The following is a 55,318-nucleotide window of genomic DNA, read 5'->3' as shown; positions in this document are numbered from 1 at the left end:
GCGATAGCGGTGGGTCAGTCAACATTGATGTTGAATGTAATGCCGTCATCGCGAGCAAGCTCGCTCCCACATGGATTGCGCTTAACTGACTGGCATTGCCTGCACAGGTCGCTCTTTTTTTGTGTCGGTCTTTTGATATGAACCTGCGGGCTTGTCTATCGATCGCGCTTACCCGACATCGGCGTAAGCACCTTCACCACATCATCCACCCGAGTCTTGACGAACTTGGCAGGGCTGTCGCTTACTGGCGCCCCACGAGCGAAACGCAGAGTCTAGCGCGTCGCTCACATCCTGACCCGTCACAGGAGTACGCGATGAGCTGGTCTGCCAAACAGTATGTGGCTTTCGAAGATGAGCGCACGCGCCCGGCGCGCGACTTGCTGGCTGCGATCCCCAACACCGATGCGCGTTCGGTGATCGATGTCGGTTGCGGTCCCGGTAACTCCACCGAATTGCTGGTGCAGCGCTTTGCCAACGCCACGGTGCGTGGGCTCGACAGCTCGGTCGACATGATCGACGCTGCCCGCAAGCGCTTGCCGGACGTACGTTTCGACACCGCCGATATTGCCACCTGGAGCGAGCCTGGCCCGTTCGATGTGATCTTTGCCAACGCGGTGTTCCAGTGGCTACCCGACCACGCCACGCTGTTGCCGTCGCTGGTGGCCAAACTCGCGCCGGGTGGCAGCCTGGCAATTCAAATGCCCGACAACCTCGATCAACCGTCGCATCGGATGATGCGTGAAGTCGCCAGCAGTGGTCCTTGGGCCAACAAGCTGGCGGACGTCGCCGGGCAACGGACGACCCTGGACGATGCCAACGGTTACTACCAGATACTGCGCGCCTGCTGCTCGCGGGTCGATGTGTGGCGCACTACCTACCACCACCCGCTGGCAGGTGGTCCTGCGGCCGTGGTCGAGTGGTTCAAGGGCAGCGGCTTGCGGCCGTTTCTTGAACCGCTCGACGAGGCGGAAAAAGCGCAGTACCTCGCGCACTATCTGGAAGCACTTGAACCGTTCTTCCCGGTACTGGCCGATGGTTCGGTGCTGCTGCCGTTCCCGCGTTTATTCATTGTCGCGACTCGCTAAGCGCCGCTAACCTCAGCCCTGTTGCAACACTTTCAACGCCGCCGAGGCCAGAAAGCCGGAGCGGCTTTTCTCTTCCGGGTGGTGCAGCACGTATTCGTCAATCCGTGTCAGCAAATAGCCGGGTAGGGTGATGTTGAGTTTCTGTGCCTTGCCCAGGTACTTGGTGACGTCGATGTCCACCAATGCCCAGGTGACTCCGGCGTACTGCGGATTGGCCGCGTGCACGGTGACTTTGTTGGCGGGCGGAATCGCCGAGCCGTCTTCGGCGAGTATCTCGAAGTGGCCTTCGATGGCTTCGCGCGCCATGGCGATTGCATCGTCCAGGTCATCGCCAGCCGAGAAGCAACCCGGAATGTCCGGCACTTCCACGCCCCAGGCGTGTTCGTTATTGCCCATTGAAATCGCAATTGGGTAAAGCATGTTCGTTGTCCTCTGGGTGCTGTGCGCCGATTCAATACAGCAGGGCCTGTTGCAAGATGCTGACGGCAGTCTTCGTCAGTAAATCCTTTTTCGGATGTGGGACGGTGACCAGGCCGGGCTTCGTGGGATGCTTGAAGTGGTGGTGACTGCCCCTGACCCGTACCAGATACCAGCCGTCTGCGACGATTTGGGTTATCAAATATCGGCTATTCACATCACTTCCCTGTGCTGTGTAGGTGGTTACTATACCTACTGAAATTTAGTTATCAACACTATAACCACCACTGTCGGCGGCAGAGCGGATGAATGGTAGGGAACAGTGTAGGAACCACAGCAAGGCGTGGCGTTCGGGAGCAGCGCTGGAGTGTTTCTGATTCCTTCAACGCCAGCGCAACGCGTGTTTTTGCTGAATGGTGGGCATAAAAATACCGGTCACTGAGGACTAATGCCTTAACTGGCAGGCATTAGTCACTGAGGACCGGTTTTCTTGTCTCTGCATCCCCCCACAGAGAAAAACCGATGCCGAGCATCACGTAGTCGCTACTCAAGCAGCTGATCAATCAACACCGCATTGGTATAGATCAAGCTTCCATCGCTCGCTCGATGCCCGACCAGATGGAACTGACCGCGCGAGTGTTGCAAATAGACGCGCATTTGGCAGTCGGACAAAGGGCCGTATCCCTCTGGAATGACCAAATCCATTGAGCTCATGTCCACATCGACCATGGCTTCGGGCTCATGGGTCGTCTGCAGGCGTTCTTCAGCTTCCTCCAGGCGCAGATGGAGGGGGCCGTCGACGTCAAAATGGATCTCCCCCACCGGTATGGACTTTTGGTTGCCGCTGATTTTGCACCAGCCTTCGATCGTCAAGGCGCTCATGACGAAACCTCCGTAGTGGACTGCTGGACTCTGTAGCTCGGGCCGCTTCTGGTCGATCCCTATTTCTGAACCGTCCGTAATCAGAAATTAAGTATAGCTGGCAACCGGGACTCGCTTGGGGGAGGTCGGACTCGACCCTAATCATTTTGACTGATTGGAAACAAGTCGCTACGCCTAATTTAGTCCCGGGAGACGTTAGGCTGAATACCTACAGTCATAGATAGCGAACAGGTTTAAACAATTAACTTGATGTTGAAGTTGGAATATCCGGGTATCAGGTTCTTCAGGAAAAGCGCTCGTTCCGTTCCTGAACTATACTGCTTGCTGACTTTGCCATCGGGAGTGGTGGTACTTGTCGATCCTGCTGGAACGTCAGATTGATATTAATTTGACGATGCTGTTGAGTGGCGATGCTTTTGCGTAACAAGCGAGTAACAGGAACAGGATGAAGAGAAAATGGCAACAGCAATTATCTTGATTCTAATCGTTGTTGCATCAGTGTTGTTCAACATACTGGCGCCTTGGCACGCGACCCCGGCAGCTTCCAACTGGGGGTCAATAGACACCACCCAGTTCATCACCCTGATCATGAGTGGAATATTTTTCATCGCCGTCACGGTATTCATGGCGGTAGCCGTGATGCGTTATCGTCACAAGGAGGGTGCCAAGGCGGCCTACCAGCCGGGAAATAAAAAGTTGGAGGTATGGTTAATTATCGTTACGTCGGTTGGTATTGCCTTGATGTTGGCGCCAGGCCTGGTTGTTTACAGTGATTTCGTCCGGGTGCCGAAAAAAGCTTATGAACTTGAAGTGGTCGCCCAGCAGTGGCAGTGGGCCTTTCGTTTTCCCGGCCAGGACGGGAAACTGGGCAGATCGGATATCAAGTTTGTTGATTCCACCAACCCCTTCGGCCTTGACCCCAAGGACCCTGCCGGGCAGGACGATGTACTTGTACTAAACAGTGAAGTTCACCTTCCACTCAATCAACCGGTAAAAGTTTTACTGCGTTCTAAAGATGTACTGCACGATTTCGATGTACCGCAAATGCGCGGCAAGATGGACATGGTGCCAGGGATGGTGTCGTACTTTTGGTTTACGCCAACTAAAACCGGCAAATATGAAATTATCTGCGCTGAATATTGTGGCGTGGGGCATTACAACATGCGCGGCCATATGATCGTGGACGAACAGGACGCTTTCGATCAATGGCTGAGCAGCCAACCGACTTTTGCGCAGACAGTAGCGACAGCGGCCAAGCCCAGTCGGGACAGCGTGCTGGAAAAAGGCCGCCTGTTGGTCGAAAAGCTCGGCTGCGGTGCCTGCCATAGCCAGGATGGCAGTGCCAGTCTCGGCCCGGGATGGAAGGGGTTGTACGGCCGCACCGAACAGCTTGCCGATGGCTCCAGTGTGCTGGTCGATGAGGCCTACCTGAAAGCGGCGATCCTCGATCCGAAGGCCCGACGGGTGCAGGGCTACCCGCCAGTCATGGTGGCCTATACTCTCAATGAAGATGAACTGGGTGCTCTCGTCGCCCTGATCAAATCACTGGGTACTGCGCGCCAAGGCGATGAACTTTCTACCGGCGAAGCGTCGGGCTCGGGTGACGACCTGGTGGCGCAGGGACAGCGGCTGGCCAAGTCGTTCGGCTGTCTGGCCTGCCACAGTGTCGATGGCAGCAAGGGTGTCGGCCCCAGCTGGCAGGGCCTGTATGGCAAGACAGAAACCTTTGCCGACGGTACGACAATAAAGGTCGATGAGGGCTATATCAAAGAAACGGTTCTTAAGCCCAATACCAGAATCATCAAGGGCTATGCACCCGTCATGCCGACCTTTGCGCCGAGTGATCAGGAGTTGAATGCACTGATCGCTTTTATCAAATCCAAAGCGAATGCCGGCGCTGATGCAAGCAAGGCGGAGCTAGGGAAGTAGCCGTAAAGAAGCCAGAAATACACCGAAACTTCAGTTGGAGGATGACGTGATGGCCTATGCGGAGCAAGCCGAAACAGAAGCACTGCACGAGCCCAAAAGTTTCCTGACCAAATATATCTGGAGTCAGGACCACAAGGTCATCGCCATTCAGTATTCCTTGACGGCTATATTCGTGGGCATCATCGCCGTGGTGTTGTCCGATTTGATGCGCTTGCAGATAGGCTTCCCCGGTAGTTTGGGGTTCATGGACGCCAGTACTTACTATCAGGCGATGACCATGCACGGCATGATCATGGTCATTTACTTGCTGACGGCATTGTTTCTGGGTGGCTTCGGCAACTATCTGATCCCGCTGATGCTGGGCGCCCGCGACATGGTCTTCCCCTACGTCAACATGCTGAGTTACTGGACTTACCTGCTGGCGGTTCTGGTGTTGCTCGCCGCTTTCTTTGTCCCCGGCGGCCCCACGGGGGCGGGCTGGACGCTCTATCCACCGCAGTCCATTACCAAGGGGACACCGGGGACCGAGTGGGGCATCGTGCTGATGCTCGTCTCACTGGCGATTTTTATTGTCGCAACCACCATGGGCGGGTTGAACTACGTCACCACGGTGTTGCAGGCGCGCACGCACGGCATGACATTGTTTCGCATGCCGCTCTCCGTATGGGGAATCTTCATGGCCTCGATCATGGCCTTGCTGGCTTTCCCGGCGTTGTTTGTCAGTGCGATCATGACGCTGTTTGACAAGCTGTTGGGCACCAGCTTCTTTATGCCGGCGATCATCTCGCTGGGGCAGCAGCTCGATCACCAAGGTGGCAGCCCAATATTATTCCAGCATCTGTTCTGGTTCTTCGGCCACCCGGAAGTCTATATCGTTGCGCTCCCCGCGTTTGGTCTGGTCTCCGACTTGATCAGCACACATGCGCGTAAAAGTATCTTCGGCTACCGAATGATGGTGTGGGCCATTATTGCAATTGGCGTACTCAGCTTTGTGGTCTGGGCACACCATATGTATGTCAGCGGAATGAACCCCTACTTTGGCTTTTTCTTCGCCACCACCACCTTGATCATCGCGGTGCCGACCGCACTGAAAGTCTACAACTGGGTGCTGACCCTGTGGCGGGGCGACATCCATCTGACCGTGCCGATGCTGTTTGCCCTGGCCTTTATCGTCACCTTCCTGGTCGGTGGTCTGACCGGGTTGTTTCTCGGCAATGTGATCGTGGATATTCCGCTCTCGGACACCTATTTCGTCGTCGCCCATTTTCATATGGTCATGGGGGTCGCACCGGTACTGGTGGTGTTCGGCGGCATTTATCATTGGTTCCCGAAAGTAACCGGGCGGATGACGAACGACACCCTGGGCAAGCTGCATTTCTGGATTACCTTTCTGGGCACCTACGCCATCTTCTTCCCCATGCACTACCTGGGTTTTCAGGGCATGCCACGCCGCTATTACGCCTATGACAACTACGCGTTCATCCCGCAGTCGGCGCAAGAATTGAATGCCTTCATTACGGTGGTCGCATTGACCGTCGGCGTTTCCCAACTGCTGTTCCTGTTCAACCTGGCCTGGAGCGTATTTAAAGGCAAGCCCGCAGGCAGTAATCCCTGGGGCGCGGCCAGTCTGGAATGGCAAACGCCGGACACCCCGCCGATACACGGTAACTGGGGAGCGAAGCTGCCGGTCGTGCATCGCTGGGCCTATGACTACAGCGTGCCGGGGATAGAACAGGATTTCGTTCCGCAAACGGTCTCCGACGAGGAGCTGGAGCAGATGCGTCAACTCAGTGCCGGAACCAAAATAGCGGACGTTAAAACATGAACAGACTGCTATTGAAAAACGCCGACAGCGCTGACCCCGGCGGCAGTTGGAGTCGCGATCCTGAGGGTATTCAGGCCACCGAGGGTGCCGATAGAATCCAAAACGCAAGAATAGGCCTTCGCTTGTTTCTGGCCGTGGTGAGCTCGTTATTCTTTCTCTTCCTGGTCGCCTTTATCGAGCGCTCACAGATGGCCGACTGGCTACCCCTGACAGAGCCCTTGGCGCCGTTAGCCAATCTATGGCAGCTATGGCTGAATTCGGCTTTTCTGGTACTCAGTTGCATCGCATTGCAGTGGTCGCGTATGGCCGCCCGACAGGCTCGACTGGACGCAACTGTCATCGGCTTTGCGTTGGGGGGCGTATTTGCAGTTGCCTTTCTGACGGGACAACTCTGGGTCTGGCAGCAGTTTGTCGCCTGGGGCTACTTTGTCGCCAGCAATCCGGCCAACAGTTTCTTCTACCTGTTGACCGGCCTGCATGGGTTCCACCTGCTGGGCGGGCTGATCGCCTGGAGCAGAACCGTCGCTAAATTCCTGCACCACGTGCCGCTGCCGCAACTCAGCGCCAGCGTGGAGCTCTGTGCCATCTATTGGCATTACCTACTGGGTCTTTGGTTCGTGCTATTCGCTCTGCTGACCAGCACGCCGGCAACCTATGAAGCCATCGCCAGATTCTGCGGCCTGAGGTGAAAAGCCATGGCATCGCACCCTCCAGCCCCAGTCGAGTCCGGTTCATCCAATCCACCCAGCTCGCCGCCTGCACCGGGATGGCAGGGTATCGCCAGCGACTGGTCCTCGGATAAGGAGGCATTCAGGCAGGTCCCCTGGGGCAAGGCGATGATGTGGATATTCCTGCTCAGCGATACGTTTGTATTTACCTGCTTTTTAACCGGCTACATGTCGGTACGCATGACCATCACCAGCGCCTGGCCAAACCCCAGTGAAGTGTTCGCATTGACGATCGGCGGTAGAGAAATCCCGCTTATTCTGATCGCCATCATGACCTTTGTGCTGATCAGTAGCAGCGGCACCATGGCCATGGCAGTCAATTACGCCTATCGCCGTGATCGCGCGAAAACCGCGGCCCTGATGCTGGCGACCGCAGCCTTTGGTGTGACCTTCGTCAGCATGCAGGCATTTGAATGGAGCAAGCTCATCGCAGAAGGGGTGCGTCCCTGGGGGAACCCTATGGGGGCGGCACAATTTGGTGCCAGCTTTTTCATGATTACCGGTTTTCACGGACTGCATGTGTCAGTCGGCGTCATCTACCTCAGCATTGTGGCGCTGAAAGTATTGCGCGGAGATTATGAGCGCTCCGGAAACTATCAGATCGTCGAGATAGCCGGGCTTTACTGGCACTTCGTGGACTTGGTGTGGGTGTTTATTTTTGCTTTTTTCTATTTATGGTAGATCGTGAACAGGTTCTGAAGAGGAGCACTGATGATGGCGCATGCTCAGGGTCAGCAACATCCAATCAGTTTGTACCTTAAAGTCTGGGGGCTGTTATTCGTCCTCAGCACGCTGTCGTATCTTGTCGACTATTTTCACTTTCAGGGCTACGTCAGGTGGTTCCTGATTATCACGCTCATGTTGTTGAAGGCAGGTTTAATTGTCTCCATCTTCATGCATATGGCCTGGGAACGGTTGGCCATGGTCTACGCCATATTGGTGCCACCTTTATGTTTACTGGTGCTCGTCGGACTGATGGCCACCGAGGCAGACTATGTTTTCCTCAGCCGGGTCATTTTTTTCGGCCAATAAGCGACTTCCGGATAGCACTTCCTGAGGGTCTTAAGCCCCCAGGGGCTAACCCGATATCACTCGTTTGAACTGATGCCATTTGTGCTGCCAGGCTACTGTCCAGTGAGGGGCTGCCGTTCCCGTGCCGGCGATCTTCAGCCTTGGATAATGTTCGATTACCCGGTCCAATACCGACTCCTGATCCGGCTCGACATCCACGAAGAAGATATGTTTGCCTTCATCTACCACTTGTTTAAAATTGCGGAAGTGAGTGTTTGGCACCTGGATACCAAAAAAACCGCCTTCCCAGATGCAGAAGCCCACTATAACAATGGCAAGGAAGATAAAAGGCATCCAGCCTGCGACGGATTGGGTCCAGCCCATCCAATAGGCGCCGCCAAGGACCAGCGCCGCGAGTGGCACGCCGACCACCGCACCAATCTCGCCAGAGTGAACAGTATCTTGTTTCATTAACGAGTTAACTTCGTGGAGGTGATGTTCTTCAACATCAGCAACTTTTTCACTGAGCACATGAATTTGTTCGGTATTGATGCCGTTGGCTTCCAATTCATTTTCAACGGTTTCAAGATCGTCGAGATTGTCACTGATGTAATAGTGCCGATTCATACCACACCTCCCATCTCGTGTTTGCTGTAGACATCCTCTGTTCAGCAGCCGTTAACTGAGATTTGCAGTCGGTATCTGTACCCGTGGGGGACGTTGCAGACGTCATGCAATTCGAAAGAAGTATAGCACTCGCTAGCATGCATGGTTTTCGGTGTCAAGATCTAGAGGTGGTGTTGTGGCCTTGAGCGCGCCGACGAATTCTGCATCGCAGCGGCGGCGGCAGGTTCGCCCAACGAGGCCGAAAACAGGTCCTGAAATCGGCCAAACTCCAGTTTAGAACTGTCGGAAAGCCGGGAAGGCTCAGCTCGCTGCATGACATCCGCTTGAACACAAGGGGCGCCGAAACAGCGCCCCCTTGTGACGTCAGGACGGTTCTGCATCCATGCGTCGTGCAATGACATCCAGCACATCGCAACCGTCGCGCAAAGGTATGCAGCAGAGCAATGCGAAGTCGCTGAGAATGACCGAGTCAGTGGTGATGTCACCCCGCATCGCGAGGTTTTCAAGAATCTGCGTCACGGCTCGGATTCTGTAGCTGGCCGTGCTGAGCAGTGAATGCAGCGGTTGAGTGGTGTTGACGAACAGGGAGGGTAGGTCGTCGGCGTTGCTGGTTAAGGCCATGTATTCATTCATGAGTAGAGCTCCATTGGGTAAAGAGGTCTACCACTCAATCGTCGCCAAACGAAAAGGGTGGCAGCTGTACGCAGGTTGGCGAACCGGACAATGGACAACCCGGCAGACCCGAAGATCTCCCGCGCACAGCTACCAAAAAGCAGGCAGCTAAGTGCTTTAAAGCGATCCGAAAACTGATCGGAGGCTTTTGTACATTGGCATCGAGTCGCCAAACCCGAAGCGCCATTTTGGCGCCGGCTCGACTATAGGCTTCGTTGCAAATGCACAGCAATGCGCAAGTGTACGGACAATTCCCGGAGTAGTGTAGGACGTTGCTTTTTTGAAAATAGGCCCCGTTCGTGAACCCAGAGAATGGGCAATCCGCACTTAATTTGACAAGCGTTGACTGGCTATTCATGGAGGAAGAAACAGCGTTTCACCAAATCCCGCCCACAAAAAAACCGGCCACTTGGACCGGCTTTTTCTGTCTCTACATCGTAAGCGTCCGGGGGACACACCTGTTTGAATACGCTGGCGTGCTGACTGCGTACATCGAATTGTATATGCGACGTTGGTTTTCCCTGCCTCATGGTAAGCAAATGTTCAACCGTTGCTGAGCTGGTTTGTTGTCGGCTGCCGCCTCGATGCTATTGATGGCACGTCGAGCTTGATTCGCAGTTAGCAGATGATGCTAAGCGTCTCAGACTCATCTGCGTGGTTGGACGGGTTACCAGTCCCATGCTGGTTCTCCTGCCACGCCTCCCGGCATGAAATCCGTACTTCGATCTCGAGAGTGGCCGATTATTAATGAGCACGAGGCTCACGCCGCATACCGGGCCCGACTAAAAAACAGCCCAGCCCCGATGCCGATAGCATTGGTTGAAACGATGCCCAGATCGAAGCCGGCAATGAAAGGCGGCAGCATGAAAATACTCACAAACCCCAGAACGACCAGGGTGATGCCCAGCCATTTTCTGAGGCGGTAGGATTTCAGATAGAAGAACAACAGCAAGAACACTGCGTAAGCCCCGGCGTACAGTCCATATTCGTTCATGATCCTATCCGCCTTGATTCTTGATGATCATGGATGATTCGGAGTGCTGAGGGCCTATGCCACCGCTGACCTGCGCATCCAAACTGACAATGACATCGCCTGCGTGATAAGTCGGCAATTTGCTCAGCGTGAACTTGCGCACTGCCCATCCCACCGGGATGATCGCACCGGGCACAAACTTGCCTACCGCTGCGGCGAAAACACCACTGGTGAGGTTGGCGATACTCATTCGTTGGGCATTGAGTAGATCCCCCTGTTGCCGGGTCAGGGGTTTGGAGATCCCGACCATCATTTGGCAGGGCAAATCCTTGGCGAGCATTTTGTCGTAGAGCTCCACCACCAGATTGCTCACTTCATAGTGGGTGGCTTTCGCTTCACCGAAATGCAGTGTTCTGAGGCTACCCCGTTCACTGGCTGACAGCGTGAGGCGCGATACGTTGAAGACAACTCCATGGTTGCCGGAAAACTGGTCACTCTCAAACTTCAATGCTCGCATCCTTGTCGAGTCTGGAAAGGCGGGGAGTCTGTCTTAGCCCATGGGCTTTCGCAAGCGCTTGGTAAGACGCTGAAAAAGACTTTGGGATAAAAAGGTGACGCCCATTAGCCGGTCTCCTTGATGGAGCGGATGATGCGGTTCGCATCCTGGTCCGGCATTTCCAGTACTTCTTTCAGCCGGTTCTGAGCTTGCTGAAAGATCACCAGTACTCTGGCTTCATCCGCCATTTCCTTTCGAATCGTGTGCTCGACGACACGTGCGGTGTACAGGACGTGTTCGGTCAGATCGGGATAGCGCCAGGCAAAGCACGCGTCCTCGTATTCATCGAAGATGAAGTTGCTGCGAGTCCCGTAAGAAAACACTAATTTTCTTGGATATGAAAATGTTAACGCTTGATGAAATTTGATAATAAATCCGTGTTTTTAGAAAAAAACGCTAACAGACTTCAGGGTAGTCGCTAACGCCCCGAGAGCACTTACTCATGGATCAGCGGACAACGGACGAAAGAGTGGGGATGCCTCAGAGCTCGATTCCACCAAACCCCAGACACAAAAAAACCGGCCATCAAGGCCGGTTTTTTCTTTACCTGCATCCCCCGTCTAAAAATGACGTGAGACTGAAGTCTGATTGGAGCGGGTGAAGGGAATCGAACCCTCGTTATCAGCTTGGGAAGCTGGAGTAATGCCATTATACGACACCCGCTCAGAGCGGCTGACTTTGTACCAGATGTGGCCGGGGATTTGAAGTTTTTCTTTGGCTGATCTGTGTTTGCGTGGGTTTTTGCAGGTTTGGACGGGCAGGGGCATGCCTCGTCGGCAGCTGGGTTCAGCGCTGGCGATGGCGGCAGTACACAGGGTTTGAAGCCGTGTTGCGGTCTGTCGCGGGCAAGCCTCGTTCCTGCAGGTAATACGTGTAGTCAGGCAGACGAGGTTGCTCGCGAGGACGCAGTTTCAAATGGCCAATGCATGGTGGTCCTGGGTGAAGTGGGAACGCGTTCGGCCTTCATGGTGGGCCGGCTTCAGGAAACCCATCAGCGCATGGCGGCTGTCTCGGCAGGCGGCTTTGTGCTCCATGTCGAGAAAGTGCCCGGTGGCCCGGATGGTGCTGAACGTGCTGTGTTGCACATGACTGGCGAACAGGTGGGCATCGCTGGCGGCGGTGTATTCGTCCCATTCACCGTTCATGAACAGTACCGGCACGTCGATTTGCTTGGCGGCCTTGAGGTAGCACAGGCGATCGCTGTTGAGCACGCTGCTGATGTGAAAGTGCATTTGCCCGTATTCGTGTTCGGCCAAGGTGCTGACGTGGCGATAGTTGAAGCGTTTGAACAACGATGGCAGGTGTTTGCCGATGGTGTTGTTGACCAGGTGGCCGACGCGGTCGCCATCGAGCTTGCCGAGGTAGTCGACACCGCGCTCCAGATAGTCGCGCATGTGCTCGTTGACCACCGGCGAGAACGAGCTGATCACAGCTTTCTCGATCCGGCGCGGGCGTTGTGCCAGAGCGATCATCGTGGCTGCGCCACCCCACGAGAACGACATCACGTGTTCCGCGGCGAAATGGTCGATCAGCTCAAGAAGGATCTGCCCTTCGACTTCCTTGGTGAGCATTTTCTCGTGCCGATTGTGGGCTTTTGACTTGCCCGCGTAGGGCTGGTCGTACAGCACAACGTTGAATTGCGGGTGCAGGTTTTTCACGGTTTGTGCAAACGATGCAGTGGTGGCCATCGAGCCGTTGACCAGAATAATGGTCTTCTCTGCGGCGTCTGCGCGATAGAACTCCGTGTAAACCCGGTACTGACCTTGTATATCCAGCACAGCGATTTCTGGCCTCATGTCATAAGACTCCTGGCAAGCGGGTATGCGCGCAATGAGATTGCACGAGCTTTGTGACAGGTAGGCATACGCCTGGAATTTTTGAGCCCATGTCGATCCGGTGAAGGCTGGTCGACGGGTATTGTTATTGGCGGGCAGTCTGTCGGGAGAGGTGAAATCTGCGAGGCTCTCTGCCGACAAAAAGTTTCTTAGAAGTATGTTATGACTTGCCGGTCACATTTCGGCCGACGTCCTGATTCAAGCAGGGGAGTGGCCATCGCGCAAGTGCAGTTCGTAAATTGTTCGACGACTTCTGCTCAGCGGTCGCTTGCTTCAGATCAGTTGGATCTCTTCGTCGCTCAGCGGGCGGTACTCACCGGGTCTCAATTGGTCATCGAGTACCAGTGGCCCCATTCGCTCACGGTGCAGGCGCAAGACCTTGTTATCGAAGTGGCCGAACATCCGTTTCACCTGGTGATAACGGCCCTCGATGATGCTCAACCGCGCAGATTTTTCGCCCAGCACAACCAACTGGGCGGGCTGGGTGGTGAGGTCTTCAAAGGCGAAGTACAGGCCTTGGGCAAAGGTCTGTGCGTATTCATCGGTGATGGGTTGTTCGGTTTCGACGTAGTAGACCTTCGGCAGTTTGGTCTGCGGCTGGGTCAGGCGCCGCGACCAGGAACCATCGTTGGTGATTAGCATCAGTCCGGTGGTGTTGAAGTCCAGTCGCCCGGCAATGTGCAGGTCGTCCTTGTCGGGTTCAAGGATCAGGTCGAGGACGGTCGGGTGCTCCGGGTCGCGAGTGGCGCTGACGCAGCCGGGTGGTTTGTGCAGCATGAAGTAGCGCGGTGGTTTGCCGGCTTGCAGCACTTCATCGTCGCACTCGACACGGCTGAACTCGCGCACTTCGAAGTGCGGGTCACTGACGATCTGCCCGTCGACCTTGATCCGCCGTTCGACCAACAGCAGACGCACCTGTTTACGGTTGTAGCGGGGCAGGTTGCTGAGGAAACGGTCAACGCGCATGACGGTCGGCAGAGTGGGAAAGGGCGCGCATCTTACTCGATAGGCTAGCAGGCTGCTTGCAGCTGCGACTCGACCTGAGCACAGCGCGGGCACAGGCACGACTGGTTTCGCAGTTCGGCGGGCAGCGCCAGAAGCACCGCCGGGTCGATGCTTACGCCATAGCACCAGCAGGCCTGGTCGGCGGTTCGCGGATCGGCCAGGCTGCAATCGTTGCGGGTGCCACAGGCTGGGCAGAGGTCAGGTTTATTCATGGCTGGAGTGAGGCATTTCTGTGCAGGTTCGGTCACGGCCGGTTGGTCTGGCACGGTACATTGTCTGGTCGGCGCGTGACAACAGGTTGTGCAGGGTAGGCGGGCTGGCCGCCGATCTGAAGGTTTGCGCGGCGAGGCACTTGGCGGTTGTTTCAGAGTCTTAATAGGTGTCAGCCACTCAGTGTTCCGACTGACGCCGACCAGCGTTGCTGGTCTGTGTTGCCTGCGGTCCAGGAGGCCGCCATGTATCGTCGAATCTTGCTTGGTGCGTTGCTGGGTTTGAGTCTTTCTGCCTGTTACTACTATGTAGAACCCGGCTATTACGGTTCTGCGGTGTACACCGCGCCAGCACCTTATTACTACGGTGGTTACTACTCGCCTTATTACTACGGCGGTTATTACTACTACGGTCCTCGCTTTTATGGCGGCTACTACCCCTATTACTACGGTGGTCATGGGGGGCGTTATCACGGTGGCTACTATCACGGGCACCATTAAAGCGTGGTGAGTCGAACCGGATTGATCGCTTTCAGTTTCTCCATTGGCGGCGCTTTCTGGTGAAGGAAGCGCCGTTTTTTATGCAGGCTGATCGGTGGTCGAGAAGCGTTATCTGTTACTTGTTTCAATGTGTTTCAAAATCGCACCAGATTCCGATTTTGCTGTCAGATGTTTCGTCAGTCAGATGAATTGGCTGCCGCCGACCAGCGTCGCTGGTATGGCTCATTCGCGGTCCAGGAGGCCGCCATGTATCGTCGACTTCTTCTCATTGCTTCATTGGGTTTGACGCTTTCTGCTTGTGTACCCTATTACGACGAAGGTCCCGGTAATTACCGCTCTGAGGTCTATACCTCACCGGCGCCAGCTTATTACTACGGAGGTGGGCCTTATTACTCCCCGCCTGCGCGTTACTACTCGCCGCCGCGCTACTACGAGCCAGCGCCGCGTTATTACCAGGCAGCACCGCGAGTCGAGTACCGCGTTTACCAGAACCGTGGCTGGGATGACCGCGACCGCCATGGCTGGGGTCATCGCGAAGAGGGTGGCCATGGCCGCCGGGAAGGGGATGATCGGGGGCATCGTGACGGGCGTGATCACGACAGACATGGTGACCGTGATGGTCGCGATGGCCGCCGCAGTTGGGACGGCCACCGTTAGGCCTTGCAACGAACAAGCGGCGCATTCAGCGCCGCTTTTTTTATGCTCTTCACGGATTACCGGGAAAGACGTTCTTGATCTTCATGAAAAAGAATTCGCTATCCCGGTAACCATACGCCATCCGTTTGATGACCTTTATTCGATTGTTTATCCCTTCCAGCTGCCCCGTGTGCATCGGCCAGCGAATCCGCCTCCTACTCGAATCCCGACCACATGCCCGCGCCTCGGTGCGACAGTCGGGCATAGCGACGCAGTCCTAATACCGATGAGTGTGTTTCTACACTGCCGAGGACGAAAGCGGACGATAGCCCCGCCCGCTGCTGAAGTAGTGTCCGTCACTCAAGCGGACTCCCGGGCGCAGTCTACGCACTCATCGTCGCAACGTATTTCCCGGCCTATGGCGATCTACACAACTATGACGCCTCTTGTTTATAGAGGCAGCGAAAAATAAGCCTTGAGGGTTTCCTTGAGTATTGATTGAGCGTCCAATACCTCTTGGGTCGGCTCTGGCTGTGAGCTACTGAACCTTTTCCGCGCCCAGCTGAAAAAGAGCGGACCGTCAATAATACGTTCATTGTATTCCGCCAAATATAATTTGGTCACGGAGGCATACCTGGGGAAAACATGAAAGTGCAGTTCAGGATTGAGCTCGGAAATACGCATTATGTATATTTTTTCAGGAGAAAATAGAGTGTTTAAGGCTCGCTCCGCAAACGCTAAACCATTCATCAGTTCAGCGCTTTCCGCCGAAGTGAGCTCCGCGAGTTTAGATGTGAGCCGCTGAAGCGAAATAATCATGTAGCCAGGAATTTCACAGTCCCGGCAGTGAGAGATTACGATGTGTTTCCCAGAATAAATTGTCCGAACTGACATGACTAGCCTCCCATGTACCAACCATGATTAACGTGTAGGGTTTGCCCGGTTAAGCTCATGCCGGAGGTCAGTAGGAAAGTGAGCGTGTTCACAATTTCTTCAGGAGTGCCTAGCTGATGACTGGGTATTTGTTCTTTCAGATTTTTGATGAAGTCCCCATCGAATTTACCCATCCCGCCGGAAACCGCGCCGGGTAGACCGGGATATTGAATTCACTTAATTCGCGTGCTGGAGCAGCAGTCGTGATCCAGGCAACTCCATCGCCCAAGCTGATTTCGTTATTCATTTGATATGCGAGTTGCTTCTAAAGAGAAATTATCGCGATATTTCAGGTGTAGTAACGCGCCGAAAAACACCGCGATACCTCCCGAGAGGACAAATACACCACTGATTGAAATGAAAGTTGATAGCCAAGCACCAAAGATCGGTCCCACGATCATAAATAGTAATGTTAAACTTCGTGCGGTCGCTGATACTGTCCCCAGATTAGACAAAGGGCAGTATTTTTGCAGGGTTACACCAAATCCTAACGACGTCAGTCCATACGCAAAGCCTGCAAAAAAGAAAGTCAGTATTAAAATAGAAAGTGTCGATATGCTTTCTGGTTTTGGAAGTGATCCTGCTATGACTACCATTAGGCCAAATATAAGAAGAGAGAGGGTGGAGCACAAAGAGATTCTGCTGGGATAAACTAATTTGAAACACAAGCCGGCTAAAATTCCTCCTAGAGCCGTAGAGCTAACGATTACTCCAAATATGTATGCTTCAAATCCAATGTCTTTCAGGAATATACTCAGTAATGAATCGTAGCACCCCAATACGGCAGATTGAATTAATGCACAGATGAAGAATAATTGAGTGGAGGGGCCGCTCCGTAATAACACCTTCAATGCTTCCAAACTTCCAAATGATCGTTTTTCGAGGTTGTGTATTTTTTTCTCTCGACAGCTTAAAGAAAGCAGGATTACACAAAATACCCCGAATAATGAAAAGGAAGCGGAGATTAAAAAACCGTGTGCTTTGTCAGCCATGCTGGCAATGATGCCGGCTGCGAGAGGTGAACAAACCTTAATAAACTGATCCATTATCGTTATCAGTGAAATGTTGTTAACGAGGTCTTTGTTTGTCAAAAGCTTTCTAGTTAAAATTATTTCTGCTGCTCCGGAACCGAGATTTGATATCCCTTTGAGGCAGACAAATGCTAGGAAATATGCTTCAGAGTTTGCTCCAAATAATAGACAGGCAACGATAAAGCGGATTGAAAAGCTAACTATTAAAAATTTTAATGGGCTCGTATGGTCGGCCAGAGTGCCGAAAAGCGGTCCTAGTAATAGTGATGGAAGTCCATATAATGCTGCTGCATACCCCAGGGTTTTTGGAGATGCATCGAATCCAAATGTCAGCACCGTAAAAATTAGAACGAAGTCTACCCAAAGTGTGACCGAGCTACTAAATCGTATGCCACATAAGTAACCATATCCGTTTACTTGTGGAAGCCTCACTGTTCTGTCCTGTTAGCGCGATGCATCGTTTGATTTACTACAAGCATAGATATGTTGTTTTTCGAACAAAATAGCTCAAGGTCGGTTGGTGAGTTTATAAGGCCTCTTCCTTTGGTATTTAGTGAATGGTGTTGCACTCAGTTATTGTCGTCGCCACCTCTTGCTGTTTTTAGGCTTGTGAAGCCGTTTGACCTCACTGGAAAAACTAGTCGTATTGAAAGCGCTGGTCAATAATTCGAGTTGTAGGAATATTCGCGTGATGTAAGTTCCTAATTCGCACACTAAATTCCTACTCGAAATTATTTTTGAAAAGTAATCATGCTGTTGTGAAAGGATTCATAGAGTGAAATTGTTTCGATACCTTCGGAAGGGTGTCTATTTGGTAGCATTTCGTTACTTAATCGTAGGGTCGAGGGCTATGGGTGATAGAGGGTAAATATTGATCGAAGAAGGAGAAGTAAATCCTGATCGACGAATGCCAGAACCTCACCCCGCACCAGATGAAAACCATCATCACCCGTGTCGGCGCCGGTTCCAAAGTGGTGTGCCTGGGCAACCTGGCGTAGATCGCCCCCCCTTACCTGTCCGCGAACAGCTCCGGGCCGACCTACCTGACTGAACGCTTCAAGGATTTCCCCAACGGTGTACACATCACCCAGCAAGGGGAAGTGTTAGCCGAAGGTAAGGGTGTCGCGGGTGACTGCGAATCTGAAGGAAACCCGAGGCAAAATGCCGGCCTGACGAACAGGAAGCAAATGAGGCGGCGCAGCGGGGTGAGATGGCCATAATCATCAAAGCCCAATACTTACACGGAGCGCTGCGACGTAGATCCGGCAGGCATAAGCAGGAAGGTCGCGCGAATTACCCTGGGAGATCTGTTTAGCCTGCCATGCGCTACCTGCATCGCGAGATGACGGGATGGGCGACAGAAGTTTGCAGAGACCGTAGTAGTTGCTCAGAGCCGGAGTAATGAAGGGCTGAACCTGCCATGAGTGGATAGTCGGGTGTGATCTCTGTTGGAGCGTAAAGCAGAAACTCCGCGTCGCGGGGGGCGAGACCATCAGGAGGTAGGAGCCGGAAGCCCCGAAGGCCGGTCTGGGCGGCGACACATCAGCGGAACCAAGTTCGCTGACGTTGTCTGTCAGTAGGCAGGAACCGCCGTATACGGAACTGTATGTATGGTGGTGTGAGAGGACGGCGGATGTAAATCCGCCTCCTACTCGATCCTGAAATTTCAGTAACCCGACAAATCCGCCAGTGGATGTCGACCTTCCCAGACCTTATGAAAATGCGCCTGGATCACCGCCTCAGGGATCGTATTGATGTCCGGCCAATGCCAGTGCGGCTTGTGGTCTTTGTCGATCAAGCGCGCACGAACGCCTTCGCTGAATTCCGGGTGACGGCAGCAGTTCAGGCTCATGGTGTATTCCATCTGGAATACCTCGGCCAATGACAGGTGCCGAGCACGCTGGATCTGCTCCCAGACCAGATGGGCGGTCAGCGGGCAGCCTTCGTGCAGGGTTTTTGCCGCGCGGGCCAGCAGCAAGTCATGGTGATCGCGCAACAGACTGATGGCTCGCCACGCGCAGCGTACGTCGCTGACATCCAGCCACTCATCAATCTGCTGGCGTCGCGGCAACCATTGTGCCTCGGGCATTTGCCCGACGGCCTCTTGCTGCAAGGCCTTGAGCAGGCTGTTGAGCTGCATCGGCGTTTGTTCCTGCCAATTCAATTGCAGCAGACCTTCGATGAGTTCTTCCTGCTGTTCATCCAGCAAGAAGCGGTCAGCCAGGTCCAGATCAATGGCGTCGCGTGCGTTCATCTGCGCGCCGGTCAAACCGAGAAACAAACCAAGCTTGCCGGGCAATCGCGAGAGAAACCAACTGGCGCCGACATCCGGGTACAGGCCGATACTGATTTCGGGCATGGCCAGGCGGCTGCTCGGGGTGACGATGCGGATGCTCGCGCCTTGCAGCAACCCCAGGCCGCCACCGAGGACGTAACCGTGGCCCCAGCAGATCAGCGGTTTAGGGTAGGTGTGCAAGCGAAAATCAAGGCGATATTCCGCCGAGAAAAATTGCGCAGCCAAGGGCGGCACTTCACCGGGATGGGCTCGACAGGCGTCTACCAGGCTGCGCACTTCACCGCCGGCGCAAAACGCCTTGGCGCCGTTACCGCGCAACAGCACGCAGACAATCTGCGGCTCTTTGGCCCAGGCTTCCAGTTGATCGCTCAAGGCCCTGATCATTGGCAGCGAGAGGGCGTTCAGGGATTTTTCGGCATCCAGGCTGGCGATGCCGATGCGTGCGCCGTCCGTGCCGGTGAGTTCTTCGAAGTGCAGATTCATTTTGACCTCGATGACTGAATTGAACGTTCAGTATGATCGCTGTATGAGAAAGTGCTGGATCTGTGTCAGATCAATTGACAAGCGCGGTGGGCTTTCCTAGGGTTCGCCCCATTGAATTCTCGGGTGTAACCATGACTGCTGAAGACCGTATCAAACTCGAACCGAGCTGGAAGGAAGCACTGCGTGCCGAATTCGACCAGCCTTACATGGCTGAGTTACGCGAGTTTCTGCGGCAGGAAAACGCTGCCGGCAAGGAAATCTATCCGCCGGGGCCGATGATCTTCAACGCCCTCAACTCGACGCCGCTGGACAAGGTCAAAGTGGTGATTCTCGGCCAGGACCCCTACCACGGCCCGGGTCAGGCGCATGGCTTGTGCTTCTCGGTGCAACCGGGTGTACCGGCGCCACCGTCGCTGGTGAACATCTATAAAGAGTTGAAGCGTGACCTGAACATCGACATCCCGAACCACGGCTACCTGCAAAGCTGGGCTGACCAGGGCGTGTTGATGCTCAACACCACCATGACTGTGGAGCGGGCCAATGCCAACGCCCATGCGGGCAAGGGCTGGCAGTATTTTACCGATCGGATTATCGAGGTGGTCAGCGAACATCAGCCCCATCTGGTGTTTTTGCTGTGGGGCGCTCATGCGCAGAGCAAACAGAAACTGATCGACGCCACCAAGCACCTGGTGTTGACCTCGGTGCACCCGTCGCCGCTGTCCGCCTATCGCGGATTCCTCGGTTGCGGGCACTTCAGCCGCGCCAACAAGTTTCTTGAGCAGAATGGCGAGACGCCGATCGAGTGGCGGTTACCGCCAGTCTGAAAAGCATCGCGAGCAAGCTCGCTCCCACATTTGATCTTCAGTGTTCACAAAATCATTGTGGGAGCGAGCTTGCTCGCGATGGGGGCACCTCGGTCTATCAGGTCGACTCCGGCAACCGGTTCCAATACCTGAACAACGGCTCCGCCAGAAACAGTACAAACAACAACCGCATCACCTGCATCGCTGTGACCAAAGGCACCGACAGTTGCAAGGTTTCAGCGGTCAGGCTCATTTCCGCGATGCCACCCGGCATCATGCCCAGGGTCAGTGAACGCAGGTCCAGTTGGGTCAGCGCACTCAGCCCCAGCGCCGCCAGCGTAGCAATCAGCATGGTCAGCGCCGTGCCGATCAGGGTCCGACCCATGAACGACGGTGCGCGACGAAAGAACTGCCGGTTGAAGTGGCAGCCCAGGCCACTGCCGATCAGCCATTGACCAATCTGACTGCCGCCATGGGGCAGGCCGATATGCAAATCCCAGCCAATGCTCACCGCCGCACTCACCAGCAACGGGCCGAACAGCCAGGGGTTGGGTTGCCGCAAACGTTGCCAGATCCAGGCGAGCAGGGCGCCCGCCGGGAACAGCAGCGCCAGCCAACGCCAATCGACGCTCGCAGGATGCTGTAAAGGAACACCTTCGCCGAGCAGGTATTTGAACGCTGCCGGCACACACAGCACCACCACCAGCACCCGAAGACTTTGCCCTGCCGCGACGCGACTGAGCACGGCGCCATTGCGTGCGCCAAGGTTGACCATTTCACCGGAACCGCCCGGCATGCTGGAGAAAAATGCGGTGGCGCGATCTTCGCCGGTGCGCCGCAGCAACCAGACTCCGACCACCGCCGACAGGCTGGTGACCAGCGCCCCGAAGAAGATCAGGCCAAAGTGGCTCATGACCTGCTCGATCACCACCGGGGTGAAGTGCAGGCCGATGCCGATTCCGACAATCCACTGGCCGCATTTACGCCCGCCAGGGATTTCCGTCAGTTGCCAGGGTGTCAGGCAGCGCACCAGGATGATCGCCAGCAACGAGCCGACCATCCATGGCAGCGGCCAGCCGATCTGGCTGGCGAGATACCCGCCAAGCAGACCGACCAGCGGTGTTCCCCACCAGCTTTTGAAGGGCCGATCAGACATCGGCGATAGCACGCCGCGCCGCGGAGCGTTTGCGCCAGATGCGCAGGATCGGCATCAGCAACATGATTGCAGTCAGTACCCAGCAACCGAAGGTGATGGGGCTCGACCAGAGGATCTCCAGTGCGCCATTGGAAATCGACAGTGCGCGACGCAGGTTCTGTTCCATCAAGCCGCCGAGGATGAAACCCAGCAGGACCGGTGACAACGGGAAGTCCAGCTTGCGCAGGATGTAGCCGAAGATACCGATGCCGATCATCAGGAACAGGTCGAAGGTGGTCGCGTGCACGGCGTAGACGCCGATCCCGGTAATGATCGCGATCACCGGCACCAGCGCCCAGTTCGGCACCGCGAGAATGCGGGTGAAGATGCGGATCATCGGGATATTGAGGATCACCAGCATGACGTTGGCGACGAACAACGACGCGATCAGGCCCCAGACGATGTCCGGTTGTTGTTGGAACAACAGTGGCCCTGGGGTGATGTTGTACAGCGACAGTGCGCCGATCATCACCGCCGTGGTGCCCGAACCCGGTACGCCGAGGGTCAGCATTGGTACCAATGCGCCGCAAGCTGCACCGCCGATGGCGGTTTCCGGTGCCGCGAGACCACGTTTATCGCCCTGGCCGAAGGTGCCGCTGGCGCCAGCAATGCGCTTTTCGGTCATGTAGGCAACGGCACTGGCCAGCGTCGCGCCGGCACCCGGCAACACGCCCATGATGAACCCCAGAACGCCGCAACGGATGTTCACCACGAACACTGAAGAGGCTTCCTTGAAGTTGAACATCATCCGCCCGGTGGCTTTCACGGCTTCCTGGCCATGATGGGTTTTTTCCAGCAGCAACAGGATTTCGCTGATGGAGAACAGACCCAGCACCAACACCACGAATTGAATACCGTCAGTGAGGTGAATGTTGTCTCCGGTGAAACGGTAGACACCGCTGTTGGCATCGATCCCGACGCACGACAGAAACAGCCCGATCAGCGCGGCAATAAAGGTTTTCAACGGTCGATCACCGGCCATGCCGCCCAGGCAGACAATGGCGAAGACCATCAGCACGAAGTATTCCGCGGGGCCGAAGGCGATGGCCCATTTCGCCAGCAGCGGGGCGAACAGCACCATGCCGCAGGTGGCGATGAAGGCGCCGATGAACGAACTCCAGGCCGACAACGACAGCGCCACCCCGGCCATGCCCTGACGCGCCATCGGGTAGCCGTCGAGGGTGGTCATGACGGTGGACGCTTCGCCCGGAATGTTCAGCAGAATCGAGCTGATCCGTCCGCCGTATTCGCAACCCAGGTAAACCGCCGCCAGCAGGATCAATGCGGACTCCGGTGGCAGGCCGAGAGCGAAAGCGATCGGGATCAACAACGCCACGCCGTTGATCGGCCCCAGGCCCGGCAACAAGCCGACCACGGTGCCGATCAGGGTGCCGCACAATGCGGTGACCAGGTTGTAAGGGGTCAGTGCGACGCCGAAACCCTGGCCGAGATAGTTAAGGGTATCCATATCAGTTCTCCAGAACGTCGAGCAGACCCAACGGCAGTGGCACGTCCATCAATCGGTCGAACAGCATGTACAGGCCGACGCTCATCAAGCTGATGATCACCACGCTGGGCAGCCAGCGGCCGCCATACAAACGGGCCATTGGTACGCCGATCAGAATGCTGGAAACAATGAACCCGAGTGGTTCGAAGGTTCCGGCGAACACCAGCAGCAGAACGACACAGATACCGATCTTGGTCAGGGTTTCACGGTCCAGTGGCGGCTCGTCTTCGCTGTGTTTGATCGGCGCAGGGCGAAATACCATGTACAGCAACGCCGCGCCCATCAAACCGAGCATCAACAACGGGAAGGCTCTAGGGCCGACGGGTTCATAGGAAAAAGCCGCTTGATACGGCCAGGCCATCAGTGCCAGACCTATGCAGGCCAGCAACAGCGCGGAGGCAAAAATACGTTGTAAGAGCATGACAAACTCCTGGGCCAGCCCCTTGATGCGCAAGGGGTTGGCCGCGAGACAGAGGCGATTACTGAATCAGGCCGAACTCTTTGGCCAGCAGTTTGTAGTCCGCTACCTGCTTCTTCACGTAGGTGTCCAGCTCTGGCCCGGTCATGGCGAACGGGAACAGTTCACGCTGATCGCGCAGCTTGGCGAAGTCTTCCGAGGCCAGCAGTTTGTCGAAGGCGTTTTTCCACCAGGTGTATTCCGCATCGCTGACTTTTGGCCCGAGGTAGAAACCACGAACCACTGGCCAGACGATGTCGTAGCCTTGCTCTTTGGCGGTCGGAATGTCCTTCATTTCCGGCTCGTCCAGACGTTCGTTGGCGAACACGGCCAGCAGGCGCATGTCACCGCTCTGGATGTGCGGCATGGAGTCGGAGATGTCGGTGCTGCCGACCTGGATGTGACCGCCGAGCAACGCCGTGGCAATTTCGCCGCCACCTTCGAGGGCGACGTAACGCAGGTCGCGCGGATTGATCCCGGCGGCCTTGGCGATCAATGCGGTTTGCATCCAGTCCTGGCTGCCCACCGTGCCGCCGGAACCGATCACCACTTTGCTCGGGTCTTTCTTCAACGCCTGAACCAGATCGTCGAGGTTCTTGTAGGGCGAATCGCTTTTCACCGCGATGGCACCATAGCTGGTGCCAACGGCGGCCAGCCAACGTACGGCGCTTTCATCGAAGCGACCGAACTTGCCTTGCGCCAGGTTCAGCAGCGAGCCGCTGGACCAGGCCACAAGCGTGCCAGCATCGGCTGGGCGCTGGGCGACCACGGCGTTATAGGCCACCGCGCCGACACCGCCTGGCATGTAGGTCACGCGCATCGGTTTGGTCAGGATTTTCTCGTTCACCAGCGCGCTTTGCGCCAGCTTGCAGGTGAGGTCGAAGCCTCCACCAGGGGATGCCGGGGCGATGCATTCCGGACGCTTGGGTTCGCCGGCGACGTCGGCAAACAGTGGGCCGGCGAACAGCAGGCAGCTGGCGGCTAATGCAACTTTACGCAGTGATAAGTCCATTTTTCGTCTCCACAGGAGTTGTTGTATGTAGGAGCTGCCGAAGGCTGCGATCTTTTGATCTTTGCGCGTGCCCCTGAAAAGGGGGGGGGCAGAACGGATCGCAGGCTTCACTGACAATCAATTACCAAAGGGCAACGCTGTAGCTCACCAGCAAACGCACTTCATCAGCGTCACGGGCGGAATAGTTGGAGCGGTAGGTGGCATTGCGCAGACGCACGGCGACGTCCTTGAGGGCACCACTTTGCACCACGTATTTGATCTCGGTGTTGCGTTCCCACTCTTCGCCGGTGGCGCCGTTTTTCAGCTTGATGTTGTCACCGCTGATGTAACGGGTCATGAAGCTCAGGCCCGGAATCCCGAGTTTGGCGAAGTCGTAATCGTAACGCGCCTGCCAGGAGCGCTCTTCGGCGCCGGCAAAGTCGTTGATCTGCACGAAGTTGACTAGATACGGGTCGGCACCGTCGACATACGGGAAGGCACTGTCACCGGACATGTGCTGATAGCCGGCGGTGAGTTTATGCCCGCTCAAGGCATAACTCACCAGGCCGTTGAGGGATTTGTTGTCGATCTTGCCGCCGCGCGCCTGGCCCTGGTCATTGCTGATGGCCAGCCGCAGGTCGGTGGCGAAAGTGCCCGGGCCGAACGGCTGCGAAGCGACCAGTCCGAGAAAATGCTGGTTGTAAACCTCGCCAAGCTGGGCGAAGTGGTAGCTGCCGGTGATCTTGTCGGTGAACTTGTAGTCGACACCGCCGAAGTCGAAATGCGTGCCAGGAACTGTACCCGCGAAACGGCTGTTTTTGTTGTTGAGGGCGATGTCCTCGAAATCGGTGCTGTCGCGGTCCTTGGCTTTATCCAGGCGTCCGCCGGTGAAGGTCAGGTTCTTGATTTCCTTTGAGGTCACCAGGCCGCCTTCGAAGGTCTGCGGCAGAATGCGCCCGTCGTTGGGCTTGAGAATCGGCAGTTCGGGGATCAGGCTGCCGACTTTGAGCTCGGTGGCGGAGATCTTGATTTTGCCGGTCAGGCCGAGTTTGGAGTACTCATTGGCGGCACGCCCGTCATCGTGGGTCGGCAGCAAGCCGGTGCCGGTGCGGTCGGGGCTGGAGTCGAGCTTGACCCCGAGCATGCCCAGCGCGTCGACACCAAAACCCACGGTGCCGTCGGTGTAACCCGACTGGACGTTGAGCATGAAGCCCTGGGCCCATTCGTCACGTTTGGATTGCTGGGCGCTGGTGCCGCTGCGAAAGTCGCGGTTGAAGTACATGTTACGGGTTTCGAGGGTCGCGCTACTGTCTTCGAAGAAGGCAGCCTGGCTGACGGGCGAAAAGCCGGCGAGGGCGGCGGCACTGGCGAGGGCGGTGGAGCCGAGACGGGAAAAACGCGCAGGCAGGCAAGCCTGTGGCTGTGTAGACAGCATCGTGAAGTACTCCGTTATTGTTCTTATTTAGCGAAAACGCTTCGAGGCGTTTTTCGGTTACAACTCTTCATGGTCACGGCAGCCGAAACGGTCCGTGGCTGGACTCTAACGGGCTAACCTTTCTCCAACCTTTCAGCAGACTTTCACGGTTTTCGGGCTTCACAGCGGCGGATGCGGCTGTAAACTCCGCGCCAAAGAATGGCGTCGACCATCCCCAAATGAGGTAAAAATCCATGCGTGTTCTTCTCGTCGAAGACCATCTGCAGTTGGCCGAAAGTGTCGCCCAGGCGCTCAAGAGCACCGGTCTGACCGTCGATGTGCTGCACGATGGGGTGGCCGCCGACCTGGCCTTGAACAGCGAGGAGTACGCGGTGGCAATCCTCGATGTCGGACTGCCGCGCATGGACGGTTTCGAGGTGCTGGCGCGGTTGCGCAGTCGCGGCAAGAATTTGCCGGTGCTGATGCTGACCGCCCGCAGCGACGTCAAGGATCGGGTTCACGGGCTCAACCTTGGCGCCGACGACTACCTGGCCAAACCCTTTGAACTGACCGAGCTGGAAGCGCGGGTCAAGGCCCTGTTGCGCCGCAGCGTACTCGGCGGCGAGCGTCAGCAACGCTGCGGCGTGTTGGTGTATGACCTGGACACTCGGCGCTTCACCCTTGGCGATGATTTGCTGACCCTGACCTCCCGCGAACAAGCGGTGCTCGAAGCGTTGATCGCACGCCCGGGGCGAGTGATGAGCAAGGAGCAACTCGCCTCCCAGGTGTTCGGTCTGGACGAAGAGGCCAGCCCGGACGCCATCGAAATCTACGTCCACCGCTTGCGCAAAAAACTCGATGGCCACGCGGTGGCGATCGTGACCTTCAGGGGGCTCGGTTACCTGCTGGAAGCCCGCGATGCATAAGCCCGGCAGTCTGCGCTGGCGGTTACTGTGGAACCTCGCGTTGTTGCTGGTGGTGTTGATGGTCGCCAGCGGTTTGAGTGCCTACTGGAACGGTCGCGAAGCGGCCGATACGGCGTATGACCGAACCTTGCTGGCCTCGGCGCGAACCATCGCCGCCGGCCTTTCCCAGCGCGACGGCAGCCTCAGCGCCGATGTGCCTTACGTGGCGCTGGACACGTTCGCCTACGACAGCGCGGGGCGGATTTACTACCAGGTCAACGACATCCACCAGCAGCTGATTTCCGGTTACGAAAATCTCCCCGGGCCACCGCCAGGCACACCGCGAACCGACGACTACCCAGCGTTGGCGCGGTTCTATAACGCCATTTACCAAGGGCAGAACGTGAGGGTCGTGAGCCTGCTCAAACCGGTGATCGAGCCGAATATGAACGGTATGGCGGAAATCCGCGTGGCGGAAACCGACGAGGCGCGCGTGCGCATGGCCCGCAGCCTGATGACCGATACCCTTCTGCGTCTGGGCATGCTGGCGGTGGGGGCGTTGCTGTTGGTGTGGTTTGCGGTGAGCGCGGCATTGCGCCCGCTGGAGCGTTTGCGCACGGTGGTGGAAGAGCGGCAATCGGATGACCTTCGGCCTTTGCCGTTGGTGGAAGTGCAGCGCGAATTGTGGCCGCTGGTGCGCGCCCTTAACCACTTCACCGAACGTTTGCGTGGGCAGTTCGAGCGTCAGGCGCAGTTCATCGCCGACGCGGCCCATGAGCTGCGAACGCCGTTAGCGGCACTTAAGGCAAGGCTGGAATTGGGGTTGCGGGCGAGCGAGCCAGAAACCTGGCGAAACACGTTGGAGAGCGCTGCTCAAGGCACTGATCGGCTGACTCATCTGGCGAATCAATTGTTGTCGCTCGCACGCGTCGAAAACGGTGCGCGGGCGATTGCCGAGGGTGGGGCGCAGTTGCTCGATCTGAGTCAATTGGCGCGCGAGTTGGGCATGGCTATGGCGCCGTTGGCCCACGCACGGGGCGTCGCTCTGGCGTTGGAGGCTGACGAGCCTGTGTGGCTGCGCGGCGAGCCAACGCTGTTGAATGAACTGTTGAGCAACCTGGTGGATAACGCTTTGGCCCATACGCCCCCCGGCGGCAACGTGATCTTGCGCGTCAGTGCGCCAGCCGTGCTTGAGGTCGAGGATGATGGGCCGGGAATTCCTCTTGAGGAGCGCGACCGGGTATTCGAGCGCTTCTATCGGCGTAATCAGCAGGTGGCGGGGTCAGGTCTGGGCCTGGCGATTGTCGGTGAAATCTGTCGCGCCCATCTGGCCCAGATCAGCCTGCATGACGGTGCGCAGCGCGGGCTGAAGGTTCGCGTCAGTTTTATCGCAGGGTAATTTTGTCGTGCCTGTTCTGGCGCTATCGCGAGCAAGCTCGCTCCCACATTGGATCCCCTGTGTGTCGGAAATCCTGTGGGAGCGAGCTTGCTCGCGATGGGGGCGATGCGGTTTTTTGATCAGTAAAACATCGAGCGTGATTCTTCCAGGTCGCCGCACATCGCCGTGTTCTCTGGATCGATCCCCAGTTTTTTGAACGCTGGCACGCCGAGTACATCGATTCTGGACAACGGATGATCGGTGTCCTTGTGGCAATACAGGCTGGCAATCTGCACCAGGTCAACATAGTCGACCTGCTCGGACTGACGCTTGAAGTCCAGATACAGCCCCGGCAGTTTCACCAGCATTTCCGGAAACTCCCAGACCTGCAGCAGCTTGTCGCCGAGCAATGGATGGATCTGCTCGATGACATGGTTGAGGCTGACCGGGTCTGACAGCAGCTCGTAGTGGTCTTCGGCGTAGGTCAGAATCGGCAGCACGCCGATCTGATGCACCAGCCCGCCAAGGGCCGCCTGATCCGGTTTCAATTGGGTATGACTGCGACACAGTGCATAGCTGACGCCAGCGATTTCCAGACTCTTGCGCCAGACCTCGCGCATCTTCTGTTCCACCACTTCGGAACGGGCGTGGAAAATCTGTTCCATGACCAGACCGATAGCCAGGTTGCTGCTGTAATTGATGCCCAGTCGGGTGATTGCCGTGTGCAGGTCGGTCACTTCCTGAGCGGCACGCAGCAACGGACTGTTGACCACCTTGATCAATCGCGCCGACAGCGCCGTGTCGCGGCCAATGACTTTGCTCAGGGTCGCGACGCTGATTTCCGGGTCTTCGGCGGCCTTGCGAATCTGCAGGGCCACTTCCGGTAACGTTGGCAGAACCAGGTCATCGTTATCGATGGCCTCAACCAAATCCTGTTGGACCTTATCCGCCAGCTCGCTCATTTAGTTTCTCTAGGGTATTGCAAAAAAATGCTGCAATTAACGCTGGATCTCGCGATCACGATCCAGTTGGTAAGGCAGGTCGAGCAGGTGCAGGGACGGGCCCTCAAGGCTGCCAAGGTGCACGTCGCCACTGTCCGCGGCTTCGGCCTGCAGCACCGCCAGCAGCTCGATGTTCTGCTCGGCGCGAGCGGCGATCACCACTTCACCAATGGAGCTGCCGTGGGTCGGGGAAAACAGTGCGGTGCCGGGCTCGGGCAGTTCGCTGGCATCGAGTTGCAGGCGATACTGCCGACGTTTGAGTTTGCCCAGGTACTGCATGCGCGCGACGATTTCCTGGCCGGTGTAGCAACCTTTCTTGAAGCTGACGCCGCCTACCGCTTGCAGATTGAGCATCTGCGGGATGAACAGCTCGCGGGTCTGCGGCATGACCTGGCCGATACCGGCGCGGATCTGCCCGAGCAGCCACTGGTTCAGATCACCTTCAGGCAGCAGCGCGGCCAGCGTGTTGCGCAAGGTGTCGGCCTGACCGGCCGCCGCCCAGAGTTCGACGCGATCAGATGAAACACGAATGGCAATCAGACCACCCGCGCGGGCAACTGCGCCGTCTTCCCGGGGAAGTGTCAGGCCCAGGCCGGACAGGACGGCTTCTGAGTGCTGCAGGCCAAAGCGAATCCAGGCGGCGCTTTCGTCGGTCAACCTGGACTTGGAGAACACCGCGTATTTTTTCAGGTCCGCCAGTTGTGGCTCCAGCAACTCGCTGGCCATCGCCAACAGAACCCCGTCACCTTCAAGCAGGATGCGAAAGCTCGACTGCATGCGGCCTTTTTGGGTGCAGCGTGCACCGAGGCTAGCCTGGGTGTCGCTCAGGTAATTGAGGTTGCAGGTCAATTGTCCCTGAAGGAACTTGCTGGCATCGGAGCCGCGGACGGCGAGCACGCCTTCGTGGGACAAGGTGCAGAAAAAAGCAGAATCAGCCATGGGTCATCGCAGGGTAAAGAGTCTGGAGGACATCATAAGGGGGCGCCCTTGAAATGGGTAGTTCACAAAGGATTGATGGTGCCCGACCAAAGCCGACTGTTCGACAGGGATCGGGGCTGTATACTTGCGCTCTATTTGAGGAGCGCTCCATGGTCGAAGATGTTGAACTGAACCGCCTCTACTGGCACAGCCGTCGCGGCATGCTCGAGCTTGACGTGTTGCTCGTGCCGTTTGTCAAAGAGGTCTATCCGCACCTCAACGATGTCGATCGCGACTGCTACCGCAAGCTGCTTGAATGCGAAGATCAGGACATGTTCGGCTGGTTCATGGAACGCGCCGAATCGGAAGACCCTGAGCTGCAGCGCATGGTTCGCATGATTCTGGACCGTGTCCAACCCAAGTAACCATTATGAATGCCGCTGGCATGCCTCACGGCAATTGCTGGCGGCCTATCTTCTCGCCCAGCTGTTCGCGCTGGGTTCGCTGTTTCTGCTCTCTATACCGGTATGGGCCAGTTTGCTCGGCGTTGCGCTGTGCGGGGCTCACGGTATCTGGATGTTGCCGCGACAGATTCTGCTGACACACCCGCAGGCATTCCGCGGCTTGCGTCGGGACGCCGATGGTTGGCAGTTGTGGAATCAGCGGTCGGGGTGGCAAGCAGTGCAATTACGTCCGGACAGCCTGGCGCTACCGTTGGTCGTCGTGTTGCGTTTTCGTTTGCGCGGCGAGCGGCGGGTACGGGCAATCTGTGTGCCGCGCGATGCGCAGGCGGCGGATGTTCACCGACGCCTGCGGGTCCGGCTCAAGTTCAGTCGGCGTAGGTGGGCGGCACCAGAATAGTGTCCAGCGCCTCTGGCAGCATGTTCGGGTAATCGAGTGTGTAATGCAGGCCGCGGCTTTCCTTGCGCTCCATGGCTGAGCGAATCATCAGCTCGGCCACCTGAGCCAGGTTGCGCAGTTCGATCAAATCCCGGCTGACCTTGTAGTTGCTGTAGAACTCGTCGATCTCGTCCAGCAGCAGGCGCACACGATGCTGAGCGCGTTGCAGGCGCTTGTTGGTGCGCACGATGCCCACGTAGTCCCACATGAACCGCCGAAGTTCATCCCAGTTGTGCGCAATGATCACGTCTTCATCGGAATCGGTAACCTGGCTGGCGTCCCAGGCGGGCAGGGCGCTCGGTATCGCGACGTGCGGCAGTTGTTCAAGAATGTCTGCCGCCGCCGAGCGGGCATAGACGAAACACTCCAGCAGCGAGTTGCTGGCCATGCGGTTGGCACCGTGCAGGCCGGTGAAGCTGGTTTCGCCAATCGCATACAGGCCTGGCACATCGGTGCGACCGTGTTGGTCGACCATCACGCCACCGCAGGTGTAATGCGCGGCCGGAACCACGGGGATCGGCTGCTTGGTGATGTCGATGGAGAATTCCAGGCAGCGTTCGTACATCGTCGGGAAGTGCGACTTGATGAAGGCTGCTGGCTTGTGGCTGATGTCCAGGTACACGCAGTCGATACCCAGGCGCTTCATTTCATGGTCGATGGCCCGGGCGACGATGTCTCGTGGCGCCAGCTCGGCACGCGGGTCAAAGCGCTGCATGAAGCGTTCGCCGTTCGGCAGCTTCAAATGTGCGCCTTCACCGCGCAGGGCTTCGGTAATCAGGAAGCTTTTGGCTTGCGGGTGGTAGAGGCACGTAGGGTGGAACTGGTTGAACTCCAGATTCGCCACCCGGCAGCCCGAACGCCAGGCCATGGCAATGCCATCGCCGCAAGCGCCGTCGGGGTTGCTGGTGTAGAGATAAACTTTCGCGGCACCGCCGGAGGCGAGGATCACGAAACGCGCGCCGTAGGTATCGACTTCGCCGGTGCCGCGATTGAGCACGTAGGCGCCAAGGCAGCGATCACCTTCCAGGCCCAGGCGCTTTTCGGTAATCAGATCAACGGCGACCCGTTGCTCCAGCAACTCGATGTTCGGCCGTTGCCGCGCTTGATCCAGCAAAGTATTGAAAATCGCAGCGCCTGTGGCATCAGCGGCATGGATAATGCGCCGATGGCTGTGACCGCCTTCGCGGGTCAGGTGAAACTCGAAGCCGCCGTCCTCAGTGCCGGACTGTTCGTCACGGGTGAACGGCACGCCCTGATCGATCAGCCATTGAATGGCTTCGCGGCTGTGCTCGACGGTAAAGCGCACGGCGTCTTCGTGGCACAGGCCACCACCAGCGTTGAGGGTGTCATCGACATGGGATTCAACGGTATCGGTGTCATCCAGCACGGCTGCGACACCGCCCTGAGCCCAGTAGGTCGAACCGTTGGCGAGATTGCCTTTGCTCAGTACGGCAATGCGCAAATGATCGGGCAGGGTCAGTGCCAGACTCAAACCGGCAGCGCCGCTGCCAATCACCAGAACATCGTGTTGAAACTGTTGGCTCATTTCAGGATTCCGCTCAAAGCGACCCGGGTCGGGGTTGGCGCAAGACACCTGAATCGGCGAGTCGAGACAGCCACACAGCGCACTAGTATATAGAGGGGTGGATCGGCACAATAGTCGGGCCTACGTGGCAATGTGAAACTACTGTGACGAAAAAGGTAGGGTGCTGTGTCGGACAATTTACCCATTGGATCGACGATAAGGCAACCTGATCGCCGATGAAGCCCTGTTTTTCGCCGCGCGGTCATACATTATTCGTTTTGCACGGCTATAAAGATTGGGAACTTTGCCAAGCGCCCAGGCTCAATAGAAGGTTGCCTGATACAAGGGACAGCGTCGGCTTCACGCAGGATTTGTGTTTTGGTCATTGCGGGTGGATTCGACGAAAAGATTATTCGCGTAGCCGGCCCAGCCCGTGCTGCGTCTTTCGTGTGTGCCAAATCAGAGCACGCAGGAAACTTGCTTGGAGGGGGAGAACTTTTGCGAAAAGCCCGAGTCTATGTTTGCAAGCCTGATCGATTAGTTATGCAAGCCTCCTCCGAGCTCATCGAGGAGTGTTCATGCTAACCCAGGAAGAGGATCAGCAGCTGGTCGAGCGCGTTCAACGCGGCGACAAGCGCGCTTTCGATCTGCTAGTGCTGAAATACCAGCACAAAATTCTCGGGTTGATCGTGCGTTTTGTGCACGACACCCATGAAGCCCAGGATGTCGCACAAGAAGCCTTTATCAAGGCCTACCGTGCACTTGGAAATTTTCGCGGCGACAGCGCGTTTTATACGTGGCTTTACCGCATCGCCATTAATACGGCGAAAAACTATCTGGTTTCACGCGGCCGCCGGCCGCCGGATAGCGATGTGAGTTCTGAAGATGCGGAGTTCTATGATGGCGATCATGGCCTCAAGGATCTCGAGTCACCGGAGCGTGCATTGCTGCGTGATGAGATCGAAGGCACCGTCCATCGAACCATCCAGCAACTGCCAGAAGATTTGCGTACGGCTTTAACTTTACGTGAATTCGATGGTCTGAGTTACGAGGACATTGCGAGCGTCATGCAGTGTCCGGTGGGTACCGTGCGCTCCCGGATTTTCCGCGCTCGGGAAGCCATCGATAAAGCCCTGCAGCCGTTGTTGCAGGAAAGCTGAGACAGCGGCGACAGCCAAGAGAGGAACCGCCATGAGTCGTGAAGCCCTGCAGGAATCGCTGTCCGCAGTGATGGATAACGAAGCGGACGAACTGGAGTTGCGTCGGGTATTAAATGCCTTTGACGATGTTGAAACCCGCGAGACCTGGGCCCGTTACCAAGTCGCTCGGGCAGTCATGCACAAGGACCTGCTGATCCCGCGTCTGGATATTGCTTCGGCCGTTTCTGCCGCCCTGGCTGACGAAGCCGTACCGGCAAAGACCACTCGTGGTCCATGGCGTAGCGTGGGGCGTCTGGCGGTGGCCGCATCGGTGACCCTTGCTGTTCTGGCTGGCGTGCGTCTGTACAACCAGGATGAGATCGCCGGTGTCGAATTGGCCCAGCATTCCACTCAACCGGGTCTGGCCGTTCCTCAAGTAAAAGGTCCAGCCGTTTTGGCAGGCTACAATGAGAGTTCGGAAGCCACTGGTCCTATGGCCAACGGCGTATTGCAAGGTCAGCCAGGCTGGCACGATCAGCGTTTGCCAGGCTACTTGCGCCAACATGCTCAACAAGCTGCACTGAAAGGCACTGAAAGCGCTCTGCCTTATGCTCGTGCGGCAAGCCTGGAAAACCGTTAAGGAGGATCATGCGCGCCATACCTCTACTTACGCTGCTGCTCACTGGCTGGTTTGTTGTTCCAGCCTATGCCGATGAGGCTCAGGACTGGTTGATCCGTCTGAGCCAGGCCGAACAACAGCAAAGCTTCCAAGGTACTTTCGTCTACGAGCGTAACGGTAGTTTTTCTACCCACAACATCTGGCATCGCGTCCAGGATGGCAAAGTCCGCGAGCGTTTGCTTCAGCTCGACGGTTCTGCTCAGGAAGTCGTGCGCATTGATGGGCATACTCAATGCGTCAGCGGCAACCTGGTGGCGGGGCTGGGGGATACTCCCGACTCTTCTGCTCGTGCACTGGATCCACAAAAGCTCAAGAATTGGTACGACCTTGCCGTCATCGGCAAGTCGCGCGTGGCTGGGCGCCCGGCGGTGATAGTTTCACTGACGCCGCGTGATCAGCATCGTTATGGTTTTGAATTGCACCTGGACCGCGAAACCGGTCTGCCGTTGAAGTCATTGCTGTTGAATGACAAGGGGCAGTTGCTGGAGCGCTTCCAGTTTACCCGGTTGGATACTGACGCACCGGCTGAGCGTGATCTGCAGGCGAGTTCCGAATGCAAGGCTGTGGCGCTCGACAGCGACAAGGCATCAGCGGTGAAAGCCGCTCAGGAATGGCATTCCGACTGGTTGCCACCAGGCTTTGAGCTCAGCAGCAGTGGTGCGCACAAGGATCCGAATACCAAAGTCCAGGTCAGCAGTCTGATGTATGACGATGGTCTGGCGCGTTTTTCGGTTTTCCTGGAGCCGCTCAATGGCGCAGTGGTTACCGATACACGTACTCAGTTAGGTCCGACCGTCGCGGTCTCACGGCGTTTGACGACGCCGGATGGCGAGATGATGGTCACCGTAGTCGGTGAGATTCCGATTGGTACCGCTGAACGGATTGCGCTCTCTATGCGTACCGATGCCACCGCGGCCAAATAGTGAGTTGATTCAGTGATGCTCATCGAGCGGCGAGTAGATTGTGAAAGAGGTCAGCAATTGCCCATCCCACAATTGAGATGTCGAAATGTTTGGTGAGCATTTCCATTTGCAAAATCCCCAAAAATTTTCTATAGGTCAGAGCCCCACGGCTCTGGCCTTGTTTGTTGTTCCCGGAACAAAAGTACCGGTGTATGTTCCCCGGTATTCCTTGCTCCATATCGCTTAACCATGCTCGTCGTAACGGGAGCCGTATGTCGATACCACGTTTGAAATCCTACCTCTCCATTTTTGCCGCTGTATTAGTGCTCGGTCAGGCGGCCAGTGTCCTGGCGGCCGATCTGCCTGACTTCACGCAACTGGTCGAGCAAGCCTCGCCTGCGGTAGTGAACATCAGTACCACGCAGAAATTGCCGGACCGCAAGGTCTCCAGTCAGGACATGCCGGACCTGGAAGGCTTGCCGCCGGCACTGCGTGAGTTTCTCGAGCGTGGCATGCCGCCACAGCAGCGCTCGCCTCGTAGTCGCCAGCGTGAAGCGCAATCCCTGGGTTCAGGTTTCATCATCTCGCCTGATGGCTACATCCTGACCAACAACCATGTGATCGCCGATGCCGATGAAATCATCGTGCGTCTTGCTGATCGCAGTGAGCTGAAAGCCAAGTTGGTTGGCACTGACCCACGTTCCGATGTGGCGTTGCTGAAGGTCGAGGGCAAAGATCTGCCCGTGCTCAAGCTGGGCAAATCCCAGGACTTGAAAGCCGGACAATGGGTTGTCGCCATCGGTTCGCCGTTTGGTTTTGACCATACTGTGACCCAGGGCATTGTCAGCGCCATTGGTCGTAGCCTGCCGAACGAAAACTATGTGCCGTTCATCCAGACCGACGTGCCGATCAACCCGGGTAACTCCGGTGGTCCGCTGTTCAACCTGGCGGGCGAAGTGGTGGGGATCAACTCACAGATCTACACCCGTTCCGGTGGTTTCATGGGCGTGTCGTTCGCGATCCCGATCGATGTTGCCATGGATGTTTCCAATCAGCTGAAAAGCGGTGGCAAAGTCAGCCGTGGCTGGTTGGGCGTGGTCATTCAGGAAGTGAGCAAGGATCTGGCTGAGTCCTTCGGTCTGGAAAAACCGGCCGGTGCGCTGGTGGCTCAGATCCAGGACGGTGGCCCGGCCGCGAAAGGTGGTTTGCAGGTCGGTGACGTGATCCTGAACATGAACGGTCAACCGATCATCATGTCAGCGGATCTGCCGCATCTGGTTGGCGCGCTCAAGGCCGGTGCCAAGGCCAATCTTGAAGTGATTCGTGACGGCAAACATAAAAACGTCGAGCTGACGGTTGGCGCGATTCCGGAAGAAGGCAAGGAGCTCGATACCCTGGCCAAGTCTGGTGTCGAGCGCAGCAGCAATCGGCTGGGTGTAGCCGTGGTCGAGCTGAGCGATGAGCAGAAGAAAGCCTTCGACCTCAAGGGTGGTGTGGTGATCAAGGAAGTGCAGGACGGTCCTGCTGCCCTGATCGGTCTGCAGCCAGGCGACGTGATTACTCACTTGAACAATCAAGCGATTGGTTCGACCAAGGAATTCACGGAAATCGCCAAGGCACTGCCGAAGAATCGCTCGGTGTCGATGCGGGTCTTGCGTCAAGGCCGTGCCAGCTTCATTACCTTCAAACTGGCCGAGTAAACCGGTTAGTCGCTGAATAAAAAAACGCCTCGAAAGAGGCGTTTTTTTATGGGTCAAAGAAATGTCAGCCCATCATGTCCTTGATCAAGCGCTCTTGCTCCATCAGTTCCCGTTGACGCGCATCGATGCGTGACGACAGTGGGAAATTGGTGCCAGCGCGGCGTTTGGCGAAGTCCAGCTGCTGGATCGCCTGACGATAGTCGCCGATCAGTGCGAAGTACTCGGCGCGGGCCTGATGCAGGCCAATGATGTTGCCGGACAGGCCGCGAGTCTCGGCCACCATGTACCAGACGTCCGGATCATCCGGGCGGGTCTTGAGCAGGGCTTCAAGGGCTTTCTCGGCTTCAGCCGGGCGGTTCTGCTTGAGCAGCAAGTCGACCCGCACCTGATTCAGCGGATAGTTGCGCGGGTACTGTGCGAGCATCCGGTCGACCCGCGTCTGCGCATCTGGCAGGCGATTGTTGGCGATGTCCAGATCGACTTGCGCCAGGTTGTAGATGATTTCGTCAGGTGACTTGGCCAGCAACTGCTTGAGGTTCTCGCGGGCGTCGTTGAACTGGCTGCCCTTGATCTGGGCGATTGCCAGGCCATAACGAGCCACGTCGCTTTTCGGGTTTTCATCGAGTTGGGCGCGAAAGCGTTTGGCGGCAAGACCTGACGTGTCTTCATAGAACAACTGGACGCGCGCGCGAATCAATTGATAGGTCAGGCTGTCTTCCTTGCCGCCCGGTTTGGACTGCTCGGCGCGGTTGCGAGTGTCGGCGATCCGCGATTCGGTAACCGGGTGAGTCAGCAGGAATTCCGGTGGTTTGGCATCGAAGCGGTACTGGCGCATCAGGCGTTCGAACATGGTCGGCATCGAGCGCGGGTCGTAGCCGGCTTTCTCGAGGTTGAGGATGCCAACCCGGTCGGCCTCCTGTTCGTTCTGCCGGGAGAAACGCCGTTGTTCCTGAATGGCTGCTGCCTGGGTGCTGGCGATGGCGGCGATACCGGCGTCTCCGGCGCCAGCCGCTGCTGCGATGATCCCGCCGAGCAGGGCGGCCATCATCGGGACTTGCATGCGTTGCGATGCTTCGACGCCACGAGCGAAGTGGCGTTGCGACAAGTGAGCCAGTTCGTGAGCGAGTACCGAGGCATATTCGCCTTCGGTCTGGGCATTCAGAAACAGACCGCCGTTGACCCCGACAATCCCGCCAGGTGCGGCGAAGGCATTGAGCTGCGGGCTGTTGATCAGGATGAACTCCAGGCGCCGGTCGTTGACCTGACTGGTTTCCACCAGTTTGTAGACGCTGGTTTCGACGAAATCCTTCAGCTGTGGATCATTGAGCTGTGACACCTGGCTGCGCAGCAGCGCCAGCCATGCGCGGCCCAACTGGTATTCCTGCTGTGGCGATACGATGGCAGAACTGGCATCGCCAAGTGACGGCAGGTCGTCGGCAAAGCCCGGTGAGGCTAGCAGGCAAGCGAGCGTCAGCAGGGTGGGGCGCAGAAAAGTCATGCACGAAGCCTTAGTCGACAAAGACCTTACTGTAGCCGGACACATGCGTTGCGACCAGATATTCTAGACCACTCAACCACCTATCCGGAGCGAAACAATGACCGACGCTGTAGAGCATGACGCCGAACTGGACGCCAGCGGGTTGAACTGTCCGTTGCCGTTGCTCAAGGCCAAGCTGGAGCTCAATCGCCTGGCCAGCGGCGCGGTACTCAAGGTCATCGCCACTGATGCGGGTTCGCAGCGCGATTTCCGCACCTTTGCCCGTTTGGCCGGTCATACGCTGCTGCGTGAAGAAGACGAGGCTGGCGTTTATCGCTACTGGCTGAAAAAAGCCTGAATTTTGCGGCGTCCACTGTTAAGGAATATTGATGTTCAAAGTGTTACGCGACTGGATTCAGCGCTACTTCTCCGATGAGGAGGCCGTGGTGCTGGCCGTTCTGCTCTTCCTGGCCTTCACCGCGGTCCTGACGCTGGGCGGAATGCTCGCGCCGGTGCTGGCGGGGATGGTGCTGGCGTATTTGATGCAGGGCCTGGTCATCACCCTGGAGCGCCTGCACCTGCCGGGTGGTGTAGCGGTCGGACTGGTGTTCGCGTTGTTCATGGGCGTGTTGCTGGTGTTTATGGTCGTGGTGCTGCCGTTGCTTTGGCATCAACTGATTACCTTGTTCAACGAACTGCCGGGCATGCTCGCCAAATGGCAGTCGTTGCTGTTGTTGCTGCCGGAGCGTTACCCGCATCTGGTGTCTGATGAGCAGGTGCTGCAAGCCATCGAAGTGGCGCGCGGCGAGATCGGCAAGTTTGGTCAATGGGCGTTGACGTTCTCGCTGTCCAGCCTGCCGCTGCTGGTGAACATCATGATCTATCTGGTGCTGGTGCCGATCCTGGTGTTCTTCTTCCTCAAGGACCGGGAGATGATCGGGCAGTGGGTCCGAGGGTATCTCCCGCGTGAGCGTGCACTGATCACCCGCGTTGCTGAAGAAATGAACCGGCAGATCGCCAATTACATTCGCGGCAAGGTCATGGAAATGGTCATTTGCGGTGGAGTGACGTACATCGGCTTCGTTGCCTTGGGGCTCAACTACGCCGCACTGCTGGCGTTGTTGGTCGGCGTTTCGGTGGTGGTGCCGTATGTCGGGGCGGTGGTGGTGACCGTGCCGGTGCTGCTGATCGCCTTGTTTCAATGGGGCTGGAGCGACCAATTCATCTACCTGATGACAGTCTACGGAATCATTCAGGTGCTGGATGGCAACGTACTGGTGCCACTGCTGTTTTCGGGAGCGGTCAATCTGCACCCGGTAGCGATAATCTGCGCAGTGTTGCTGTTTGGCGGGCTCTGGGGGTTCTGGGGCGTGTTTTTCGCGATTCCGTTGGCCACCCTGTTCAAGGCAGTGCTGGATGCCTGGCCGCGCAAGGAACCGATTGTCGCGCCGCTGTTGTAATCATGTAAAAGATCGCAGCCTTCGGCAGCTCCTACGCCGAACCCGGTACCCCGTAGGAGCTGCCGCAGGCTGCGATCTTTTTCGGTATCAGGCTTTGTTCAAGGCTTGAACGGCCGCCAAAACCGCATCCACATGGCCGGGCACTTTCACACCACGCCATTCCTGACGCAGCACGCCATTCTTGTCGATCAGGAAGGTGCTGCGATCAACGCCCATGTATTCCTTGCCATAGAGCTTTTTCAGCTTGATCACGTCGAACAGCTGGCAGATGGCTTCGTCCTTGTCGCTGATCAGCTCGAACGGAAACTCTTGTTTGCACTTGAAGTTCTCGTGGGACTTCAGGCTGTCGCGCGACACGCCGAACACTTCGGTGTTGGCCGCCGTGAACTGCGCATATTGATCGCGAAAGCCCTGACCTTCGGTGGTGCAACCCGGCGTGCTGTCCTTTGGATAGAAGTAGATCACCACTTGCTTGCCCTTGAGGGCAGCGAGGCTGACGGTCTGCCCGCTGGTGGCAGGCGCTTCGAAGTCGGCGACAGGTTGGTCGATAGCAACGGCCATGGGAGTTTCCTTACATTGGGTTCTGTGGGCGCCACGGTTCGATCAGCGCGTCCAGGTTCAGTGCATCGGCGAAATCCAGGAACTGATCGCGCAACCAGCTGATTTGCACGCCGGCCGGCAAGGTCACGGTAAAGGTGGCGTTGAGCATGGTGCCGCCGGTTTGTGGGGCCTGATAGGTGTCGCAGGTCAGGTTTTCCAGCTCGACGTTGTGGTCGATGAAGAACTGGCACAGCTCATTGACGATGTCCGAGCGGTACGCCGAGCTGACGTAGGCCACATACGGCAAGGCTTGCGGACGGTTCTCCAGCGCGGCACTGCGTACCACATTGACCGTAAAAGCGTGCTTTTTGGCCAAGGTCGGCAAGCCCGCTTCCAGGCGCGCCAGGGCGTCCCAGGTGCCGGAGATCTGCAGCACCAGCGCACTGCATTCGCCGTGGCGAGTCAGGCGGGAGGTGACCACGGCGCAGCGATTTTCATGGCTGGCGCGGCACAGGACGTTAGTCAGCTCCATGGGGTTGGCGCCGAGGGCACTGATGACAAGGAATTGTTCGCGAACTGTGGGGGTGGACATGCAGCATTCCTAAAGCGATGAGCGGTCGGTACTTACCAGGGGTCGATTCGTCGGGTTGGGCGTCCGGATGCGAAATCAAAAAGCCCGAGCCAGATGGTTGCAACGAGCTCCAGTGAGGCGAGATCGGGTAGGCGGCAACGCAGGATCAGGGCTTGTGAGGCCGAAAATGGAGGCTGGAACCCGGCGGACGAGCCTGTCGGTACTGATCAAAGTCTGAAGGGTAGCGAAAACCGGCGCCTAGGGGAATGGCGTGAGCGCAGTACTTCGCTTGTACAAGCATCTTGGCGCCAGTACCATTACCGCTCTCTTTTTCCGGCAGGAGCGGTTGCATGATTGCGGGCAGTATGGTGGCACTGGTCACTCCCATGGATGCACAGGGTCGTCTCGACTGGGACAGCCTGAGCAAACTGGTGGACTTTCACCTGCAAAACGGCACCCACGCCATTGTGGCGGTCGGCACCACAGGTGAGTCGGCCACCCTTGACGTGAACGAACACATCGAAGTGATTCGTCGCGTGGTCAAGCAGGTCAATGGTCGCATCCCGGTAATCGCCGGCACTGGTGCCAATTCGACGCGCGAAGCGATCGAGCTGACCACCAACGCGAAGACTGCCGGCGCCGATGCGTGCCTGCTGGTAACGCCGTACTACAACAAGCCGACGCAAGAAGGCCTGTACCTGCACTTCAAGACCATCGCCGAAGCTGTCGACATCCCGCAGATCCTTTACAACGTGCCGGGTCGTACCGCTTGTGACATGCAGGCCGAGACGGTCATCCGCCTGTCGACCGTGAAGAACATCATCGGTATCAAGGAAGCCACGGGCGATCTTTCGCGCGCCAAGGCCATCCTCGACGGCGTGAGCAAGGACTTCCTGGTGATTTCCGGTGACGATGCCACCGCGGTCGAACTGATCCTGCTCGGCGGCAAAGGCAACATCTCGGTCACCGCCAACGTTGCGCCGCGTGACATGGCCGACCTGTGCATCGCCGCCCTGAATGGCGACGCGGTGAAAGCCCGGGCGATTCACGAAAAGCTGATGCCGCTCAATAAAACCCTGTTTATCGAATCCAACCCTATCCCCGTGAAATGGGCGCTGCATGAAATGGGCTTGATGCCGGACGGTATCCGTCTGCCGCTCACCTGGCTCAGCGAAGCCTGTCACGAACCGCTGCGGCAGGCCATGCGCCAGTCCGGCGTATTGGTTTAATTGAGGAAGTACAACGCATGAAGCGAATGGCCGGACTTTCCGCACTTGCCTTGATTATCTCCAGCACCAGTGGCTGTGGATGGATCTGGGGCCCGGAAGGTTACTTCCGTGACCGTGGTAGCGATTACCTGGAAGCGCAACAGACTGCACCGATGCAACTGCCGCCGGATGTTCATACCTCCAAGCGTCTGGACCCGCTGTTGCCGATTCCGCGCAACGTGGCCGATGACACGTTCAAGGGCGAATACATCGTTCCTCGTCCGCAGCCGTTGTCGGCGATTGCCGATGCCAGCGATTACAGCCTGCAAAAAAGCGGCGATTCGCGTTGGGTCATGGCCCAGCATCCACCGGCTGAAGTCTGGCCAGTGGCTGTGCAGTTCTTCCAGGACAACGGCTTCCGTCTGGATCAACAGCGCCCGCAAACCGGCGAGTTCACCACGGGCTGGCAGCGTCCTGACCAGCTTTCCGTGGCGATGGCCAAACGCATGACCAGTGCCGGCATTGCGTCCGACAGCGAAACCCGCGTGCGGGTGCGCATCGAGCCAGGCGTGCAGCGCAACACCAGTGAGATCTACGTGGTCAGCGCCGAGCGCGCAGCCGGCAGCACTGCTGATGTCGCGTTCACCAACCGTTCGGTCAACACTGGCCTGGACGCTGCACTGGTCGACGACATGCTCGCCAGCATGAGCCGCACGTCGGAGAAGGGCGGTTCGGTCTCGATGCTCGCTTCACGTGATTTCGATACGCCAAACCGTGTCAGCCTGACTGAAGACGGCAGCGGTAACCCGGTGCTCAACGTCGGTACCGACCTTGACCGTGCCTGGTCGAGCGTAGGGCGCGCGTTGGAAAAGGGTGAATGGCGTGTTGAAGACATCAACCGTAGCCTGGGCCTGTACTACATCAACCTCGCCGAAAAAGCCGAGAAGAAGGACGAGAAGCCAGGTTTCTTCAGCGGTCTGTTCGGCAGCAAGCCGGCCAAGGAAGAAATCGAAGCCCGCGCCGAGCGTTATCAGGTTCGCCTGAGCAAGGTGGGCGAGAACGTACAAGTGACCGTCGAGAAAAACATCAACACCGTTGCGCCGGCTGAAGTGGCGCGCAAAGTGTTGGGCGTGATTCAGGACAACCTGGGCTGATCAGATGCGTTTCGCCGTTCTCGGCAGTGGTAGCCAAGGGAATGGCACGCTGATAGCCAGTGATGACACGTACATCCTGGTCGATTGTGGTTTCTCCTTGCGCGAAACCGAAAAACGCCTGCTGCGCCTGGGTGTAAGCCCTGCGCAGCTGAGCGCGATACTGGTGACCCACGAACATGCCGACCACGTGCATGGCGTGGGTTTGCTGTCTCGGCGCTACAATCTTCCTGTCTACCTGAGTCGTGGCACCCTGCGCGGGATGCGCAAACCGGTTGAACCGGCAGGCTTTGTGGCCGGTGGTGATCAACTGCAGATCGGTGGGCTGAGTATCGGCGTCATTGCCGTGGCCCACGATGCACAGGAGCCGACGCAGTACGTCTTCAGTGACGGTTCGCGGCGTTTCGGCCTGCTGACCGATCTCGGTTCGTACTGTGCCTCGGTGCTGGACGGTTATCGGGATCTCGATGCGTTGATGATCGAATCCAACCACTGCCGCGACCTGCTGGCCCGCGGTCACTACCCGTACTTTCTCAAGCAGCGGGTAGGCGGTGAGCTGGGACATTTGAACAACCATCAGGCCGCAAGCCTGGTGGCCGAGTTGGGCTGGCAGGACCTGCAACACCTGGTACTGGCCCATCTGAGCAGCAAGAACAACCTGCCGCAGCTGGCCCGGCAATGTTTTGTCGACACCCTCGGGTGCGACCCGGACTGGCTGCAATTGGCCGATCAAGATTCAGGGCTCGACTGGCGACATATCGCCTAGCCCATCTACTTAGCAAGCGGAGCCCATCATGGAAAAACGTGAAGAACTCTACCGCGGCAAAGCCAAATCGGTTTACAAGACCGATGACGCTGACCGCTTGATCCTGCTGTTTCGCAACGACACCTCGGCGTTCGACGGCAAGCGCATCGAGCAGCTCGACCGCAAAGGCATGGTGAACAACAAGTTCAACGCCTTCATCATGCAGAAACTCGAAGAAGCCGGCGTGCCGACCCAATTCGACAAACTGCTGGGCGACAACGAGTGCCTGGTGAAGAAGCTCGACATGATCCCGGTCGAATGCGTCGTGCGTAACTACGCCGCCGGCAGCCTGGTCAAGCGTCTGGGCGTCGAAGAGGGCATGAAGCTCAACCCTTACACCTTCGAACTGTTCCTGAAGGACGACGCCAAGGGCGACCCGTTCATCAACGAATCCCACGTCGTGGCATTCGGCTGGGGCACCGCCGAGCAACTGGTTCGCATGAAAGAACTGTCGCTCAAGGTCAACGAAGTCCTGAGCAAACTGTTCGACGACGCCGGCCTGCTGCTGGTCGATTTCAAACTTGAATTCGGCGTGTTCCACGACGGCACCATCGTCTTGGGCGACGAGTTCAGCCCGGACGGCTGCCGCCTGTGGGACAAGGCCACCGGCAAGAAAATGGACAAGGACCGCTTCCGTCAGGGCCTCGGTGACGTTATCGAAGCCTACGAAGAAGTCGCCAACCGCCTCGGCGTTCCGCTGTAATCGACGCAAGCATCTGATAGCACGGAAAAAAATTCACTTGGGGGGTTCGCTTCCGGTGAATGTGCTGTTATGATGCGCGCCGTTGGAGAGATGCCAGAGTGGCCGAATGGGACGGATTCGAAATCCGTTGTACCTTCACCGGTACCTAGGGTTCGAATCCCTATCTCTCCGCCATTACATAGAAAAAGCCCCCGTAGCTGAAAAGTTACGGGGGCTTTTTCGTTTCTGCGTTGTACGTAGGAGTTGTACGTAAAAGAAGGCCAAAAAGATCGCAGCCTTCGGCAGCTCCTACGCGGGTTCAGGTGGATCGAGGTGATCCAGTGCGCGATTTACCGCCAGTTCGGCTAAAGAGATCATCTGTTGAATCGCCAGCGCGGTATTGCGCTTGGGGCCTTCGAGGTCGAATGCCAGATCGCTGGCCATGACATTGGCCGAGGCGAGGGTTTCGCAGGCGTGGGCCAGCAGGGTTTCGCTGTCGACGTCGGGGGCGATAACGAAAATGCAGCCGGGACGGCGGTCGGCTAACAGTGCCTTGGTCTCGGGCAGCACCAGGTAATGATCGAGCGCACGGTGCGCGGCGGCGTGGAGTTCTTTTGAGTCGAGGGAGGCGTAGGGAGAAACCGGATCGGTTTCGGGGGGATTCGGTGTGGCTTTGAACATGATGAAACTCCAAATGTAAGTAGAGGAGCCATCACCCTCGCTACCAAACGAAGGGTGGTGGCCATACGCGGGTTGGTAGACCGGACACTTGGAAACCGGCGCGCCCGAGGGCGCCCTGCGCATGGCCACCATAAAAACAAATGCCGACAAAAAGCACCTGCATAAGGTGACGCTGTGCGCCGTGTGTCCGGGCTACCAAACCCGATCGCTGATAATCAGCGACACGGAAACAATAGAGGCGAGGACCAAAGCGCACAAGCCGGCGGATTCTGGCGCAGGTGTAGGGCGTGACGCAAGGCGTTGTAGCCTCTGATGGGCACTGCGTGGGCAAGCTTAAACACCCGTAGCAGCTGCCGAGCCCGCGAGGCTGCGTTCGGCCGCAGAGCGGTCGTAAAATCAGGCAACACGTTCTTTCAGGCGAACCGCGTGTGCAGGATTGGCGAGGACTGCGTCCTCGAACGCAGCCTCGCGGGCTCGGCAGCTGCTACGAGTGCGGGTGCGGCTCTCCAACGTATTTGACGGGGGGAGTTACGGCGTGTGTGCAAACGCCGTCAGCAAATCCTCTTCAAACGCCAACTGCGCATCGCCCGGCGCCTGGCCGCTAACGGCGCCTTGATCCAGGGCCACGACGTGACCCTGATCGCCGGCACGGTGGCGTCTTGTTTGTCACATACCCAACGCTACTTCAGCGTTCGCCCAGCGCCTCCTCCAACGGGGCAGTCTCTGATTTGAACAGCAGCCAGACCAGGCAGAAGCTGATGCTGTAGATCGAGGTCATGATCATCATCGGGTAGACGCTGCCATCCGAGAGTTTGCCGGTGATGAAGCCGCACACCGCGGTCATGGCCATCTGGATAAAGAAAAACAGCCCGGACGCGGTGCCGGCAATGGCCGAGAAGGGTTGCAGTACTGCCAGCTGGCAGGCCGGGATGGCGATACCCACCGAGAGCATGATCAGCAGCATCGGGCAGACGATCGATAGCACCGCCTCGGGCCAGAGCCGGGTGGCCATGATCAGCAGTGACGAACCCACCAGGTTCAGGGCGATGGCGTAGCCGATCAGGGTATCGGCATCGTGTCTGACGGACAGGCGGCGGAACAGATTGGAGCCCAGCACATAACCGGCCACGGTGACGGCGAACACTTGGGCATATTCCATCGAGGACAGGTGCAGGGTGCGTTGCAGCAGGGTCGAGGACTCGGCGATAAACGGAAAATAGGTGCAGTACACGCAGCCTATGGCCAGGGAGTAGCGCAGGAAATAGCGGTCGCGCAGCAGCCGCGCGTAAATGCGCAGGGTGCCTTGCTGGCGCGTATCGGGTTGGGCGGGTGGACGGGTTTCCGGCAGCAGCAGGCTGATCAGGATCAGCGCCAGCGCGGCAATGACGGTCAGGACCACAAATACCCCACGCCAGCCGAAGGCGGTTTCGATAAGGCTGCCGATAATCGGGGCCACCATCGGCGAAATGGCCATGCCCATGGAGATCCGGCTGAGCAGGCGGGTCTGTTCATGGCGGTCGAAACGGTCGCGGACCATGACCCTGCCGATCACCGTGCCGCAGCAGCCACCGAGGGCCTGGAGCATCCGGGCGACGATCAGCACCTCGACATCGCGGGCGAGCACGCACACCAGGGTCGCCACCAGGTACAGCGCCGTGCCGCCGATCAGTACTGGCCGCCGGCCAAAACGATCGCAGAGCGGGCCGCCGATCAGCATCGAAAAAGCGTACCCGACCATGTACAGGGTGAGGGTCAGTTGCAGTTGGGCATCGCTGGCATGCAGGGCATCGGCCATCGCCGGCAACGAGGGCAGGTAGATGTCGATGGTGACGCGTGGCAGGCAGACGACCACCAGCAACAGCGCCGACCAGATCCAGGGCGCAAGGTTAGATTTTACAGGCATGGGTTACTCCGTAGGGGCGAGCGATGGCGAGGCGAGGGGAGCGGCAGGCGCCGAGAGGTACGGGGGCAGGCCACGAATCAGGTCTTCGGCCATGTGCCGGGCACGCTTGGCGATCATTTCCAGCGAGGAGACAAAGAAGTAGGTGCCGCTGGTCATATGGCCCAGCAGGCGCAGGTGCGGATCGGGCTGTCGGTGCCGGTCGAGCAGTGCGCCACTGGCAAACTCCACGTGCAGGCCGCCTCGTTCGTCGCGCAGTGCATGGCCGTCCTGTTGCAATTGCCAGAGCACGCCTGAGTCCTGTTCGCACTCCACCCACTTGGCCGCGCCGGTGGCGTTCACCACATAGTCGTATTCGCAGGTCTCGGCGGTCGCCGCGTAACGGGCCTTGATCAGGTCTTCATGCTGCCCCTCGAAACGCACATCGCCTGCCAGCAGGCGCAGGCTGCCGGTTTCGATCAGGGCCTTGAGCTTCAGGGCGTTGGCCAGCGGCATGGGCGCACGACGAGCCAGCCAATCCTTGGCGAAATGCTGGGTGATGGTCTGCTGGTCGGCGCTGTTCAAGGCGTTCCAGGCGTACTCGATCACTTCGTTGGTGGCGGCGAGGACCAACTGCCAGTCCCTGTGCTGGGTCGCTGCCGCGACTTCCTCGTGCAGGTGTTGCAACGGGTCGTTGTCGGAGCGGAAAAGCGTTCGCCAGTCGCAGTGCATCGCCCGCAGCTCGGCCCGCAGCAGGCGTAACAGGCTGCGCAGTGCCAGCTGTCGGGCACCGCCTAGAGTCAGTTGCTCCAGGGCCGCGTGGGTGAGGAACCGCAGCGGGTGGCGCGGCCCGGGCAAACCACGGACGAAGGGCAGGCGACCGCTGCGCGAGATCATGTCGATCTGGCCGGTGAACCCCAGCGCATTGAGGCTGAGTACCACGTCCACCGCGGTCAGGCCGCTGCCGATCACGCAGATGCGCTGGCCGATCAGGGTCGGGGCGATCTGTTCGCTGATGGGGTAGGGGCTGCGGATAAAGCGGTAATGATCGTCCAGTCCGTAATGATCCCGTGGACCGGTATTGCCCACGGCGAGCACCACACGGTCGGCGATATGGGTCGAGCCGGCGGCGCTCAGGCGGTAGCGGCAGTCCTTGTCGATTGCCGTGACACGGGCCTGCACCACCTCGATCTGCAGGTGTTTGCGACGGGCCATGGCGCAGGTCTCGGCGAAGAAGTCGCTGAGAAAACGCCCGAATATAGCGCGCGGCACGAAGGCTTCCGCCAGGTCGGTATTGGAAACGGCCTTGAGTTCTTCGGCGTGGTGGGCCTTCCAGCGCAACCAGGCAGTGAAGGTGGAAAAATCCCGGGCGCACACTGACATGGTTTCCGCCACGCGGTTGAGCAGCAGCGAGTCGACATCCGGGTGGTAAGCCAGGCCCGGGCCGACGCTGTTGCGTGGTTCGAAGACCTGTATGCGCATCCCCCGGGCCTGTTCGGCACTGATCGACGCAACGAAATGATGCAGGAACGCTACGCAGGCGCCACCGCCGCCAATGATCGCGAGGGTGAATTCGGGGTGTTGTGTTGTAGAAGCCATGTCGCTCTCGGGTATCCATTACAGGGCCGCGACGTTAGGCGCTTTGTGGTTTAATTCTGAGAGCCGTTAATTAGTATTTCGACTGGACCACTATGAGCCGAGGAAAGGTTTCCGTTCCCCTTGATCTGCCCCAGCCCTGCAGCCTGAGCGATGGCAGTCGGGTGTTGACCAAACAGGAAAGCGCCTATGAGGCATTGCGCGGCGCGATCCTGGAAAAACTCCTGCCCGCCGGTAGCCAGTTGCCCTCTACGCGGACCCTGGCGCAGCGCTGGTCGCTGTCTAGGGGGACGGTGGAAACGGTCTTCGACCGCTTGCGCAGTGAAGGTTATGTGACCCGGGTGTCGGGTTCGGGGACCCGGGTCAGTGCGGTGGTGCCCGATCTCTTTATCCGCGCGCCGCAGGCTCGGGCGGCCATCCAGGCACGGGAGCAGCAGACGCCCGCAGCACCGCCGCCGACGCTGGAGACCGCGGTCAGGGTGGGGCTGCCCTTTGTGGCGCGCCTGGCGGACCCGGCGCTGTTCCCGATTCGCGTGTGGTCGCGGGCGGTGGCCAAGGCCATGGCCGAAGCCTCGGCGCAGTTGCTCTGCTCGCCAGACCCGGGCGGCATGCTGGCCCTGCGCGAACAGATTGCCGATTACCTGGCCAAGTACCGTGGCATCCGTTGCAAGCCGGACGACCTGATCGTGACCACGGGCATTCGCCACTCCCTGGACCTGGTGGCCCGCAGCCTGGTGACGCAGGGCGATAAGGTGTGTGTCGAAGATCCGGGTTACCTGTCGGCGAAAAGGATCTTCTCCATGGCCGGAGCGCGGCTGGTGTATATCCCGGTCCTCGAAGACGGCATCGACGATGGGGCGCTGCGCCGGCACGGCGATGCCCGATTGGTCTATGTCACGCCCGCGCACCAGTCACCGCTGGGGGTGACCCTCTCGGTGTCGCGGCGCCTGGCCCTGTTGGACTGGGCCAGCCGAACCGATGCCTGGGTGGTGGAGGACGACTACGACAGCGAATTCAACTACAACAGCGCGCCACTGGCGGCGCTCAAGGCCCTGGACCGCGATGACCGGGTGATCTACTGCGGCAGCTTCAACAAGACCTTGTTCGCCGGGCTGCGCGTCGGTTTCATGCTGGTTCCCGGGGCGTTGCGCAATCGCCTGCTGGCTACCCTGCAGACCACCGGCCGCTCAGTTGGGGTCACCGAGCAGGCGGCGCTGGCGGAATACATGAGGAGCGGGGCATTCGTGCGTTACCTGCGCTCGGCGCGCCAGGCCTATCAGGAACGCCGTGACGCGCTGCTGGCCTGCCTGGCGGAACAGGCGCCGGGAGGTTATTCGGTTTCCGGGCAACATGCCGGTCTGCACTTCGTTCTGGAGTTGCCTGCGGGCAGCGACGAGTCCGACTTCTGTCGCCGTGCCAGCACCATCGGACTGGTCTTGCAACCGGTCAGCGAATTCTGTCAGGAGGTGCAACGGCCGGCGGCGGTGATGATCGGGTTCACCGCCCTGAGCTTGTCGCAGATCCGGTTCAGTGGTCGCAAGCTCGGGCAACTGCTGGCCGGGCAGGCGGCACTTCTCGCATCAGGCGCGGGCGGTTAGCGTAGGGGTAAGAGGAGCAGGTAGAAGGCAATACCCGTTCGTTGATGACTATCTCTGCGCCATTACATAAAAAAAGCCCCCGTAGCTGAAAAGTTACGGGGGCTTTTTCGTTTCTGCTGTGCTTATTCGGCACTTCTCTCATGATGGCTGGAGACGAATTGTCGAAAGCGTTCGGTGGGCAAGCCTTCGAACAGTTCCGTCGGCGTACCCTGCACATCGATCAGGCCGCCATGCATGAACACCACCCGATTTGACACGTGTCGGGCAAAGCCCATTTCGTGTGTGACCACCAGCATGGTGCGGCCTTCTTCAGCCAGAGAACGCATTACGCGCAACACCTCTCCAACGAGTTCAGGGTCAAGTGCCGAGGTCGGTTCGTCGAACAACATGACTTGTGGATTCATCGCCAGTGCGCGGGCTATCGCTACGCGTTGCTGCTGACCACCGGACAGGTGCGCGGGGTAATAGTCGCGGCGATCGTACAGGCCGACCTTGTGCAACAAGGCCTCTGCTTCCTCGATACATTCGGCACGCGAGCGTTTGAGAACCCGCATCGGGCCTTCAATGATGTTTTGCAGCACAGTCATGTGCGACCAGAGGTTGAAGCTCTGGAACACCATTCCCAGGCAACTGCGCATACGCTCGACCTGACGGCTGTTGCCCGGTGTCTGGCGGCCGTCGGGATGCTGTTTCATTTCGATCACTTCACCATTGACGCTGATGATGCCTTGATCGGGCGTTTCCAGGAGGTTGATGCAACGCAGGAAGGTACTTTTACCTGATCCACTGGCACCGAGGATCGAGATCACGTCGCCCTTGTGGGCTTCCAGGGAAATCCCCTTGAGGACATGTGCGCTGCCGAAGGACTTCTGGATATTGGTTACCGACAAGGCTGAAGCGGGCTGAGTGCTCATGGCATGCTCCGTATCAAATCAGGAATGGGTAGTCAGCGGAGGGCTGGCTTTTTTGATGGCGTCAACTGGCCGCTCACGCAAGTGCGGCGAGAGGCGATACTCGAGCCAGGCGACAGCACGGACGACCAGGAAATTCAGCACCAGATAGATCAAGGCCGCACAAATGAACACTTCCATTGTGCGATAGGTACGCTGGATGATCTGTTGCGCGACGCCAGTGACGTCCCAAACAGTCACCAGGCTAGCCAGCGCCGTGGACTTGACCAGCAAAATGGCTTCGGTGGAGTAGGCCGGCAGGGCCTGGCGCAGGGTGACCGGAGCAATGATCCGGCATAGCAGTTCCCAGGGCGACATGCCTACGGCCTTGCCCGCTTCGATCTGCCCCTGTGGCACGCTCAGCAGCCCGCCGCGAATAATTTCGGCGGTGTAACCGGCGGTACACAAGGCCAGTGAAATCACCGCGCAGCCATAGGGCGATTTGAGCAGTACCCAGGCGAAGCTATCGCGAATGGCCGGGAACTGGCCCAACCCGTAGTAAATCAGGAACATTTGAATCAACAGCGGCGTACCGCGAAACAACATGATGTAGAACCGCGCCGGATAGCTGAAAAACCACCAGCGGCTGACCCGCAGGCTGACAATGCCGACAGACAGGGTAAGGCCGATCACCAACGAGCTGAAAAATAGCGTCAGCGTTGTGGGCAGCGCTGCCAAAAGCTTGAGCATGGTGTCAGCGAGGAACGGAAAATCGATCATAAGTAGCGCTCCCGACTCGAACTAGACTGGACTGCGCTGCCGCGTGCGACGCACGCGAGCCTCAGCCATGTGGAAAAGCCGACCGGACAGGCCAGTGAGAATGAGGTACACGATGCCCCCGATAATGTAGAACGTGAAATATTGACGAGTGGAACCGGCCGCGACCTGGCTGGCACGCATCAACTCCACCAGGCCGATGACCGAAATCAGCGCTGAGTCTTTCAGACTCATTTGCCAGACATTTCCCAGTCCAGGCAGCGCAAATCGCAGTACCTGGGGGACCAGAATACGTTTGAAACGCATCGCACGACTCATGCCGATGGCCAGTCCTGCTTCCAGTTCGCCCCGCGATACCGCGAGAAAAGCGCCACGGTAGACTTCAGCCTGATAGGAACCGGAAATCAGCCCGACCGCCAACGCGCCGACCAGAAAAGGCGGCACGTCGATATAGCCTTCACCACCGAACCAGTGGCCAACCGCCGTCACCACACTGGCACCGCCGAAGTAGAACAGGTAGATCACCAGCAACTCGGGGATCCCCCTGAACAGTATCGAATACAGATCCCCCAGCCAGCGCAAGCTGCGTCGACGGGATAGCTTGGCAGCAGCGACCAGGCTGCCAAATACCGCACCCACCAGCAGGGCTGCCAGGGTCAATATCACGGTCATGCCCGCTGCCTTGAGCAGCGCCATTCCCCAGCCTGAGTCACCGAAACTGAGTAGCTGCAAGAGGTTCATAGAGGGTCCCACTTATGAAAAGGTTTAAGCGGCCCGGCAACCTTCACGGTGTCGGGCCATTCAGAATCAATGCTGAGGGGTGAGGTCTGCCTTGAACCACTTCTCGCTCAGTTTCTTGATTGTGCCGTCAGCCATGGCTTCCTTGAGGGCTGCGTCGAACTGGGCCTTGAGTTCCGGGTCTTTCTGACGGAAACCCAGCGCTTCACCTTCACCCCAGATCGGGCCTTTGATGACCGGGCCGGTAAAGACCAGCGGTTTGTTCTCTGGCTTATCCATTACCGAATTGAAAAAGGTCACGTCATCGAAAGCGACGTCAATCCGGCCGGCCAGCAGATCGAGAATGGCTTCGGCTGAGCTGCCGTACTCACGAATGGTCGCCACATCCTTGAAGTTCTGATCAATGAATGACGTGTAAATGGTGCCAGAGGCGATGCCAATGGTCTTGCCCTTGAGTGCCTTGCGCAGCTCTTCAACGCCGGCACGTACTTCCTTGGCATCGCTACCCAGAGGGATGGCGGCGTCAGCACCGGTTTTACCCGGCAACAGATCGGCTTTCAGCGCGACGAAACTGGCCGGTGTCTGAGCGTAAGGCGTCGAGAAGGCCATGACCTTCTGGCGTTCCTCGTTGATGACGATGGCGTCCATCAGTACGTCGAATTTACCAGCATTGAGGCTGGCGATCATCCCGTCCCAGTTCTGTACGACGATGTTGCACTTGAGCTTCATACGCGGACAGATGACATCCATCAGCTCCGGTTCGAAGCCGCCGATTTTTCCACCCGGGAGTGTCAGGTTCCAGGGCTCATAGGCACCCTCGGTTGCAATATTCACCGAGGTCCACTCTTTGGCCTGCAGTGCCGGAGCACAGGCCAGAACCATTGCACTGAGCGCTACAGAACCCAACCAGCTTGATTTCTTCGACATCTTGATACTTCCTGCCTAATCAATGGAGTGTTGCGAACTGATCCGGCTCAGGCCGAATCTCCAATGCCTGTCGGCACAACGCTCGTGTGCGGACAAGACAAAACCATAAACGCCAACCTGCCAGTTCAGCCGGTTAATTCGCACCCATAATGGTCTCAGCCTGGACAGCTGGACCATCTCCATGTGCTCCTGACCTACAGATCAACCGGTGATTAGTGGAAGGCGCGAAGAAATTCTCGTAACTCTTACGCACACATACTTACTTGTACATACAAGAGTATGCAATCAAGCGGCCAACTTGCTGGATGGGCATTCAATAAAGTCTTGAATCTGGCTGAAAAGCCTCTGGGACGAGGTTTTGGTGGGAGGTGATTCTTTTTGGAGAGATTTTGCGAAGGTGTGACGACTGTTACTCGAGCGTGGAATTGCGCCATGCCGGGGCGCTCGGTAACAAATTGAGAGATGTTGGTGCGCGATGGGGAACGATTGGGTGAGTGCTTTTGTGGCGAGGGGGACTTGCAGCGTGAAACTCAAGCGGAAAATCGAAGGCATTGAATCGAGCATCAATCGTTATCCGCCGCAGCCTCTTGTGAAAGGCTGCGGCTTGGTACGCTGCTCGGGAATCGATTTTAGTGCAGGCCCGGTAAAGCGGTTTGCAGCAATGTCGGGGATTTCAAAATGCTGGCTGCGCTGGCGATATCCGGCGCCAGCCAGCGGTCCTGGTCATAGGCAGGAACGCGCTCGCGTAACAGTCGCCAAGCGACGTCCGTGCCTGCACCGAAGCATGGCCCCTTGAGAAAGTCGGCCTTGAGAAATTCGAAGGCCTGGGCCGCCAGCAAATATTCAATAGCGAGGATCTGCGTGCAGTTTTCCAGCGCCCGATGCAGTTTCAGTGCAGCGTTGGTGCCCATGCTCAGGTGGTCTTCCTGCAGGCCCGAGGTGACATAGTTATCGAGCACAGCCGGTTGCGCCAGCTGACGATTTTCCGCACACAGGGAGGCGGCAACGTACTGGACGATCATCATTCCGGAGTTAACCCCAGGATTACTCACCAGAAATGCCGGCAATCCACTGACATGCGGGTTGATCAAACGGTCCAGGCGACGCTCGGCAATCGAGCCGATCTCCGCCATGGCGATCGCCAGCAAGTCGGCAGCCAAGGCCACCGACTGGCCGTGCGGGTTGGCCTGAGACATCACCCGGTAGTTATCCGGTGTCCCCAGAAGCAGCGGGTTGTCGGTGGCGGAGTTGAGTTCGGTTTCGATCTGCCGGGTCGCGTGGTCAAGTTGA

General features: G+C 57.7%; 56 protein-coding genes, 2 tRNA genes and 4 pseudogenes (1 of these 62 cut by a window edge). 27 read left to right on the top strand and 35 right to left on the bottom strand.

The window, feature by feature from the left end; translation table 11 throughout:
• Positions 1-314: 314 nt before the first annotated feature.
• Positions 315-1,085, top strand: coding sequence for a trans-aconitate 2-methyltransferase (tam, locus tag BK659_RS25300; RefSeq protein ID WP_123428151.1), 771 nt, complete (start codon positions 315-317; stop codon positions 1,083-1,085).
• Positions 1,086-1,097: 12 nt separating this feature from the next.
• Here tam and BK659_RS25295 read toward each other — a convergent pair whose 3' ends face one another.
• The 3 genes from BK659_RS25295 to BK659_RS25285 form a co-directional block, all read right to left on the bottom strand.
• Positions 1,098-1,505 carry a type II toxin-antitoxin system HicB family antitoxin gene (locus tag BK659_RS25295; protein WP_123428150.1) on the bottom strand — a complete coding sequence of 136 codons (408 nt, stop codon included), beginning with the start codon at positions 1,503-1,505 and terminating at the stop codon, positions 1,098-1,100.
• Positions 1,506-1,536: 31 nt separating this feature from the next.
• The gene (locus BK659_RS25290) at positions 1,537-1,719 is read right to left on the bottom strand and encodes a type II toxin-antitoxin system HicA family toxin (protein WP_095082823.1); all 183 of its coding nucleotides are present in this window, start codon (positions 1,717-1,719) and stop codon (positions 1,537-1,539) included.
• A gap of 326 nt (positions 1,720-2,045) precedes the next feature.
• On the bottom strand, positions 2,046-2,384 hold the full coding sequence (locus BK659_RS25285; protein WP_123428148.1) for a hypothetical protein: 339 nt from the start codon (positions 2,382-2,384) through the stop codon (positions 2,046-2,048).
• Between the two features lie 456 nt (positions 2,385-2,840).
• Between BK659_RS25285 and BK659_RS25280 the strand changes: the two genes are divergently transcribed.
• Genes BK659_RS25280 through BK659_RS25260 form a run of 5 tightly spaced genes read left to right on the top strand, consistent with a single transcriptional unit; the run spans position 2,841 to position 7,898 of the window.
• Positions 2,841-4,313, top strand: a complete 1,473-nt coding sequence (locus tag BK659_RS25280) for a cytochrome c oxidase subunit II (RefSeq protein WP_123428146.1) — start codon at positions 2,841-2,843, stop codon at positions 4,311-4,313.
• A 49-nt stretch (positions 4,314-4,362) separates the two neighbouring features.
• On the top strand, positions 4,363-6,138 hold the full coding sequence (gene ctaD, locus BK659_RS25275) for a cytochrome c oxidase subunit I (protein ID WP_123428144.1): 1,776 nt from the start codon (positions 4,363-4,365) through the stop codon (positions 6,136-6,138).
• Positions 6,135-6,827 carry a cytochrome c oxidase subunit 3 gene (locus BK659_RS25270; RefSeq protein WP_123428142.1) on the top strand — a complete coding sequence of 231 codons (693 nt, stop codon included), beginning with the start codon at positions 6,135-6,137 and terminating at the stop codon, positions 6,825-6,827. Before ctaD ends, BK659_RS25270 begins: the two co-directional genes overlap by 4 nt.
• 6 nt (positions 6,828-6,833) lie before the next feature.
• On the top strand, positions 6,834-7,547 hold the full coding sequence (locus tag BK659_RS25265; protein WP_123428140.1) for a heme-copper oxidase subunit III family protein: 714 nt from the start codon (positions 6,834-6,836) through the stop codon (positions 7,545-7,547).
• A gap of 33 nt (positions 7,548-7,580) precedes the next feature.
• Complete coding sequence (locus BK659_RS25260; protein WP_123428798.1) at positions 7,581-7,898, top strand: cytochrome C oxidase subunit IV family protein; 318 nt, start codon at positions 7,581-7,583, stop codon at positions 7,896-7,898.
• Between the two features lie 45 nt (positions 7,899-7,943).
• Here the strand turns inward: BK659_RS25260 and BK659_RS25255 are convergent, their stop codons facing one another.
• Together BK659_RS25255 and BK659_RS25250 are read right to left on the bottom strand one after the other, a co-directional pair.
• Positions 7,944-8,504: a magnesium transporter gene (locus BK659_RS25255; protein ID WP_123428139.1), complete on the bottom strand. Its 561-nt coding sequence runs from the start codon at positions 8,502-8,504 to the stop codon at positions 7,944-7,946.
• Positions 8,505-8,867: 363 nt separating this feature from the next.
• Positions 8,868-9,137 (bottom strand): hypothetical protein, encoded by a 270-nt coding sequence (locus BK659_RS25250; RefSeq protein ID WP_054596089.1) that lies wholly within the window; start codon positions 9,135-9,137, stop codon positions 8,868-8,870.
• A gap of 524 nt (positions 9,138-9,661) precedes the next feature.
• On the opposite strand from BK659_RS25250, the pseudogene BK659_RS28125 reads away from it, so the two are divergent.
• Positions 9,662-9,733: pseudogene (locus tag BK659_RS28125) on the top strand (LysE family translocator); the annotation flags it as partial.
• Between the two features lie 203 nt (positions 9,734-9,936).
• Here BK659_RS28125 and BK659_RS25245 read toward each other — a convergent pair.
• The 7 genes and pseudogenes from BK659_RS25245 to BK659_RS25215 all read right to left on the bottom strand — a co-directional run bounded on the left by BK659_RS25245 (position 9,937) and on the right by BK659_RS25215 (position 13,757).
• Positions 9,937-10,170 (bottom strand): hypothetical protein, encoded by a 234-nt coding sequence (locus tag BK659_RS25245; protein ID WP_123428137.1) that lies wholly within the window; start codon positions 10,168-10,170, stop codon positions 9,937-9,939.
• 4 nt (positions 10,171-10,174) lie between these two features.
• Positions 10,175-10,657: a hypothetical protein gene (locus BK659_RS25240; RefSeq protein WP_123428135.1), complete on the bottom strand. Its 483-nt coding sequence runs from the start codon at positions 10,655-10,657 to the stop codon at positions 10,175-10,177.
• Positions 10,658-10,773: 116 nt separating this feature from the next.
• Positions 10,774-11,016: pseudogene (locus BK659_RS25235) on the bottom strand (Fic family protein); the annotation flags it as partial.
• Positions 11,017-11,294: 278 nt separating this feature from the next.
• Positions 11,295-11,368 (bottom strand) — tRNA-Gly (locus tag BK659_RS25230).
• A gap of 248 nt (positions 11,369-11,616) precedes the next feature.
• Positions 11,617-12,501, bottom strand: coding sequence for an alpha/beta fold hydrolase (locus BK659_RS25225; protein ID WP_123428133.1), 885 nt, complete (start codon positions 12,499-12,501; stop codon positions 11,617-11,619).
• 312 nt (positions 12,502-12,813) lie between these two features.
• The gene (locus BK659_RS25220) at positions 12,814-13,506 is read right to left on the bottom strand and encodes a pseudouridine synthase (RefSeq protein ID WP_123428131.1); all 693 of its coding nucleotides are present in this window, start codon (positions 13,504-13,506) and stop codon (positions 12,814-12,816) included.
• Positions 13,507-13,550: 44 nt separating this feature from the next.
• Positions 13,551-13,757 (bottom strand): cysteine-rich CWC family protein, encoded by a 207-nt coding sequence (locus BK659_RS25215; protein WP_123428129.1) that lies wholly within the window; start codon positions 13,755-13,757, stop codon positions 13,551-13,553.
• A 243-nt stretch (positions 13,758-14,000) separates the two neighbouring features.
• Here BK659_RS25215 and BK659_RS25210 point away from each other — a divergent pair, with 243 nt between their 5' ends.
• Together BK659_RS25210 and BK659_RS25205 are read left to right on the top strand one after the other, a co-directional pair.
• Positions 14,001-14,255 (top strand): hypothetical protein, encoded by a 255-nt coding sequence (locus BK659_RS25210; protein ID WP_123428127.1) that lies wholly within the window; start codon positions 14,001-14,003, stop codon positions 14,253-14,255.
• A gap of 246 nt (positions 14,256-14,501) precedes the next feature.
• Positions 14,502-14,912, top strand: coding sequence for a hypothetical protein (locus BK659_RS25205; protein WP_123428125.1), 411 nt, complete (start codon positions 14,502-14,504; stop codon positions 14,910-14,912).
• Between the two features lie 49 nt (positions 14,913-14,961).
• On the opposite strand, the pseudogene BK659_RS25200 reads toward BK659_RS25205, so the two are convergent.
• The 3 genes and pseudogenes from BK659_RS25200 to BK659_RS25185 all read right to left on the bottom strand — a co-directional run.
• Positions 14,962-15,087 (bottom strand): annotated as a pseudogene (locus BK659_RS25200) (transposase); the annotation flags it as partial.
• Between the two features lie 254 nt (positions 15,088-15,341).
• The gene (locus BK659_RS25195) at positions 15,342-15,785 is read right to left on the bottom strand and encodes an HIT family protein (protein WP_123428123.1); all 444 of its coding nucleotides are present in this window, start codon (positions 15,783-15,785) and stop codon (positions 15,342-15,344) included.
• Positions 15,786-16,063: 278 nt separating this feature from the next.
• A complete protein-coding gene (locus tag BK659_RS25185) occupies positions 16,064-17,287 on the bottom strand; it encodes an MFS transporter (RefSeq protein ID WP_123428119.1) in 1,224 nt (407 codons plus the stop codon).
• Between the two features lie 461 nt (positions 17,288-17,748).
• Here BK659_RS25185 and BK659_RS25180 point away from each other — a divergent pair.
• Positions 17,749-17,967, top strand: a pseudogene (locus tag BK659_RS25180) (PhoH family protein); the annotation flags it as partial.
• Positions 17,968-18,521: 554 nt separating this feature from the next.
• Here the strand turns inward: BK659_RS25180 and BK659_RS25175 are convergent.
• On the bottom strand, positions 18,522-19,634 hold the full coding sequence (locus BK659_RS25175) for an enoyl-CoA hydratase/isomerase family protein (RefSeq protein ID WP_123428117.1): 1,113 nt from the start codon (positions 19,632-19,634) through the stop codon (positions 18,522-18,524).
• 131 nt (positions 19,635-19,765) lie between these two features.
• Here BK659_RS25175 and ung point away from each other — a divergent pair, with 131 nt between their 5' ends.
• A complete protein-coding gene (ung, locus tag BK659_RS25170) occupies positions 19,766-20,458 on the top strand; it encodes a uracil-DNA glycosylase (protein WP_123428115.1) in 693 nt (230 codons plus the stop codon).
• Positions 20,459-20,555: 97 nt separating this feature from the next.
• Here ung and BK659_RS25165 read toward each other — a convergent pair whose 3' ends face one another.
• The 5 genes from BK659_RS25165 to BK659_RS25145 form a co-directional block, all read right to left on the bottom strand.
• A complete protein-coding gene (locus BK659_RS25165; RefSeq protein WP_123428112.1) occupies positions 20,556-21,593 on the bottom strand; it encodes an AbrB family transcriptional regulator in 1,038 nt (345 codons plus the stop codon).
• Positions 21,586-23,100 (bottom strand): tripartite tricarboxylate transporter permease, encoded by a 1,515-nt coding sequence (locus BK659_RS25160; protein WP_123428110.1) that lies wholly within the window; start codon positions 23,098-23,100, stop codon positions 21,586-21,588. Before BK659_RS25160 ends, BK659_RS25165 begins: the two co-directional genes overlap by 8 nt.
• Before the next feature lies 1 nt (position 23,101).
• A complete protein-coding gene (locus BK659_RS25155) occupies positions 23,102-23,560 on the bottom strand; it encodes a tripartite tricarboxylate transporter TctB family protein (protein ID WP_123428108.1) in 459 nt (152 codons plus the stop codon).
• Between the two features lie 58 nt (positions 23,561-23,618).
• Complete coding sequence (locus BK659_RS25150) at positions 23,619-24,608, bottom strand: Bug family tripartite tricarboxylate transporter substrate binding protein (protein ID WP_123428106.1); 990 nt, start codon at positions 24,606-24,608, stop codon at positions 23,619-23,621.
• Between the two features lie 121 nt (positions 24,609-24,729).
• Positions 24,730-26,022 carry an OprD family porin gene (locus BK659_RS25145; RefSeq protein WP_123428104.1) on the bottom strand — a complete coding sequence of 431 codons (1,293 nt, stop codon included), beginning with the start codon at positions 26,020-26,022 and terminating at the stop codon, positions 24,730-24,732.
• 233 nt (positions 26,023-26,255) lie between these two features.
• Between BK659_RS25145 and BK659_RS25140 the strand changes: the two genes are divergently transcribed.
• On the top strand, positions 26,256-26,927 hold the full coding sequence (locus BK659_RS25140) for a response regulator (protein ID WP_123428102.1): 672 nt from the start codon (positions 26,256-26,258) through the stop codon (positions 26,925-26,927).
• Positions 26,920-28,305 carry a sensor histidine kinase gene (locus BK659_RS25135; RefSeq protein ID WP_123428100.1) on the top strand — a complete coding sequence of 462 codons (1,386 nt, stop codon included), beginning with the start codon at positions 26,920-26,922 and terminating at the stop codon, positions 28,303-28,305. The genes BK659_RS25140 and BK659_RS25135 overlap by 8 nt, the downstream gene beginning before the upstream one ends.
• A gap of 119 nt (positions 28,306-28,424) precedes the next feature.
• Here BK659_RS25135 and BK659_RS25130 read toward each other — a convergent pair whose 3' ends face one another.
• A complete protein-coding gene (locus tag BK659_RS25130) occupies positions 28,425-29,246 on the bottom strand; it encodes an HDOD domain-containing protein (RefSeq protein ID WP_123428098.1) in 822 nt (273 codons plus the stop codon).
• A 36-nt stretch (positions 29,247-29,282) separates the two neighbouring features.
• Entirely contained in the window at positions 29,283-30,224 is a 942-nt protein-coding gene (gene ygfZ, locus BK659_RS25125) for a CAF17-like 4Fe-4S cluster assembly/insertion protein YgfZ (protein ID WP_123428096.1), read from the bottom strand.
• 149 nt (positions 30,225-30,373) lie between these two features.
• Between ygfZ and BK659_RS25120 the strand changes: the two genes are divergently transcribed.
• Complete coding sequence (locus BK659_RS25120) at positions 30,374-30,628, top strand: FAD assembly factor SdhE (protein WP_007944081.1); 255 nt, start codon at positions 30,374-30,376, stop codon at positions 30,626-30,628.
• Entirely contained in the window at positions 30,612-31,064 is a 453-nt protein-coding gene (locus tag BK659_RS25115) for a protein YgfX (RefSeq protein ID WP_123428094.1), read from the top strand. Before BK659_RS25120 ends, BK659_RS25115 begins: the two co-directional genes overlap by 17 nt.
• Here the strand turns inward: BK659_RS25115 and nadB are convergent.
• On the bottom strand, positions 31,033-32,649 hold the full coding sequence (gene nadB / locus BK659_RS25110) for an L-aspartate oxidase (RefSeq protein ID WP_123428092.1): 1,617 nt from the start codon (positions 32,647-32,649) through the stop codon (positions 31,033-31,035). The genes BK659_RS25115 and nadB overlap by 32 nt on opposite strands.
• Before the next feature lie 557 nt (positions 32,650-33,206).
• Here nadB and rpoE point away from each other — a divergent pair.
• From rpoE to BK659_RS25085, 4 genes are all read left to right on the top strand, one after another.
• A complete protein-coding gene (gene rpoE / locus BK659_RS25105) occupies positions 33,207-33,788 on the top strand; it encodes an RNA polymerase sigma factor RpoE/AlgU (RefSeq protein ID WP_019692537.1) in 582 nt (193 codons plus the stop codon).
• Positions 33,789-33,819: 31 nt separating this feature from the next.
• Positions 33,820-34,407, top strand: coding sequence for a sigma-E factor negative regulatory protein (locus BK659_RS25100; RefSeq protein WP_123428090.1), 588 nt, complete (start codon positions 33,820-33,822; stop codon positions 34,405-34,407).
• 8 nt (positions 34,408-34,415) lie between these two features.
• Positions 34,416-35,369, top strand: a complete 954-nt coding sequence (locus tag BK659_RS25095; RefSeq protein WP_123428088.1) for a MucB/RseB C-terminal domain-containing protein — start codon at positions 34,416-34,418, stop codon at positions 35,367-35,369.
• A gap of 251 nt (positions 35,370-35,620) precedes the next feature.
• The gene (locus tag BK659_RS25085) at positions 35,621-37,048 is read left to right on the top strand and encodes a DegQ family serine endoprotease (RefSeq protein ID WP_123428084.1); all 1,428 of its coding nucleotides are present in this window, start codon (positions 35,621-35,623) and stop codon (positions 37,046-37,048) included.
• Between the two features lie 64 nt (positions 37,049-37,112).
• Here the strand turns inward: BK659_RS25085 and BK659_RS25080 are convergent, their stop codons facing one another.
• A complete protein-coding gene (locus tag BK659_RS25080) occupies positions 37,113-38,546 on the bottom strand; it encodes a M48 family metalloprotease (protein WP_123428082.1) in 1,434 nt (477 codons plus the stop codon).
• A 97-nt stretch (positions 38,547-38,643) separates the two neighbouring features.
• Here BK659_RS25080 and BK659_RS25075 point away from each other — a divergent pair, with 97 nt between their 5' ends.
• Both BK659_RS25075 and BK659_RS25070 read left to right on the top strand, forming a co-directional pair.
• Positions 38,644-38,883, top strand: coding sequence for a sulfurtransferase TusA family protein (locus BK659_RS25075; protein WP_071551439.1), 240 nt, complete (start codon positions 38,644-38,646; stop codon positions 38,881-38,883).
• A 31-nt stretch (positions 38,884-38,914) separates the two neighbouring features.
• A complete protein-coding gene (locus BK659_RS25070) occupies positions 38,915-39,985 on the top strand; it encodes an AI-2E family transporter (RefSeq protein ID WP_123428080.1) in 1,071 nt (356 codons plus the stop codon).
• A gap of 87 nt (positions 39,986-40,072) precedes the next feature.
• On the opposite strand, the gene BK659_RS25065 is transcribed toward BK659_RS25070, so the two are convergent.
• On the bottom strand, positions 40,073-40,546 hold the full coding sequence (locus BK659_RS25065) for a peroxiredoxin (RefSeq protein WP_123428078.1): 474 nt from the start codon (positions 40,544-40,546) through the stop codon (positions 40,073-40,075).
• Positions 40,547-40,556: 10 nt separating this feature from the next.
• Positions 40,557-41,117 carry a glycine cleavage system transcriptional repressor gene (locus BK659_RS25060; protein ID WP_123428076.1) on the bottom strand — a complete coding sequence of 187 codons (561 nt, stop codon included), beginning with the start codon at positions 41,115-41,117 and terminating at the stop codon, positions 40,557-40,559.
• Positions 41,118-41,446: 329 nt separating this feature from the next.
• Here BK659_RS25060 and dapA point away from each other — a divergent pair, with 329 nt between their 5' ends.
• The 5 genes from dapA (at position 41,447) to BK659_RS25030 (ending at position 45,137) form a co-directional block, all read left to right on the top strand.
• A complete protein-coding gene (gene dapA / locus BK659_RS25050) occupies positions 41,447-42,325 on the top strand; it encodes a 4-hydroxy-tetrahydrodipicolinate synthase (RefSeq protein ID WP_123428074.1) in 879 nt (292 codons plus the stop codon).
• 17 nt (positions 42,326-42,342) lie between these two features.
• Positions 42,343-43,458, top strand: a complete 1,116-nt coding sequence (gene bamC, locus BK659_RS25045; RefSeq protein WP_123428072.1) for an outer membrane protein assembly factor BamC — start codon at positions 42,343-42,345, stop codon at positions 43,456-43,458.
• A 4-nt stretch (positions 43,459-43,462) separates the two neighbouring features.
• Positions 43,463-44,221 (top strand): MBL fold metallo-hydrolase, encoded by a 759-nt coding sequence (locus tag BK659_RS25040; RefSeq protein ID WP_123428070.1) that lies wholly within the window; start codon positions 43,463-43,465, stop codon positions 44,219-44,221.
• A gap of 28 nt (positions 44,222-44,249) precedes the next feature.
• Positions 44,250-44,963: a phosphoribosylaminoimidazolesuccinocarboxamide synthase gene (gene purC / locus BK659_RS25035; protein WP_123428068.1), complete on the top strand. Its 714-nt coding sequence runs from the start codon at positions 44,250-44,252 to the stop codon at positions 44,961-44,963.
• 84 nt (positions 44,964-45,047) lie between these two features.
• Positions 45,048-45,137, top strand: a tRNA-Ser gene (locus tag BK659_RS25030).
• Between the two features lie 114 nt (positions 45,138-45,251).
• On the opposite strand, the gene BK659_RS25025 is transcribed toward BK659_RS25030, so the two are convergent.
• The 3 genes from BK659_RS25025 to BK659_RS25010 form a co-directional block, all read right to left on the bottom strand.
• Positions 45,252-45,623 (bottom strand): DUF6124 family protein, encoded by a 372-nt coding sequence (locus BK659_RS25025; RefSeq protein WP_123428066.1) that lies wholly within the window; start codon positions 45,621-45,623, stop codon positions 45,252-45,254.
• Positions 45,624-46,308: 685 nt separating this feature from the next.
• The gene (locus tag BK659_RS25015; RefSeq protein WP_123428063.1) at positions 46,309-47,526 is read right to left on the bottom strand and encodes a multidrug effflux MFS transporter; all 1,218 of its coding nucleotides are present in this window, start codon (positions 47,524-47,526) and stop codon (positions 46,309-46,311) included.
• Between the two features lie 3 nt (positions 47,527-47,529).
• Positions 47,530-49,101, bottom strand: a complete 1,572-nt coding sequence (locus tag BK659_RS25010) for an FAD/NAD(P)-binding protein (protein WP_123428060.1) — start codon at positions 49,099-49,101, stop codon at positions 47,530-47,532.
• Positions 49,102-49,193: 92 nt separating this feature from the next.
• On the opposite strand from BK659_RS25010, the gene pdxR reads away from it, so the two are divergent.
• Positions 49,194-50,696, top strand: coding sequence for a MocR-like pyridoxine biosynthesis transcription factor PdxR (pdxR, locus tag BK659_RS25005; RefSeq protein ID WP_123428058.1), 1,503 nt, complete (start codon positions 49,194-49,196; stop codon positions 50,694-50,696).
• Positions 50,697-50,818: 122 nt separating this feature from the next.
• Here the strand turns inward: pdxR and BK659_RS25000 are convergent, their stop codons facing one another.
• From BK659_RS25000 to hutH, 5 genes are all read right to left on the bottom strand, one after another.
• Positions 50,819-51,610, bottom strand: a complete 792-nt coding sequence (locus tag BK659_RS25000; RefSeq protein WP_123428056.1) for an ABC transporter ATP-binding protein — start codon at positions 51,608-51,610, stop codon at positions 50,819-50,821.
• Between the two features lie 18 nt (positions 51,611-51,628).
• Positions 51,629-52,366, bottom strand: coding sequence for an ABC transporter permease (locus BK659_RS24995; RefSeq protein ID WP_123428054.1), 738 nt, complete (start codon positions 52,364-52,366; stop codon positions 51,629-51,631).
• Positions 52,367-52,387: 21 nt separating this feature from the next.
• A complete protein-coding gene (locus BK659_RS24990; RefSeq protein ID WP_123428052.1) occupies positions 52,388-53,104 on the bottom strand; it encodes an ABC transporter permease in 717 nt (238 codons plus the stop codon).
• Positions 53,105-53,170: 66 nt separating this feature from the next.
• Positions 53,171-54,028, bottom strand: a complete 858-nt coding sequence (locus tag BK659_RS24985; RefSeq protein ID WP_185015470.1) for a transporter substrate-binding domain-containing protein — start codon at positions 54,026-54,028, stop codon at positions 53,171-53,173.
• Positions 54,029-54,657: 629 nt separating this feature from the next.
• Positions 54,658-55,318, bottom strand: the 3' end of a protein-coding gene (gene hutH, locus BK659_RS24980) for a histidine ammonia-lyase (RefSeq protein ID WP_123428050.1). The gene runs 878 nt beyond the window's last position; 661 of the gene's 1,539 nt are visible here — the last part of the coding sequence; its start codon lies off the right edge, out of view — the gene reads right to left on this strand; its stop codon occupies positions 54,658-54,660.

The organism is Pseudomonas brassicacearum, from assembly GCF_003732225.1.
Lineage (GTDB): Bacteria > Pseudomonadota > Gammaproteobacteria > Pseudomonadales > Pseudomonadaceae > Aquipseudomonas > Aquipseudomonas brassicacearum_E.
The sequence above is the reverse complement of the archived record's forward strand: the minus strand, read 5'-3'. Positions and strand labels throughout refer to the sequence as shown.

Excerpts from the sequence above, each read along its gene's own strand:
- BK659_RS25250 (WP_054596089.1), bottom strand. The coding sequence starts at position 9,137 with ATGAATGAATACATGGCCTTAACCAGCAACGCCGACGACCTACCCTCC.
- BK659_RS25025 (WP_123428066.1), bottom strand. The coding sequence starts at position 45,623 with ATGTTCAAAGCCACACCGAATCCCCCCGAAACCGATCCGGTTTCTCCC.
- BK659_RS25265 (WP_123428140.1), top strand. The coding sequence starts at position 6,834 with ATGGCATCGCACCCTCCAGCCCCAGTCGAGTCCGGTTCATCCAATCCA.
- BK659_RS25060 (WP_123428076.1), bottom strand. The coding sequence starts at position 41,117 with ATGTCCACCCCCACAGTTCGCGAACAATTCCTTGTCATCAGTGCCCTC.
- BK659_RS25065 (WP_123428078.1), bottom strand. The coding sequence starts at position 40,546 with ATGGCCGTTGCTATCGACCAACCTGTCGCCGACTTCGAAGCGCCTGCC.
- BK659_RS25205 (WP_123428125.1), top strand. The coding sequence starts at position 14,502 with ATGTATCGTCGACTTCTTCTCATTGCTTCATTGGGTTTGACGCTTTCT.
- BK659_RS24990 (WP_123428052.1), bottom strand. The coding sequence starts at position 53,104 with ATGAACCTCTTGCAGCTACTCAGTTTCGGTGACTCAGGCTGGGGAATG.
- BK659_RS25255 (WP_123428139.1), bottom strand. The coding sequence starts at position 8,504 with ATGAATCGGCACTATTACATCAGTGACAATCTCGACGATCTTGAAACC.
- BK659_RS25280 (WP_123428146.1), top strand. The coding sequence starts at position 2,841 with ATGGCAACAGCAATTATCTTGATTCTAATCGTTGTTGCATCAGTGTTG.
- BK659_RS25215 (WP_123428129.1), bottom strand. The coding sequence starts at position 13,757 with ATGAATAAACCTGACCTCTGCCCAGCCTGTGGCACCCGCAACGATTGC.
- BK659_RS25000 (WP_123428056.1), bottom strand. The coding sequence starts at position 51,610 with ATGAGCACTCAGCCCGCTTCAGCCTTGTCGGTAACCAATATCCAGAAG.
- BK659_RS25175 (WP_123428117.1), bottom strand. The coding sequence starts at position 19,634 with ATGAATCTGCACTTCGAAGAACTCACCGGCACGGACGGCGCACGCATC.
- rpoE (WP_019692537.1), top strand. The coding sequence starts at position 33,207 with ATGCTAACCCAGGAAGAGGATCAGCAGCTGGTCGAGCGCGTTCAACGC.
- BK659_RS25285 (WP_123428148.1), bottom strand. The coding sequence starts at position 2,384 with ATGAGCGCCTTGACGATCGAAGGCTGGTGCAAAATCAGCGGCAACCAA.
- BK659_RS25085 (WP_123428084.1), top strand. The coding sequence starts at position 35,621 with ATGTCGATACCACGTTTGAAATCCTACCTCTCCATTTTTGCCGCTGTA.
- nadB (WP_123428092.1), bottom strand. The coding sequence starts at position 32,649 with ATGAGCCAACAGTTTCAACACGATGTTCTGGTGATTGGCAGCGGCGCT.
- BK659_RS25225 (WP_123428133.1), bottom strand. The coding sequence starts at position 12,501 with ATGAGGCCAGAAATCGCTGTGCTGGATATACAAGGTCAGTACCGGGTT.
- BK659_RS24985 (WP_185015470.1), bottom strand. The coding sequence starts at position 54,028 with ATGTCGAAGAAATCAAGCTGGTTGGGTTCTGTAGCGCTCAGTGCAATG.
- BK659_RS25070 (WP_123428080.1), top strand. The coding sequence starts at position 38,915 with ATGTTCAAAGTGTTACGCGACTGGATTCAGCGCTACTTCTCCGATGAG.
- BK659_RS25015 (WP_123428063.1), bottom strand. The coding sequence starts at position 47,526 with ATGCCTGTAAAATCTAACCTTGCGCCCTGGATCTGGTCGGCGCTGTTG.
- bamC (WP_123428072.1), top strand. The coding sequence starts at position 42,343 with ATGAAGCGAATGGCCGGACTTTCCGCACTTGCCTTGATTATCTCCAGC.
- purC (WP_123428068.1), top strand. The coding sequence starts at position 44,250 with ATGGAAAAACGTGAAGAACTCTACCGCGGCAAAGCCAAATCGGTTTAC.
- BK659_RS25160 (WP_123428110.1), bottom strand. The coding sequence starts at position 23,100 with ATGGATACCCTTAACTATCTCGGCCAGGGTTTCGGCGTCGCACTGACC.
- BK659_RS25245 (WP_123428137.1), bottom strand. The coding sequence starts at position 10,170 with ATGAACGAATATGGACTGTACGCCGGGGCTTACGCAGTGTTCTTGCTG.
- BK659_RS25130 (WP_123428098.1), bottom strand. The coding sequence starts at position 29,246 with ATGAGCGAGCTGGCGGATAAGGTCCAACAGGATTTGGTTGAGGCCATC.
- dapA (WP_123428074.1), top strand. The coding sequence starts at position 41,447 with ATGATTGCGGGCAGTATGGTGGCACTGGTCACTCCCATGGATGCACAG.
- BK659_RS25100 (WP_123428090.1), top strand. The coding sequence starts at position 33,820 with ATGAGTCGTGAAGCCCTGCAGGAATCGCTGTCCGCAGTGATGGATAAC.
- BK659_RS25220 (WP_123428131.1), bottom strand. The coding sequence starts at position 13,506 with ATGCGCGTTGACCGTTTCCTCAGCAACCTGCCCCGCTACAACCGTAAA.
- BK659_RS25075 (WP_071551439.1), top strand. The coding sequence starts at position 38,644 with ATGACCGACGCTGTAGAGCATGACGCCGAACTGGACGCCAGCGGGTTG.
- BK659_RS25080 (WP_123428082.1), bottom strand. The coding sequence starts at position 38,546 with ATGACTTTTCTGCGCCCCACCCTGCTGACGCTCGCTTGCCTGCTAGCC.
- BK659_RS25040 (WP_123428070.1), top strand. The coding sequence starts at position 43,463 with ATGCGTTTCGCCGTTCTCGGCAGTGGTAGCCAAGGGAATGGCACGCTG.
- BK659_RS25295 (WP_123428150.1), bottom strand. The coding sequence starts at position 1,505 with ATGCTTTACCCAATTGCGATTTCAATGGGCAATAACGAACACGCCTGG.
- BK659_RS25155 (WP_123428108.1), bottom strand. The coding sequence starts at position 23,560 with ATGCTCTTACAACGTATTTTTGCCTCCGCGCTGTTGCTGGCCTGCATA.
- BK659_RS25140 (WP_123428102.1), top strand. The coding sequence starts at position 26,256 with ATGCGTGTTCTTCTCGTCGAAGACCATCTGCAGTTGGCCGAAAGTGTC.
- BK659_RS25145 (WP_123428104.1), bottom strand. The coding sequence starts at position 26,022 with ATGCTGTCTACACAGCCACAGGCTTGCCTGCCTGCGCGTTTTTCCCGT.
- tam (WP_123428151.1), top strand. The coding sequence starts at position 315 with ATGAGCTGGTCTGCCAAACAGTATGTGGCTTTCGAAGATGAGCGCACG.
- BK659_RS25095 (WP_123428088.1), top strand. The coding sequence starts at position 34,416 with ATGCGCGCCATACCTCTACTTACGCTGCTGCTCACTGGCTGGTTTGTT.
- BK659_RS25150 (WP_123428106.1), bottom strand. The coding sequence starts at position 24,608 with ATGGACTTATCACTGCGTAAAGTTGCATTAGCCGCCAGCTGCCTGCTG.
- BK659_RS25010 (WP_123428060.1), bottom strand. The coding sequence starts at position 49,101 with ATGGCTTCTACAACACAACACCCCGAATTCACCCTCGCGATCATTGGC.
- BK659_RS24995 (WP_123428054.1), bottom strand. The coding sequence starts at position 52,366 with ATGATCGATTTTCCGTTCCTCGCTGACACCATGCTCAAGCTTTTGGCA.
- BK659_RS25210 (WP_123428127.1), top strand. The coding sequence starts at position 14,001 with ATGTATCGTCGAATCTTGCTTGGTGCGTTGCTGGGTTTGAGTCTTTCT.
- BK659_RS25270 (WP_123428142.1), top strand. The coding sequence starts at position 6,135 with ATGAACAGACTGCTATTGAAAAACGCCGACAGCGCTGACCCCGGCGGC.
- ygfZ (WP_123428096.1), bottom strand. The coding sequence starts at position 30,224 with ATGGCTGATTCTGCTTTTTTCTGCACCTTGTCCCACGAAGGCGTGCTC.
- pdxR (WP_123428058.1), top strand. The coding sequence starts at position 49,194 with ATGAGCCGAGGAAAGGTTTCCGTTCCCCTTGATCTGCCCCAGCCCTGC.
- BK659_RS25260 (WP_123428798.1), top strand. The coding sequence starts at position 7,581 with ATGGCGCATGCTCAGGGTCAGCAACATCCAATCAGTTTGTACCTTAAA.
- BK659_RS25195 (WP_123428123.1), bottom strand. The coding sequence starts at position 15,785 with ATGTCAGTTCGGACAATTTATTCTGGGAAACACATCGTAATCTCTCAC.
- BK659_RS25120 (WP_007944081.1), top strand. The coding sequence starts at position 30,374 with ATGGTCGAAGATGTTGAACTGAACCGCCTCTACTGGCACAGCCGTCGC.
- BK659_RS25135 (WP_123428100.1), top strand. The coding sequence starts at position 26,920 with ATGCATAAGCCCGGCAGTCTGCGCTGGCGGTTACTGTGGAACCTCGCG.
- ung (WP_123428115.1), top strand. The coding sequence starts at position 19,766 with ATGACTGCTGAAGACCGTATCAAACTCGAACCGAGCTGGAAGGAAGCA.
- BK659_RS25165 (WP_123428112.1), bottom strand. The coding sequence starts at position 21,593 with ATGTCTGATCGGCCCTTCAAAAGCTGGTGGGGAACACCGCTGGTCGGT.
- ctaD (WP_123428144.1), top strand. The coding sequence starts at position 4,363 with ATGGCCTATGCGGAGCAAGCCGAAACAGAAGCACTGCACGAGCCCAAA.